Raw genomic sequence first — 57,671 nt, forward strand, 5'->3', positions numbered from 1 at the left:
ACCGTCAAATAAGTTTTGCCATTAGTCCTTGCAACACTGAACACCACACGATGGAAACGGCGCTCACCACTGCTATTCCGCCAACCTTGGGACCAACACAATAGTGCCTTTTGCCATAAGGCCAGTGGAAGTGGCCTACCTGTTGATGGGTCTGGGCAAAGTGATGCAAAACCTAAAACCTCTCTGCATTTGTCAAGAGAATAGTGAAAGGGAAAGTCTGCTTGCTTGGACTCAACACGTGCAAGATCCTGTAGGTGTCTAAAAGCTTGCAACTTAACGTCATGGCATGCGATAATCTGACCTTCCAATATTTGGAATGCATATACTGTGCCAGGATCTCTATACTTTTCAGCGATAGCATCATAAGTTCCAGATTTAAGCTGCTCTTTATAGGCCTTTTCAAGTGTCAGCTTCGGAAGTGTTAGATCATACTGCTTTATCAAAACTGTTCACTTCCTGCCTTTTTCAATTTTTCAATAATGTTTTGTGCGCGCATTTTAGAATCAAGTTAGCCACTGTCTCAAAATTTTTTGGACAATAAAAAACATCAAGAACAGATATCCTGTATCATTGAAGTTCCTACACAAACAATGGAAGAGGATATTGTCTTGATGCAGAAACAGGATAGCACACACCGCCAAAAAGGTCAGCACTTAACATCACTCGAGCGCGGAAAAGTGGCCGGATTCCGCCAAGCTGGGAAGTCCAATCGTTGGATTGCTGCTGAAATTGGCGTCTGCCCGCAGACCATTAATAATGAAATCAAGCGAGGTACAGTAGATCAGGTCAAGAAGAGTAATGGCAAGCGCGTCTACCATCGACAATACCTGCCAGAGGCTGCTCAGGCTCGTTACGAGACTGCACGCTTGAGCTGCCATCGTCCTGACAAGTTCGCCAGCGTACAGGTCTTCTTAGCCTGGTACGTACAGCGAGCTAAGCAGGACAAATGGTCGCCGGATGCTTCAATCGGCTATGCCAAGCGACACAAGCTGTTTACTCCTGAAGAGCTTGTTTGTGCCTCGACTTTGTACCAGTACATTGACGACCAACGCCTAGAGATTCGAAATATCGACCTGTTGGAGAAGACTAAGCGGAAGACCTCTCACCAGCACCACACCAAGGCTAAGCGCCTGGCTGGCCGCAGTATCGAGGAACGGCCTAAGGTCGTTGAACGACGCAGGCAGTTCGGTCACTGGGAGATGGATACCATTGTCGGTAAACGCAATGGCAAGGAGAGCGTCATCTTGACTCTGATTGAGCGCAAGACCCGTTGCCAACTTCTCCGCTTGATCGAAGGACGAGATGCAGACTCTGTGAGCTATGCATTGCGTGGAATCAAGCGCGAATGGGGAGCTTGCATCAAGACCATCACAGCCGACAACGGACCCGAGTTCACCGCCTTAAATACTGCTTTTGCTGGGACGGAAACTGAGATCTTCTACGCCCATCCTTACACGTCCTGCGACCGTGGCACCAACGAGGCACATAACCGGATGATCCGCCAGGACTTCCCTAAGGGCATGTCCCTAGATGACATTAGCCCTAGTCAAGTGCAGGCCACGCAAGACCGCTTGAATCAGTTGCCTCGCAAACAACAGGGCTACTGCACACCCCAGCAAAACTTTGAGGCCGAAGCTCGGCGCGTTCGCCGCATGGCCCAGTAGTCTCTCTAGCGCCACAACTTCTATTTGATAACGGCCTGTTCTGGGATTGTCCTCAACGACTGGCTAACTTGTTCTTGCAATTTACGATAATGTTTTGTGTGTCATCATCTGCATTATCTGACTGAATGTTCATCAATGAAGCACGTGCCTGCGGAGATAATCCAAGACTTTCTGCAAGACTTTTAACTTTTGCTGTACTATCATTTAGTACTCCACATGCTGGGTTCTTACGCCCATTTGCCAGAACTATGCCACTCTTCATTACCTGCTCATATGCCAAACGGCGAATGGCAATTTGCTCACACAAACTACTTACGATTTGCTTGTCTGACTGCTTTACTAAACCTGAATGATTTAGAATCGGTGTCAACTCAGTCCATGCTTGATAAGCTATACCCTTTAAATATCTTGGCGGTGTTGGCTGTAACGTCTGCCAATCTTGTGTTTCATTCATCAATTTTTCCGTTCGTGCACGCTGATCCGCACGATCTGCTTCATCATTTGTTATTTTCATCTTTCTACCCACTTTGCCTGTACCCCCCTTTCATTTCTTTCCAAAGAAAAAGCTTGTATATCAGCACCTGTAGGCCTTCTTGCGCTGCTTGCCATATTCATCTACTGTACTTTTGTAAGCATGGCAAATGCCGGTATATCAACGTTTGAAGGCTATGACGTGACCCATATAAAATATTTTTATAATTACACATTTTTGGAGAGAAGACCACTTTGTTATGTGAGGTCCCTCTCTACGCCTACGGGGGCGGGTGTTACAGCTTTTTAACTTTTTGAATGTGTTATTTAATATTTGTTGTCCATTATTTATTGTTTATGGTTCATCATTTTAAATTCTAATGGGTTAAGCGATGGCTGTGCAAGGCAATCAATTGTCGCCTGCTGTACCCTGCATATATATATACGTAATGAGTGCGCCATTTTTTGTCTTGGCATAGAAAAAGAGCCAACCCTTGGCTGACCCTTGCTTATGTATAAAGGTGACACAACATGGAGCTAACTCTCTATTTGCTTAAAACGTCTTTTTAAAGTTGTTTCACTTATTCCAGTTATTCTTCTAATTCTTCTATACGAAAGATTTTTTTCGCGAAGCCTAAATGCTTTTCTGATATCATCTTCAGAATATGTATTTGGACGTCCCTCTTTGAAGTGAGGGTTGTGCGCTCTGGCATATTGTTTTCCTTCTTGAGTTCTTGAAACTATCATGTCTCGTTCAAATTGTGCAAAAGCTGAGAATACTGTAAACACAAGTCTACCTGTTGGAGTGTTATCAATGGTTCCTAAATTCAGAATCATTACTGAAATATTCTTGTCAAACAGTCGCTGAATCACTTCTAGTGCTTCTTTGGTATTTCGTGCGAATCTGTCAAGTTTTGTTACAATCAGCTTGTCACCTGGTTGCATCAAGCAAATCATTTCTTTAAAAGCAGGTCTTACCATAGTTGTTCCAGTGTACTTTTCTGAGTAAATCCTTATTGCTCCTGCCTGCTTTAACGTTTGTATTTGGACACTTAGATTCTGTCCGTCAGTGCTTACACGTGCATATCCATAAATCATAAATACACCTCGATCAATAAAAAAAGCAGTCCGCAATTTTAAGTTGCAGACTGCTTCCATTTCTTAAACAATGAAACTATATCACAGAGTTATAAAGAAGTCTATCCCCTGAAAATGAATAGTTTGTTAGAAAAACGCAGTCTGTCATGGTACTATTAACCTCATTCCTTGCTAACAGAGATTCATACTACAACTTAAAAGTTATGGACGATCTCATAAGGAGGAATATTTATGTCACAAACTGGAAACTTAGGAAGATCCGCAGCTTTAGTGGGAGCTGCCACTTTACCTGTAACTGGTGAACATATTTTTAACTTTTTGCCAATAGTTGGAAGTGTTTTAATTTTAGCTATTGCACTTTTTAGTGGGTACAATTTTTTCCTTAGAAAATGGTATAACGTTAAATGATTGGTTCGAGTCTTCAACCATACATTTATAGCCTAAATATTTTCATTCTATGTATGAGTGCATTAGGCTTATTGAGGATGTTTATCACTTTCTGGTTTGCAAATGTGTATGACTATCAGTTTATAAAATACAGATATGCTCATCACAGGAGGATAAAGCGTTTTAGTCCTTCAATATCAGTTATTGTTCCCGCTTTTAATGAAGAAAAGGCCATAATCCAAACACTGGCCTCAATTTGCAGAAGTACTTATAAAAAAATCAGCATTGTAGTAGTTGATGATGGTTCGTCTGATAACACAGCTATTTTGGTCAAAGAATTTATCGAAGTTCATCCTGATAATGATATCAAACTGATTCAGCAACCAAACTCAGGAAAGTCTGTAGCAATCAATAACGCCCTGTTTAATTATGACAATTCTGTCCTAACAATGGTTCTCGATGCCGATTCTCTCCTAAAAGAAGATGCCATAGAGAAAATGGTCAAATGGTTTTTGAACCCCAAAATAGTCGCACTTGCTATGAACGTGAAGATGTTAACCTTACCAACCTTTATTGGAGAATGCCAGCGTTTTGAATTCATAAGTGCTTATAGAGGTAAATGCGCTGAACACGTCTTGAAAACGCTTTACATCATAGGAGGCATTGGGTCTACTTTTAGAACAGATAAGCTTAAAAATATTGGTGGATACGACACGAACACTCCGACCGAAGACATTGATCTGACTTTAAAACTTCTCTCTAGGTATGGTAATAAAGATAACATTATAGGATATGCCAATGATGCAGTAGCCTATACCCAACCTGTGAAAAAGTTTAAATCTTTGATCAAACAGAGATATCGTTGGAAATATGGACGCTTCATAGCATTCGTAAAATATCACAATTTATTTTTCAACATGGATAAAAAGTTTAGTAAGATGCTAACTTTTTTCCAGTTGCCGCTTGCAGTTTTCCAGGAACTATTTATGCTTGTAGAACCTTTTGTGTATTTGTATTTATTATTTGTTACAATTTATTTCCAAGATTTAGGAATGTTTATTGCGATGGTGTCTTACGTGTTTGTAGTTATTTCATTATCAGTAACAGCTTCGAGAGAATCGTTAAAATCAAAGTTGTTGCTTCTGTGTACCGCACCATTCAATTTTTTTCTTTCTTACATTTTGACAATTGTTGAATATGTTTCATTGATTAACTCTATACTTCACTTACATTCTATAGTTGACTATAATAACAACCATGCAAATTGGAGTCATGTAGAGCGCCTATGAACGCATATGAGGTATGCAGTAATTTCCTCATATTTTATAAAACTTTACCCTAAACGGCTTTTCAAAGGAAAAGCCGTTTTTTGAATATGTTAAATCATACCCATCAACCTTATCGTCATTGAATGTATAAGTTCTTGTCTTCCATTACCACTTGCCAGCCGGCATCTTTTACCTCGTCCGTAAGTTGACTAATTGCTTCATTGTTTAAATCTGCCAGCTGGATAGTAATCAGTCCAGTGTCGCATCCACGCGTCATTAGCCTGTCGTTAATTATTTGCCTATACTCCATTAAATCCTCACTAGCTTCAATGACTTCTGTGGGTGTCAAGATTTGACCACTAGGTTGCTCTCCCTGTGCCAAGTATTCAACATTATCTTTAAAATCATCATCATTGCCATTCATTGTTTGTTACCTCTTTTTTCTCTGACGAATTGTCAACTCAAGTGCAACTTTTTACCCATGAAGACTTCTGATGGCGTCTTCCAGCCTAAGACCTTGCGTGGTCGATTATTCAGTTGTTCAATGTAAGTCTCAATTTCCTGGTCGCTCTGAAGGTCTAGGTCTGTGTTCTTGGGAAAGTATTCTCTAATCAGTCCGTTGGTGTTTTCGTTAGTTCCTCGTTGTTGAGGCGCGTGTGGGTCAGGAAAGAAGACCTTTGTATTCAGACGTTCTGCCAGCTCCCTGTACCGGGCAAACTCCCTTCCACGGTCAGGAGTCACTGTTCTTACTCGGTTAGCTGGTAAGGCACCAAGCAGCTCAATCATGACGTCTCTAACAGTGTCAGCTTTTGCGTTGGCCGTTCGCTTCGAAAGCAGATAGCGTGATTTACGGTCAACTAATGTTACTAATGCAGAGTGTCCTGTTTTACCGCGTACTGTATCGCCTTCCCAGTGACCAAACCAGCTGCGATTTTCTGCCGACCGGGGTCGGTCGTGAATTGATGGCACGTCATTGAAGCGCCCCCGGCGTTCATTTATGGTGCCTTTGATTTTGCGCGTCTTGCCTCGGTGTCGAAGCAGCCTTGGTAGCCCGCGAGCACCATGGCTCTTCAATGGAACGCCGAGATTATCTAGGTAGATACCTCTGTAGATAGTCGAATAGCTGATGCGAATAGGACTGCCTTCTAGTGACAAGCGACCGGCAATCTGCTCAGGGGACCAATGTAGCACCGTGATATATCGAATGACAGCGTCACGAGTCCCCGGTCGATCGAGGATCCGAGGACGCCTGCTAGCCAAGCGAACCCGCCGGTAGCGGTCCTGAGCGGTGGCTGCCGAATAGCTCCGCCAGCCGCCGTTACGTGCAATTTCACGGCTGACTGTACTCTTGGAACGACCTATCTCTTTGGCGATGGTATCAAGAGTTTTGCCTGTAGAGATACCAAGCAGTATCGATTCACGGTCTTTTAAGATAAGATGGGTGTACGGACTCATAGTCGAGTTCTCCTTGTAGTTGGTCTTGTGGTGATTCCATTTTACAAGGACTCAGGCTATGAGTCTTTTCTATTTGACTAATTTGTTGCACTTGAATTGTAAATCCGTCCTCAAAACTTTCGTCCAAAATGTGCGATCCAAATGTTTCAATTTGGTGTCCCCGTGTGTTTGCTGACTGATTATCTGTTCTAGCTTTGTCTTCCTAAAGTGACACTTGTAGCACAAGCACCATAGGTTGGCTGAATCTAATGCTTGCTCTGGTGAACACCGTCTTGGCACGATATGGTCGACTATCTTTCGCTCTTGAACAATGTTGCCACACACTTGACAGGTTGCTCCATCACGGGCATATGTGGCGTCTCGTACCTTTGTCCACCTTGATGAATGGTAAAATGCTTTTGCAACTGGGTCTCGCTCTGTTTGGTCGTACCTTTTGCCCTTGCTTGATTTGACTGCCGTTGCCAACTTTGACCGCCTGTAGCTGGCCTTCTTGGCTTGCCATTGCTGCTCATGTATGGCCTTATGCTTTGCACAGTACCTTTCAGAAACTGGCACTATTGCATGGCATAACGGCTCATTGCATTCATGCACCTGTTGCTTCTTTCGCTTATTCAAAATGGCAAGTCGCTATCCTTAACAAGCCCATTTAATTTTGTACTAAGCGAGTTAACCGTTGCATCACTCAGCTGTGGTGATGAATCCCTTGATGCATCATTGTGTGGCTTAGTGGAGAGCAAATAGAAATGATTAACCACCACACTCCACCCAAAGCGCACCTCACCATTTTCATCTGCATATTTGCTGGTCTTAATTGAGCCAACAATGCCAATCTTGTCACCCTTGCTTGTTAACCGGTTAAAGTTTTCCGCTTGATGTCCAAAAAGTGTGATGGGTATAAAGTCAGTGTCAATCTTGTCACTTGATTTATAGATTCGCTTGATGGCCAACAGACTTGTTAAAACACCATTGCCAATTTTGGGGTCCATTGCGATGCGTCCAATTGCTGAGTAATTATTCATGATTTGTTCTCCTATCTAATTCCTGTTCCAACTTTATGTATTTTGTGTGCATCAATTCATTAAAGGTGTATTTATCTTTGCCTGAGTTGACAAAATCCTTTAATACTTTGACTTGAAACTTGATTAATGAGTTATCAACAACTTGATTTATGTATTCTTCATGTTGACCAATAAAAGCCTGCACATCGTCATCAGTAGTGTCTAGGTCGGCCATTAGGTCATCCCATTCGGTAAGTATGTGCAATTCCTTTGTGTGGCTGTTAGGTTGCTTCGGTTGCCTATGCGGATGGCAATACTTGCACACCTTATTTAACTTGCTATTGAATTGCCTTGGTGACTGGTTGAAGTTCACCATCGTTTCCCGTTGCCCAACCCTGAGCACACTTTCTGCCCAAGTCCTAGTGTTAGCATTCTTAAACAGCTCTGGTAGCCTTTCTAGTGCTTCCAATACTTCACTTTGGTTACTTACATGTGGCTCCATTCCTGCCAGCATCTGGGACTTGGTAAGCTCTCTGGCGGCATCCTTATTGACACGTCTGTAATAATCCTTGGCAGCGTACTTGATGCGCCACTTTAGGCTCGGCAGGTCACGTTGTATAGCAAGGGTCACATATTTGTCAGTCCATGTACGAAGCCGGTGACTAAGGAGTTCAATCAGAAGCTCCTGGCTTGCGTCTCTTTGGCTCATGCGTAGCTCATAAGCCAGCTTTGAAGCGTTACTGAGGAAGGCTGGCGTTGATATAAGCTCCTTTATTGTCTTTTCATTCAGCAACTTACTTGTCGCCACCTTTGTTTACCAGAGGGTCAATGATTGCTGTTGCTAGGCAAATAAGCAAAAGTGTCAACCAGTAAGTGCCAATGTTAGCCCATGGCAATTGTGTGATACCTGCGATGTTTGCAATTGTTAGGAACCAGCCGACTGAGTTAAGAACGTTAAATGCGAAATTATCTTTGTTTTCCATGTGTATGTACTTTCTTTCTTGTTTATGGTATGGTATTAATTGGGGTGCGGGACACTAATTTTCATTTTACAAAAGAAAAGTAAAAAGGCTTGTTAAGGTGTAACGTGCCATTAGCTGACCCTGCTACTGATGTGTTGCTTAACCCATTTGCCTCTGCTGCTGACTTGATGCTACGGTATTCTTGAAATGAACCGTCATCGTTCACTTTCCGAACCGAACGACCATGCCCACCAGCTGATTTCATCAATTTTTGACGATGCACTTTGTTCAAGTTGTCTTTGCGCGTTATAAACTCTAGGTTAGAAGCGCAGTTGTTCAACTTGTTGTCATCAATATGTGAGACTTCTTTAAGTTTCCACTTATTGTCACAGAATGTAAGAGCAATCAGCCTATGCACGCCTGTAAATAATGCCTTATTGTCATCTTTCACCACATGAACAGCTTTATAACCACAATTATTTACACGTTGCAAAAGCGGCCTATTGAATTTCCGGCTATAAACCATGCCAGACTGACTAACTGCATAATGGCTAAAAGGTGCTGGGCATTGTACTACTTCTGGCAAATATGGGCTGTTTAGAGGCAACTTATCACCAATTTGATATAAGTCACGCAGGTCAACCTTTGCAACAATAACAGCTATCGCTTCAAAATCAACATATGGCTCTTTTTCAATTGTATTCATTACTTTTTCTCCTGTCGTTTTATCCTATATAATCTATTATATCACGTTTTTACTTTTTCCTAAGCTTTCAGCTACTGTCCTATTCTATTTTCTATCTCACTCTTCTACTACAAGCAATTTTTCACTTGAGTGGATATTTTCAAACCCTGTTAAGTTATACCCTTGACTCACCACATCTGGTTTTTTTAGTTTAATCAGGTGAAGCGGCTTGTATTGGCACAACTGATTGATATAAAGCCTTGCTTGTACAGTTGATATGTCCAAATCATTTCTTAGTCTGTCCACTACGTTGTTGAGCGTTGCAAGGGGAGCTAAACCCTTACTTTTAACTGCTTGCTGAAATCTAGCAATCGTGGCTTCATCAACGCCACTATTAACCAACGGGAAAAACTTCTTTGTATTTTCGATACCCAAAATTTTCTCAATAATGGCTTTAGAAACACGAGTGGTTAAATCAAGTCTTAAGTTATCAGTTATTAATTTTGGGTCTGATTGGTCAAAGTCATTCAAAATGAACACATTGTGTTTTCGGACTGTTACCCCATTTTTGTTTACTGTTGCCAACTTTAAACCGGCTGTTGTTAACTCACTGTCCATTGCCAGCCTGATGAAACCAGCTATTTGTAACAGTTGTAAAGCATTGTATACTTTATTACGAGTTGCATGCTGTGGATACTTTAGCATCGAGTTAATGATGTCCCATGATAAATAAACACCGCGGCCAGCAGTTTTTACAAGTGGTGCTCCAGCAAACTGATTAACAGTTGCATAGTTAATGGCTCTCCAACAATCAAGGAGCAACTTTTTATCATCTCTTCGTAAATCTGCTTTGCTCGTTGGAACAAATAAATCCTTTGCTTCCCTAGGGCACTTAGAACGCTTGGTTGGCAACTGCTTAATATTTGATTCTACAATTGCACAGGCTTGGCGGTAGTCCTTTCTCTGTAATATCTCTGGATAGAAAGCCTTAAGGAAAGCTGGTAGCTTTTCTGCTGACAAGCACTCTAAAAGTGCTGGGACAGCATTGGTTGTGCTATTGTGCGTAGATAGCAGCTTCCTCCCATTTACCTTGTGTTCTGAAGCACCCAAAATCTTCCCTGAACTAATTGTGTTAAGTAGTTCGTTAAGACGTGATTTCTTGGATGTTCGAGTGGTGCTGTGCTTAGTCAGCAATGCAACTGTATCAATATTATTTTGCCAATCTGCTAATAATTCTCTATTCCCATACATCATGTTTTTTCTCCTTGTTTTCTCTTATAATCATCATAGCACGTTTTTTAACTTTTAAGGTAGTCAAATGCTTTCAAACATGTGTCAATAATACTTATTCATTTCCTCTTACACTTATAAATATAGTGTTTTGCCTCATTTATAAGCGCTTACAAACCTTTTTAAGATTTCTTAACATTTTCTTAACATTTGAGCCTATTAAATCAGCTTTCCTAAATTTGCCAATAAAAAAAAAGAGGCCTCACATAAGACCCGATTAACAACTCTGTTTAAAGCTACCCGTGCTTGATAAATGTGTACATTTTGCTCACAAGCAAAATACATGCCCTAAATGGCTTAGCATCAGTAGTTGTAAGTGCAAACATGGTCTATTTGGCATGCACAATAAAGTACTTGTACTAACACATGCAAAACAGCAAGCTGTCTTTGATGTTTAGAGCGTACAAATGTTTTCACCGTGGTTAACAAGTGTCTACACATGTTGCCTTGACAAATCATGTCAGGTTGGAATTTACAAAACTTTTACAAAACTTTTACACATAATTTACATAAAACGGAATCTTGAGCTAACAATGCTTGATAAAAGTGTGCATTTTCAAGGTCTTGAAAAAACAGGCTAAAATCATTTTCATATCAGTACTTGTAAGCGTAAACATGGTCTATTTTATGGGATACATATCTTTTCATACTAGTGCTTGAAAATAGCAAGCTCTTTTCAATCCCCAGTAAACAAAAAGTAAAACCTGTACAAATGTTTTCACAAGGGTTACAAGTGTCTACACATGTTTTCCATGGTCAATCAGTGTCACTCTGGCTTCGCCTTCGTTCCACCAGAATTGAAAAGTTTAACACAAGTGAGACATGGCCGACTGACGTTTTTTGTCAGTTGGTTATGTTGAGGTATCCAGCAACCATGCTGGTGAGGGGAGAAGCGGTCTTTGCTTCGGGGGCGAGTAGCCCCATACCCTTGTAACAACTGAAAAAAGTATCAACAAGGGTTAACCAGTGTATTCATAGTAAGCAGCAAAGACCGCTGCTGGCTTCGCCCCACCGCAAGCGGCGGTACCCTATAACCTTCATTGCCTGAAGGTTAACGAAAGGCTTGAAGGTCTCACCTGATAAAAACCATCAGTCTTACCTTCAAAAGCAAAACCTAATAACTATTATTAAAAGAGTTACAAGTGTTCATCAGTGTTAACAAGGGTTGCATGTGTTACTATGGTCAATCAGGTTTAACAAGTGTGTACCCATGCTTATAGCAATTTTAAAATGGAAAAGTGTAAACAAGTGTTTACCATGGTTTACTCTATTCATCAGTGTCAGCAAGGTTTACACATGTTTGTCCTATTCATCAGTGTTAACAAGGGTTAAAGGTTCCAATCAGGATTACAAGTGTTTACACATGACTATGGGTCCTTCAAAATGGAAAAGGGTTACAAGTGTTCATCAGTGTTAAAAAAGTGTCAGCAAGGGTTTACTCCATTCCATCAGTGTTAACAAGTGTCTACCGTGTTTATAGCAATTTCAAAATGGAAATAAGGGTTAAAAGATTGAGTACGCCTTGTGAATATTTGAGCATTATATCCTTTATTGTCCACTCTTTAAAACGCAAGTTATGCCAAGCCTATTCCACTTTAGACACATGATGCACAATTGTACCAATCTGTTACAGAATTGCTTAGAGAGCCAATGTGAGCCTTCTAGGGGTACTGTAGAAGCTGATGGCCTCTTCCGTGCACACCAGTATGCCTCTTTGTTCCACTTGTTAAACTTCATTAGTTACACCAGTGTGACCCTTTGTCCTACCCTGTTGGCTTCTTAATGCTCTAGTAACCCCTTTGCCTACAATGACAATAAGGGAGCACTAGGACGGCTTAGAGAGCTAATATGAGCCTTCTATGGGTATCCCATGGTGTCCAATTCAAATCACAATGGTGCCCACTTTCCAATCAGGTGTCACAGGCAGACACTCTTGTGATGCTCACTATTAGGCCATATAAGGAAGTCTGGAAGAATAGGCACAATTACACATGCTGGGTACTAAAGGCGCTTAGAGAGCAAGTGTGAGCCTTATAGGGGCACGTGGTAGTTAATTAGCTTGTGCATAGGGGAATGAAGCACAGCTAGCTCACTTAATGTGCTAGCTAACACCCTCTGCACAAGCTAGGTGGCAAATTGGTATAGCTACTTTTAAGGCACAAAAATAGCCCTACCTGTGACGGTAAGGCTAAAGGTTGTTAGCCATTGCTATCCGGAAGGTTTAACTTCTTTACAAATTCAGAGTATGAACTATCCAACACAACAAGTTCTTGTGCCACATTTACTGCATACTGATGATCGAAATCATTAAAGGTCTGCAGCATCTCAGTCAATTTTTTCTCTATATTTTCCTGCTTCTTGTAATGGTTGACTGTCTTTAACAACCCTTTTGCCATAACGGATGGCTTATTGCCCTTCATTCCCTTTTCAATCACTAAGTTCAAAAAGTCTGAATCCATTGAATCTGAGTTTTCCATTTTGTGTTCTCCTTTCTCGATTGAATCATGGCAATGCTAACTCTTAATTTAAATTTCCTCAAATTGTTTTAGGGAAATCTTGGCACAAAAATAGCCCTACCTGTGCTGGTAAGACTAACATGCCTGCTGGCGTTATTTTGTATTTCTAAATCATATGTGATCTCATGTTATCTAGGTGCCGAATAAAATCATGAAAACATCCATGAAACAAGCCACTTTTTCAGCTATTTGGGTTACTCTAAACACCCTTAAACAAGTATATTTAGTGACGAAACCATAGTTAAACTACTAGATGCGCGGTTCCACCCTACTTCAAGCAGTTACAAAACCTGCCTGCAGCTTCATCATTTGGTTCGAAAACGCCAATCACATCGACCGCCACCAGGCTTACACTATCCCTGACTCGCTGAAGTTCAGTACCGATATGACCCTTTTTCTCATCACCGATTCAATTTTCTTAATAATTATAGCATCGCGGTAGGTGCTGTCAAGCGACTTTCTGAAAACAGAGCGTGAACTGGCGCGGTTAGAAGTCGGAGTGTAAGTGACCTCAGGTGTGATAGCCCGGGCTTGGCCATTGCGCCTGAGGTCCTTACACGCAGACTTTTGCGCCAGTAAACGCGTTTCAGAAAATGGACATGTCAACCAACCACTTCAATAAAAACTAATTAATCCCAGATAACTGATCAATGCTTGACTTGCTGTTATGCCAAAGTTCCTCAGGTGTATAAGTATCCTTTTCAAAAAGCGTCACCTTGCCATCGGATTCAATCCGGGCATTGGCACCGAGCCATTCCCAAGTCGGTGCCACAAAAAAGTTAACCCGTTTGCCCTTACCCTTGCTTGGCGACCATGAGGATACATAATTATCGATAAAATGTGTCCGCATGAACCGCATTTGCCCGTTATCAAACTCGATTTGCAGTATGTTTGCGCCCATCCAGACTTTGACAGCTCTGGGTAATGTCTCTGCCATGCTCGCCACCCCTTTTAAAACACCTGCTGAAATCATCTTCACCCAAGAATCATCAATTACGAAACCGCTTACTTATCTTCAATCTACCATAAACACGTGGAAAAACAATGACTATTCTCGATGCTCGTTGTCCGACTGGGAGTCGTTGGGTTGATGCGCGTCCGGCAGGCGATCCTGCCAGTGATTCATTTGGTCGATAAACCGCTTGGCCTTGGGGGTCACGCCGACCATATCGGTATAAATGACATCCAGAATGCGTTTTAGCTCAGCTTTGGTGGCAGGTTTAACGTCAATGTGTTTAACCTGACCCAGATTCAACGTACTGAAGCGGCGCAGATAAAAGATCGCGCGGGCACTGGCATGAAGCCGATGGGGATCTTTATCCCAGTGACGCTGGCAGAGTAAACCGCCATAGCTTTCAGAAAAATCAAGTGGCAAGTCAGTGCGGCCGTCGATCACACAACCGCGCCAATTGGGCTCCACGCCGTACGCTTTCAGCATCTGAACTTCGATCACGTTGGCAATAATTTGCGGATCAAGACCGGTATCAATCAAATGCAAAGCTTGCTTAATCTGATTAAACCAAAACCCGACTGGCTGTCCATCCGGATAAGCCAGATCGAGCAATCCAAAAATGTACGATGCATAGGCGTTTAGCGTGATATCGGTTGAAATTTGCCGGTATTGCGTGGCATTTTTAATTGCGGACAAATACGAGAGGCCTGACTCACGAATCTCGCCGATGTAGTCGGCATGCGTAAATGGCAAAATACCAGCAGCTAAAGTAAAACCGGGCTTGCGTGCCCGGTTCAACAGAAACATTTTCTTACCGAACTGATCGGTTAAAATTTTAACCAACATGTCGGAATCGCGATAATTTTGGCGGGACATCACAAGTCCCTCAAAGGTTTGCGCTTGCTTTACCATTACCGCAGATCCTTTGTGTTATAGCCAAGGGATTTGAGGTAAGCGTTATTGTCGCGCCAGTTTTTCTGGACGCGAACCCACAGCTTCAAGTTCACCTTATCGCCCAGTAAATTCTCAATGTCTCGGCGTGCTCGAATACCGATTTGCTTCAGCATTTGCCCACCGCGACCGATAATGATGCCTTTTTGACTGTCGCGTTCGACAATAATGTACGCCTCAATCTGCAGCTTGCCGCCTTCGCGATCTTTCATGCGCTCGATCTGAACAGCTGTGGCATGCGGCACCTCATCGCGGGTAAGTTCGAGGACTTTCTCCCGAATCAATTCACCCACGACGAAATATTCCGGATGGTCGGTCAGCTGATCTTCCGGATAATATTGCGGCCCGACCGGCAAGGCTGCGGTCAACGAGGTCAATAAGTCATCGACATTGTTACCCATGGTTGCGCTGATCGGGAAGACCTGGGCGAAGTCATAATCATGCTGATAGCTTTCGATAAGAGGTAAAAGATCGTCCGGTTTAACCAAATCGATTTTATTCAGAATTAAATAAACCGGCTTCTTCACCTCGGCCAGTTGCCGCATAATATAGGCATCACCGGCACCTTTTTGCTCATCCGCAGCGACCATGAACAAAATAGCATCAACCTGATTCAGGGTTGACAATGCCGCTTTATCCATGTAGTCATCAAGTTCATTTTTAGGCTTATGAATCCCGGGCGTGTCGACAAACACAATCTGGGCATCTGGCGTCGTATAGATGCCGTTGATTTTATTTCGTGTTGTCTGGGCCTTAGGTGACATAATGGCAATCTTTTCACCCAAAATCCGATTCATGAAAGTTGATTTGCCGACATTTGGTCGACCGATAATGGCCACAAAGCCAGAATGATGTTCGCTCACGCGTTTAAGTCTCCTTTCGAAAATGCTCCCGGCAGTAATGCTTGCGGCGTTGTTTGCTGCGAATCGCCGCGAACGTTGGCCAGCGTGATAACTGCATCGGCTGGAAAGAACTCGCTGATGACTTGCCGGCATGCCCCACAAGGTGAAACCGGGCCTTCCGTGTCGGCGATCACCAGTAATTCATCCAGTTTGGTATAGCCAGCGCTCACAGCCGCAAAAATCGCACTCCGCTCAACGCAATTACTTAGGCCGTAACTGGCATTTTCGATGTTGGCGCCAGAAAAAATCCGGTCACCAACCCGGACAGCCGCGCCGACCGCAAAATGGGAATAATGAACATACGCATTTTCGCGTGCTGCCAAGGCAGCGGTACGTAAAACAGACAACATTACCAACTCCTCAAAAGGTCTAACAACGGTGGCCCAAAAACATAAACGCCGGCGACTACGGCGATTAAGGATACCAGCAAAACGGCGCCAGCACTCATATCCTTAATTTTTTTTGCCCGTAAATCATAGTGTTCCCCAATAATGAAGTCCACCAGATTTTCAACAATGGTATTCAATAATTCGCCTAAGAAAACCAGCAGAATGGCTAAAATCAGGACGAACCAAGAAAATGGCGGTACTTTTAGCCAGATACCGGCAATAATCACCAAAGCCGCGCTGGTAAATTCGCGTTTGAAATTATTTTCGTCGACAAAAAAGACGCGCAGCCCATCGAGCGCGTGGCGGGCGCTTTGGATAAAATGCTTATTTTTGCCGATCTGTTTATCGGGTAAGGCCATAAGCTGCCAGAATTTTCTTTTGAAGCGGAATCATCACGGCTTCATCTTCCGGCTTAATGTGATCATAGCCGTTTAGATGTAAGAAGCCGTGAACCACCGTGTACCCCAGCTCGCGCTCAAAGCTGTGGCCATACTCCTTGGCGTGGCGGCGAACCGTCAGCGGATCAATAAACAGATCACCAATGTTCTTTGCCATGCCCGGAAGTAGCGGCAGATCGTCTTCGCCATCTTCAATCGCAAAACTAATGACATCCGTCGCGCGATCGGTGTCGCGATATTTCCGATTAATTTCCTGAATGTCATCATCACCGACAATCGTGATGGACATTTCGGTATCAGTTGGCAATTTTAACTGTTGTCCGCAAAAAACAACCAATTTCTGAATCAGATCATGATGTTGTGCGTCTAATAAATGATCATCATCGTATAATTCTAAGTCCATCGCTTACCCCTTTGTCCGTTTCTGCAGCTGTAAGTCGTGTTTGCCGTACGCTTCGATAATCTTGGCAACGACCGGATGCCGCACGACGTCTTGTGATGAAAATTGCGTAAAGGCAATGTGGCTAATCCCTTTTAGCAGTTGTTCCGCCTGTAGCAGACCGCTTTTGGCATTATTTGGCAAATCGATTTGCGTGATGTCGCCGTTGACGATCATTTTTGAGCCGAAACCAAGACGTGTTAGAAACATTTTCATTTGTGCCTGCGTTGTATTCTGTGCTTCATCAAGAATGGCAAAAGCGTTGTCGAGTGTGCGGCCGCGCATATAGGCTAACGGCGCGATTTCAATGACGCCGCGATCCATTAACCGATCAGTGTGTTCTTTGCCCAAAACGGCGTACAACGCATCATAAACCGGGCGCAGATAAGGATCGATCTTTTCTTTGAGGTCACCGGGAAGAAAGCCCAGACTTTCCCCTGCTTCGACGGCCGGCCGCGTCAAAATAATCCGCTCCACTTGTCCGGCCTTCATCGCGGCAACGGCCATGACTACAGCTAAGAAAGTTTTCCCTGTCCCGGCAGGACCGATCCCGAAAGTAATATCGTTATGCTTGATCGCATCGACATATTGGCGTTGGCCAAAATTTTTAACCCGAATCGGCTGGCCTTTAGCGTCCCGCAGCAAGGTTTCGCTATACATATCAGCAAAATACTCTAATGTCCCGCGTTTTGCCATGGCAACCGCACTGGCAATATCCTGCGGTGACAACTTAATGCCCTGCGACAACAACTTACTCGTTGCTTCCAGCAGTTGCAAAGTCAAACTAACCGTCTCCGATTCGCCGCTAATGCGCAATTCGTCCCCAAAAGGCGAAATACGCACGTTCAAGCCTTCTTCAATCAACGTCAAATTAGCATCATTAATGCCGACAAGGTTAATCGCCATGTCGGGATTACTAAGTCGGAAAATTTTCTCCGAGGTTTCCTGTGCCAAATATTGGCCCCCTAACAAATATTTTAAGCGGTAAAGATGGTATTAGTTTAGCATATTTTAAGAGCGTGAGCAGGCCCGGTTAGAAACCGGAGTGTAAGTGGCCTCAGACCTAAATGGCTGGTCTTTGGCCATTTAGGTCTGAGGTCCTTACACGCAGGTTTCTGGGCCTGCGAACGCGTTTCCGCAGCAGTATCGATCATACTTCTTCTGAGGAACAGCACAGTTTTGGCCTTTTAGCCATTTAGGTCTGAGGTCCTTACACGTAGATTTCTGCGACTGTGAGCGCGTTTCTGCGCCAGAAAGCCACAGTTCCTTAAACTTGGCCCATATACATCACAAACAAGTCGATTTTTACGACCACACCCGCCACGCGCAATTACCACAATAAAAAGCCGGTGCTAACACCGGCTTTGTCGTTAACTAAGTTTTTCTTTTACCACGCTGCTGACGAGACCGCCATCAGCTTGGCCTTTAACCTTGGGCATCAACGTCTTCATCACCTTGCCAAAGTCTTGCTTACCTGTGGCTCCGACTTCTTTGATTGTTGCATCAACGATGTCGGCAACTTCGGCTTTGCTTAACTGAGCTGGCAGAAAACGTTCCACAACCTTGATTTCAGCTTCGGTTTCCTGAACCAGATCATCACGGCCGCCTTTTTTGAATTCCGAAACGCTTTCCTTGCGCTGTTTTAATTCCGTCGCAAAAACGCTCTTTTCTTCATCCTCGGAAAGCTCATGACCGACTTTGATCTTTTCATTGACCAACGCTGTTTTCAACATCCGGACGACGCTCAACGTTACCTTGTCCTTGGCTAACATGCTTTGTTTCATCTGAGCATTAAGCTCATCCATTAAAGCCACTATTCACCAAGTCCTTTATTAATACTTCTTACGCTTACGCGCAGCTTCTGACTTCAGCTTGCGGCGTACGCTAGGCTTCTCGTAGAATTCACGCTTGCGGTATTCAGCGAGTGTACCAGACTTGGATACAGTACGCTTAAAGCGCCGAAGAGCGTCATCGAGAGATTCGTTTTTCTTAACAACTGTCTTAGCCATGTGATATCCCTCCCTCCGACACTTGTGTAACCACTGACGGATATCATAGCCAATAGTTCGTTTATTAGTATACAAAACTGATAACCACGCGTCAATAAGCGATTTCAGTTTTTTATATAAACTGTCGACCGCAAGCGATATTGTCTTAAGTAAGCAGTTAGCCAAAGTGTCACAAAAACTGTAACCTCTTAGAAGATACATCTAGGAGGAATCACATGAAGAAGGTTGTCTTAACAATGAAAGAAGAAGAACGTTACCGAGTCATCAAAGCAGTGGTCAATGGTAAGACCTCCGTGCAACGCGCAGCCGTTAAGCTCAAGCGCTCCGAACGAACCATCTACCGACTGATCAAGCTTTGCAAGCAACAAGGCAAAGACGGCTTTATCCATGGTAATGCCGGCCGTGAGCCTGCCAACAAACGCAACGCGCAACTCGAACGCCAGATCATTCATCTGTACACCAACAAGTATGCCGGTTTCAACATCGCTCATTTCCACGAGTTCTTAACCACTGCCGAACAAATCGCTATCTCCGAATCCTCACTTCGGCTCTTATTCAGACACCACCACATCCTTTCACCCAAAGCCCACAAGGCCACGAAACGTCGGGTCAAGCGTGAGTTAAAAGAGAAAGAAAAGAAGGCCAAGCTCCTATCCAAACGTGATGAAGCCACCTTGTCAGCCATCGAAGTCGTTGAAAACATCAAAGCCCATCCAGAACGTCCTCGAAAACATTATTCTGGTGAACAGGTACAAATGGATGCTTCCTGGGAGTATTGGTTTGGTACTCAAAAAACCACCTTACACGCAGCCATTGATGATCAGTCCGGGAACGTTGTCGGCGGCTACTTTGCCAAACAAGAAACACTCAGCGGCTATTATCATGTGTTTGCCCAAGTCCTTCGCGATTATGGCGCTCCAGCAGAATTCCTAACGGATCGGCGCACCGTGTTTAACAGCAACAAAAAAGAGGGCTCACCTTCGACCGAGAACCCTCTTACACGTTTCGGTTATGCCTGCCAGACACTTGGAACAGAACTTTCGGCCACCAGTATTCCGCAAGCCAAAGGCCGTATAGAACGTCTTCTGGAGACTTTTCAAGATCGGCTCACAAGTGAACTGCGGTTGCATAACATCACCACAATCGCAGATGCCAATCGGTTTTTGGTCGGCTTTATCAAGCGTTACAATGACCGCTTCGCATCTACCATCAAAAGTAGCATGTCGGTGTTTGAGAAGCAACTAACACCCAAGGAAATTGACAATATTTTGATCATTGCCAATGAACGCAGCATCGGCCACGGACATTGTGTTCGCTTTGATAACAAACGCTATCTGCCACACCGGAATGGCGAATTGGTTTACTTACCACCGCATACAAAGGTCTTAGTCATCAAAAGCTTCACGGGCAGACTTTATATGACCACTGATGATGACCAGGTGTACGATCTTTTCTGTGTGCCAAAAGAACAGTTCATGTCAGCCAAATTCGATCTTACGCCAGCTGCGGCACCAACTCCTAAACGAACCAAGAAAATCCCGGCAATTACGCATCCGTGGCGCCGCACCAACTATCGCGATTACCTTGATTCTCTTGGCATTAACAGGACAAGGGTTAAACAGTTGGTCGCCGAACGATATCCATACAAGAATTCACAAGCGATTCAAGTCTAATCAGGATCATCTCGCGTCCAGTTTTCGGACGCATGTTTTATGGAATTTACTGTCAAAGTCGAAAATCGCTTGACATAAGCGATTTCAGTTTTTTATATAAACAACCGTTGTTATCCGCAATGATGCGTTCTTAACTAAATCTTAACGCCATTATCGGTTACAATCAAAGATTTGCTAGCGTTTAATGGCCGTGTTCCTCGACATACACGTGCACGTTTAAATTATGCTATGATAGCGTTATCTAAGTTGCGAGGTGGCATTATGACCCAAGAATTGAATTTATATATCATGTCAGATTCCGTCGGTGAAACCGGGCTGCGACTTGCACAAGCGGTTGCCGCTCAATTTCCGGAATTCGAAGCCCATTATGTTCGCTTTCCGTTCATCCACACGAAAGAAAAAATTTACAGTTCCATTGATGAAGCAAAGAAAGAAAATGCATTGGCCATCATGACGTTCGTCACAGACGGCTTCGCCCAGTTGGCAACGCATTACGCTAAAGACCAAGGTGTCATAGCGATCGACGTCATGTCACCAATTTTAAGCGGAATCAAATCGATTACACACGAAGAACCCAATCACGTTCCGGGTGCCGTGCATGATCTCAATGAACGTTATTTTGATCGGATCTCGGCGATGGAATTTGCGGTTTTGTATGATGACGGCAAAGACCCGAAAGGTTTTCTGGAGGCCGATATTGTCTTGCTCGGCGTGTCGCGGACAAGCAAAACACCATTGTCCCTATTCCTCGCCAACCGTAATCTGAAAGTTGCCAATTTGCCTTTGGTGCCCAATGCCCATATTCCCGAAGAAATCTGGCAGGTTGATCCTAAAAAAATTGTCGGCTTGACCACCGATGCTTCTGTTTTAATGGAATTTCGGCGTCAACGCATGATTCAGTATGGCTTGAATCCTGATACTGCTTACTCGGCACGTGATCAAGTCAATCAAGAATTGAAGTTTGCTGAAGATCTCTACAAAAAAATCGGCTGCATGGTGATTAACACCGCACACCGATCGATTGAAGAAACTGCAACCTTGATTTTGGAGCACATGGGCTTAGATGAATTTGAAAATACCGAAACCCATTAATCCATCAACCGGCGCAAAGCTTCCGGTTGAAAATGGCCGCTTTTGAGCCACTTGATTTCCTCCCCGTATGGCGGGACCTGATGCTTTTTATCTGGCCCGACATACGGGGTTTCGAGTATCTTGGGTAACTTTTCCAATGCCGGATGATGAGCAATTCGGTTTAACGCGTCAAACCCGATTGTCCCAAAACCGATGTTGGCATGGCGATCCTTATGGCTGCCCCGTGGATTCTTGGAATCGTTCACGTGAATGACACTCAGCCGATCCAACCCGATGACGTGATCAAATTCATTTAAAACACCGTCAAAATCATCTTTAACATCGTAACCGGCGTCGTTGGTATGGCAAGTATCAAAAGTCACGCGCAACTTTTCGTTATAAGTCACCCCATCAATGATTGCGGCAAGTTCCTCAAATGAACGGCCGATTTCCGTTCCTTTCCCTGCCATGGTTTCAAGCGCAATCGTGACGTGTTGCTTAGGGTCAATAATGCGATTCAAGCCTTTCACAATTTGCTTTATGGCGACTTCAGGACCAGCGCCCACATGCGCACCGGGATGAAATGGCATGGTATAGGCATGTAACGCGTCTGCCCGGACAACTTCTTCCCGCATGAATTGCACCGCAAATTCGAAGTTTTCGGGTTTTTTCGTATTGCCAAGATTAACAATATAAGGTGCGTGAATAACGGTATGACTGATGCCGTCTTTGGTCATCGCCGCCAGCCCTTCAGGAATGCGCATTTCGCTCGTTGGTTTGCGCAGCGTATTTTGCGGCGCACCTGTATAAAACTGCAGCGTATTAGCATCATAACTAGCCGCTTCTTCAACGGCTCCTAACAACATTTTTGTGCCTTTCATACTGACATTGGCACCGATTAACATGTAAAAAGCCCCCTATGTATGATCACCAGCAATAATCGTTTCGATTGAGATTTCTGGTGATCAGAAAAAATTCATCAAAAAACCCGGCTGTTTTCCGGGTTCATGTTAGCGCGGTTAATCCGTTTTTGGCTCGTAAAAATGGCCGAGGATTTTGACCGAGTCCGTAATTGACACGAACGCATACGGATCGCTGTGACGCATGGCCTGCTCTAAGTCATACATTTCGGCCCGGGAAATGATCGTGAACAGAATGGTCTTTTCCTCGTGATGGAAGGCTCCTTCTGCATCGTGAACAATGGTGATGCCGCGGCGTAGCGAACCTTGAATCTCTCGAACGACCTGCTTAGGCCGAGCAGTCACAATCATGACTTGCAACCGTTGCTGGCGCGTGTATAGCGAATCCATGACCCGCCCATTGATGAAAATTGCCAATGCCGAATATAACGCATGCGGCCAGTCATTGACAAAACCGGCAAGAAAGATAATCAGCACATTGAACATGATGTTGATCGTGCCAACTGTCCGCCCGGTGCGCTTACGCAACACAATTCCGAGAATATCGATACCGCCAGTAGAAATGTTATTGCGCAAAGCAAACCCGGTACCCAAACCATTCACAACCGCCCCAAAGATACCACAAACGATAGGGTCTTTGGTCAGCGGCGTTAATACCCCAAGCAACCGAATCATGATCGTCGAGAAGATAACCGCCAAAAAAGTGAACACTGTAAAGCGGTGCCCGATTGCCTTCCATGCCAGAATAAACAGTGGCACGTTTAAGAAAAATAGCAGGGTCCCAGTTGAAAATAAATCCGTTGTCGCCAGCGAAAAGAATGGCAGCGCAATGTCGAAGTTAAACCATTTTCGCACCACAGTCGCCAAAAGCTGTGCCGCACCGGTAATGCCACTGGCAAAAACCCCGCCCGGTTCCCAAAACATATTCAATGCAACGGCGACACAAATACTATAGAAAAATGCCGCTGATAATCGTGACCAATTTTGATGTCGGCGAATTAGCCGATCAATCTCTTCCATATCAAAAACCGCTCCCTGTCACCCATAATCATGTCGTGATCAAGTATAACAAGGGCGGTCTTTGATTGCTACCAAATCAAAAAATCGGTCGGTTTATTTATTTTAACGGGTGTCATAATGCGTTCACCAGCGCAGGATCATAACTGCGCCAGCTCCCGCTCATTTTAACGCGTTCACTGGCGCAGAAGCCTGCGTGTAAGGACCTTGGTCGCAATGGCAAAGACCGCCATCACGCCCAAGGCCACTTACACTCCGACTTCTAACCGCGCCAGCTCCCGCTCATTTGAATAGTTGCCGGTACTGGCCGTAGCCTTCTTTGTCGAGATCGGCAACCGGGATGAAACGAAGCGCTGCGGAATTGATGCAATAGCGCAAACCGCCTTTTGCAATCGGACCATCGTTAAAGACGTGACCAAGGTGTGAATCAGCTTGGGGACTGCGGACTTCGACACGTTCCATGCCAAAACTCTGATCCCGATGTTCGGCGAGTTTTGCAATCGGTTTGGTAAAAGATGGCCAGCCACAGCCGGCATCATATTTATCTTGGGAGGAAAATAGCGGTTCGCCGCTAACCACATCCACATAGATGCCGTCTTGATAAAAATCATCATACTGACCGGAAAACGGCCGTTCAGTCGCGGCTTTTTGCGTAACCGCATAAGCTTCAGGTGACAGTTGCTTCTTTAGATCGGCTTTTGACGGCCGTTTTGCTTTATCAAACATAAAAAACACCTCCGCTACAATTCATTATAGCGGTAGGTGTTTCGATTGTCAGCAATTAAATTGCATAACAACTTTAGGCGAAAGTGACGCCCCTTATTCGGTTAAGTTCTCGTCGCCTTCATGCTCTTTTTCCGGATCGACATCTGGCCGAACTTCAATACCTAAATCCTTAAGCTGTACGTCCGCAACTGGTGAAGGTGCACTGGTCATCGGTTCGCTGGCTTTGCTGTTCTTCGGGAAGGCAATGACATCGCGAATGTTGGTGCGGCCTGTGAGCAGCATGACAAACCGATCCAATCCAATAGCCAAGCCACCATGCGGCGGGAAGCCGTAATCAAGCGCCGTCAGCAGGAAGCCAAAGCTCTTTTGAGCACGTTCCGGCGTAAAGCCAAGCGCTTTGAGCATTTTTTCTTGAATCTCGCGGTTGTGAATACGGATGGAGCCGCCGCCTAATTCGTAGCCATTCAACACAATATCGTAACTTTGGGCGTGCGCTGCATGCGGATCGGTATCAAGCAGATGAACGTCTTCCTCATTTGGCATCGTGAATGGATGATGCGCCGGAACCCAACGTTGAATTCCTTCGTCGTATTCGAACAGCGGCCAGTCAACCACCCAGCAGAAGCGGAACTGCTTGTCATCAATCAAACCAAGATCATGGCCAAAATGGGTGCGGAGATAACCTAACGAATCAGCAACGACCTTTGCCTTATCTGCTACAAACAAGACCAGATCACCAGCATCGGCACCAATCGCTTGTGTCAGCGTCTTGCCGTCACCGAAGAACTTGGCAATTGGGCCGCTAATGCCGTCAGCTGTCACTTTCATCCACGCCAGGCCCTTGGCACCAAAGCGTTTGATGTAATCCTGTTGGGCATCGATCATTTTTCGTGAATATTTATCGGCTCCGCCAGGCAAAACGATTGCCCGCACTTGGCCGCCATTTTGCACGGCACCCGCAAAAACTTTGAAATCAGAATCTTTGACTAAATCGGAAACATCCTGAATCTGCATGCCAAAGCGAAGATCCGGCTTATCAGAGCCATATTTATCCATTGCATCCTGCCAGGTAATCCGCTCAAATGGTAACTTGACGTCAATGCCTTTTACATCGTGCATCACCTGAGCAATTAGGCCTTCAGTAATATCCTGAATTTCTTCTGCCGTCAAGAAACTGGTTTCAAGGTCAATCTGGGTGAATTCCGGTTGGCGGTCGCCGCGCAAGTCTTCATCGCGGAAGCACCGGGCGATTTGGTAGTACCGATCAAATCCGGCCCCCATCAGGAGTTGCTTAAATAATTGCGGTGATTGTGGCAAAGCATAGAAGCTACCAGGGTAAACCCGCGATGGCACCAGATAGTCCCGAGCCCCTTCAGGCGTACTAGCAGTTAAGGTCGGCGTTTCGACATCAATAAAGCCATTGTCATCTAAGTAATGGTGCACACTGCGCATGATGTGAGCGCGGGTGAAGATGTTCTTTTGCATCTCAGGCCGGCGCAAGTCAAGGTAGCGATACTTTAATTTGGTCTCTTCTGTTACGGCAACATTGTCTTCAATATAAAATGGCGGCGTTTTGGCCTTGTTCAAAATAGTGATGTCATGGACTTCAACTTCGACATCGCCGGTTTTCATTTCCGGGTTCACCGCTTGCGGCTTGCGCTTTTTGACCACCCCATGGACTTCGATCACATACTCGGAGCGCACTGAATTGGCCACTGTCAACGCGTCCTGATCAAATTCTTCAGAAAAAACAAGTTGAACGATGCCTTCCCGGTCCCGCAAATCAATAAAAATCAAACTGCCGAGACTGCGACGTTTCTGCACCCACCCTTTTAAGGTTACTTCCTGATCAACATAATCGGTGGTCACATCACCGGCATAACAGGTTCGTTTACTCATACTACTTTGCCTCCGTTACTTGCGTATAAATTTTACCAAAATCTGCCAACACATCTGCTTGGGGAAAAGCTTGTTGCTGGCCGGTTGCCATATTTTTAATCTGGACGGTGCCGGCTGCGCGTTCGCTTTCGCCAATCGTCAAAACCAGCTTCGCATGCGCTTTGTTGGCTGCTTTAAACTGGCCCTTTGCTTTGCGGCCCATGTAATCCATTTCGCCAGTAAAGCCTTGTTGACGCAAGGCTGTCAGCATTTGCAAGGCTTCTTGGTCAGCACCCTGATCGATGGTGACAATGTAGGCATCCGGTTGTGCGGCTTCTTGGTCTGATTGCATCAACAGCATCAAGCGCTCAACGCCCATAGCAAAACCAATTCCGGGAGTCTCGGGACCGCCGAGTTCTTCAACCAGCCCGTTATAACGGCCGCCTGCCAAGATCGTCGTGTAGCCGCCACCAAAGACTTTATCATCGGACATGACTTCAAAAATCGTGTGGTTGTAATAATCAAGCCCGCGGACCATGGTCGCATCCACGTCAAAATCAATCCCCAACCCTGTCAGCAACGTCTTCACGCGATCAAAATGCTGTTGGGCTTCTGGAGTCAGATAATCCAGAATTGAAGGCGCATTGGCGACAATCTCCTGGTCATGGCGATCTTTACTATCGAGAATGCGCAGCGGATTTTTTTCTAAGCGAACTTTAGAATCTTCAGAAAGCTCATCTTTGAACGGCGTCAGGTAATCAACGAGCGCCGCATGAAATGCTTTACGCGTCGCTGGGTCGCCCAACGAATTGATGACAAACTTAAGATGTTTGGCACCTAAAGCTTCGAGTAACTGCTTGGCCAAGGCGAGCGTTTCGGCATCGAGCACCGGAGAATCACTGCCAAAAGCTTCGACCCCAATTTGATGGAACTGCCGCTGGCGGCCACTTTGCGGGCGCTCATACCGGAACATCGGTCCCATATAATAAACCTTGTAAGGCTTTGCATATTCAGGACCGTATAATTTGTTTTCGACATAGGCTCGCACGACACCGGCAGTGCCTTCAGGACGCAAGGCCATCATTCGATCGCCTTTATCTTTAAAGGTATACATTTCTTTGGTCACGATGTCGCTCGTGTCGCCAGCACTGCGCGAGAATACGTCGACATTTTCAAAAATCGGCGTGCGAATTTCACGGTATTGGTATTGAGCAAAAATTTTACGGGCAACAGCTTCTACCTGCTGCCAACGTTCACTTTGGCCAGGTAAAATATCGGCTGTGCCTTTTGGACGTTGATAATTCATGAGGGACCTCCTGTAGTCTGAGAGATGTGATGGGGTTGGGTGATCGGGTGGGTTTTAGGTGGTTGGCTTCGTGAGGATGGTTGAGGGTGTTCGCAGGAGCCTGCGTGTAAGGAGCTCAAGCCCTAAATGGTCAAACCACACGACTATGGGATTGAAACTATAGACATTGGGGGCAATCCGGTTCCGAAACGCGCTCGCAGTCGCAGAAATCTACGTGTAAGGACCTCAAGCCTAAATGGCCAAAGCCCAGCCATTTAGGCTTGAGGTCCTTACACGTAGATTTCTAAACGCTCCTGCTCGCGCTCTAAAAAAATGCACCCCTCGATTGCTCGAAGGGTGCGGACACGGTACCACCTTGTGTTTTACTTTGCCATAACGGTGGCGTTCCGGAATTTTATCACCTCGGGAGTGTCTTTTCGATCGGTCCCGGCTTTCACCATCTCCGGGTCGCTTAAAGTTGATCTATCCTACTCCGTCACAGGTCTTAGTTATTGTTTAAAGCATACGGTTTGCAGAAAGCTTTGTCAACGGCGTTTCTATTCTTTTCTTATCGCTGACTTTTCACTTTAGCATACGGCTTACAGACAGTAAAACCGTCTTTACCGCCTTTTTACCAGCCGATTTGCTATAATGAACTTAACGATTTTTAGAGAATGGTGAGGCTGGGTCATGAAACCTATCGGACAATTGAAAAAATGGCCATTGATCATTTTGCTGGCGGTGTTGTTTGGCGTTGGTGCCGCGACGACCAGTGTCATGGCCAATACGCAATATATGACGGTAAAGGCCGACACGGTTAACGTGCGGCTGGGGCCTGGGCTTGCTTATGGCATTATGGGTCAGGTTAAGTCGGGCAATCAGCTGACGATTATCGGTGCCAAGAATTCCTGGTACCAAGTGCGGCTTGCCGGGAATCGAATTGGTTGGGTGGCATCATGGCTGGTGGATCAAAGCGAAGCCGCCACAACTCGGGCAAAAGTTGCCACCGTCAATCAACCGGTCAATGTGCGCGAATATGCGAGCCAGGATGCCAAACAATTAGGCTCCCTTAATGCTGGCGTGAGTGTGAAGGTCGTCTATCAGGAAGGCAACTGGACGCAAATCGCCTATAACAATACTGCGGCGTGGATCACCAGCAGCAGTGTTCAGCTGACCGGCCAGACAACGAACCTCGCGCAACCTGCCCAAGCAAATCTGACGCAGACCCAAAGCAATCCCTCGCTAAAAGTCACGACCAACACAACGACTAATTTACGAAATGCAGCAGGTATCAATGCGCCGGTTGTCGAAAAACTGGACAAGGGCACGGAACTGACCGTTATCAAGCAACAGGATGATTGGTATCAAGTTACCGCGCCTGATGGCAAAACCGGTTTTGTGGCTAGTTGGACAGTCAGCGCGCCTAATGACGGTCAGACGCAAAAAGCCGCAACCAAGCTTTCCGAAGCGACGATTGTTCTTGATCCGGGTCACGGCGGTACCGATACCGGCGCCATTGCCAATGATGGCTCTGATTATGAAAAGACCTACACCCTGAAAACGGCAGACCTTGTCGCCAATGCTTTGCGCGCAGCCGGAGCAAACGTCATCATGACACGCACCACCGATACGTTTGTTGATCTTGCGCCGCGACCAACCACCGCCAACAACGCCCATGCAGACGCCTTCATCTCGTTCCACTTTGACTCTAGCCCATCCAAAAACTCTGCTTCAGGCTTCACTACCTACTACTACAGCAGTAAAAAGGATCTCGCGCTGGCCAAGTCGATTAATGGCGCGCTGACTGGCTTGCCGCTGGAGAATCGCGGCGTAGCTTTTGGTAATTATGAAGTTTTGCGTGATAACAAGCAGCCGGCCATTTTGAACGAAATGGGCTACATCAACAATGACAAAGACTTTAAACACATCAAGGATCCGACATACCAGTCAAAAATAGCGACGGATATTGTCAATGGATTGAATGCCTACTTCAAGGCTGGCAATCACCAATAATCGTTTCACTTGTTTTCGACCAATCAAATACCCGCTAAGGCAGCTGCGGTTGCCTTAGCGGGTATTTTGGTTGCAACTATTTACTTGCGGAACAAAGGCGGAATTTCTTCTAAAGTATCAACCTTAAAGTCCGCTTGCGGTGCGGCATTTAACCCATCCACATTGAAGTAAATGGTTTTGACCCCTGCGTTGACGCCAGCATCAATATCCAGAGAACGGTCACCGATCATTGCCGTAAACGCCGGATTCAGCTGAAAGCGGTCAAGCAGATATTGAATCGCATGCGGTGCCGGTTTGCGTGGCAGGTTCAGGTCGGAATCCACACCACCGAGAAACAAGGTATCCACATGATCATTCGCGAGAATCTGCCATGCGCTGTGGTCGCGATGCGTTAACAACAGATTGTTGCCACCTTGATCCTTGATTGCCCGCAACACTGGCAGCGCCGCCGGGTAAGGATGAATGTCATGAAGGTAAGCACGAGCACGGTGATGGTAGTCAGCCTCTAATTCATCCACCGAGCGCCCTACTTTGCTACCGAAATCGGTTAGAAACTTTTTGATCGAAGTCTTCTTGACTAGGCGGTACAAAGCATCCGGTTCAATTTGCCCGCCGTTGTCCAATACAAGGCTTCTGAGCGCCTTCATCATGCCGGGATAGGAATCATACAGCATGCCGTCAAAATCCCAAATAGCATTAACCAGCATTACTTCGCCTCCGTATCAAACAGAATGGTGACTGGACCGTCGTTAGTGAGACTCACCTGCATATCGCCACCAAATTCACCGGTCGCCACTGTGACCCCCAGTTGCCGTAGTTTGGTATTGAAGTCTTGGTACAGTTGCTCACCTAAAGCCGGGGCTGCTGCATTGGTAAAACTCGGCCGATTGCCACGGCGGGTATCGGCATATAACGTGAATTGGGAAATCGATAAAATCTGCCCACCGACATCTGCCAAGGCCAAATTCATTTTGCCGGCATCATCACTAAACACCCTTAATTTACTGATTTTTTCCGCCAGATAGTCACTGTCGGCCTGGGTATCGTTCGGACCGACGCCTAATAACACGACAAAACCGTGGTCGATGGCTCCGACTGTTTGCCCCTCAATGGTGACTTGGGCGGCAAGACTGCGTTGTACGACTGCGCGCATGAATTTCTCTCCTTTTCTCGTTTGCTTTTATTTGGATACGGTGCCGGCTCGCTGTGGCCGAAAAAGCAGCAGGAACAAACATCTCAGTCTAAGCTGGCGATGTTGCTCGACTGCTGCCTTCGATCAACCATTGGCCCGTTTAACTTCATAAATATCCGGGACATTTTTAACTGCGTCCATCAACTTATCCAAGTGGGCAAGGTTACGGACCCCAACCGTAACATGAATGTCAGCCATTTTGTCATGGTCGACCCGGCCATTGATATTATTCAAGGCTTTGGTTTGGGCGTTGAGAACCTGCAGAACATCACTCAGCAATCCGCTGCGATTGTATCCGTAAATTTCGAGATCTGTGTTGAAGAGCTGCTTTTGATCCTCTTCATTCTCCCAGCGAACCTCAATCAAACGACCGGACATTTCCTTGGAATTTTGAACGTTGGGGCAATCGGCACGATGGACAGTCACGCCGCGGCCTTTGGTGACGTAGCCGACAATCGCATCCCCAGGCACGGGCATGCAGCACTTGGCCAGATGAACCAGCAGATTATCGACACCTTCAATAACCACACCATCTTCGGAATGGGTTTGTGGCTGGTGGCGTTCGCTGGAAACGGTCGTCACTTTTTGATTTTTCGACAAGATCGCGGCTTCTTTAGCTTTACGATCTTTTTCGGCCTTCTCGTGGCGATATTTCTCGGTCAGCCGATTGGCAATGACTCTCGGCGTATATTCACCATAGCCAATTGAGCTCATCAGTTCATCTTCGGTTTGAAAATTCAGCCGCTGCATAAGCCCGGACAGGTTTTCCTTGGTCAGGAACTCTTTAGGGGTATACCCTTCCTCCTGCAGCTCGTGTTCCAGCATATCGCGGCCTTTTTCGGCATTTTCGCTTTTATCGGCTTGCTTAAAATAGCGCTTGATCTTGTTGCGGGCACGGGAGGTATAAACAATCTTGATCCAGTCACGACTCGGAGCGCTACCACTGGCCGTCAGCATCTCGACAATATCGCCGTTTTTGAGCACATAATTCAGCGGTACGATTTTGCCGTTGACCTTTGCACCGACCGTATGATTACCGACTTCAGTGTGAATGAGATAGCCAAAATCAAGTGGATTACTACCTTTAGGGAGCTCGTAGACATCACCCTTGGGCGTAAATACATAAACCCGATCTGTGAAAATATCGCCTTTAACACTTTCCATGAAGTCGGCCGCATCGCTACTTTCATCCTGCAATTCGAGGATTTCGCGGAAAATATCCAGTTTCTTACCAGCCTTGTCATACTGAACTTTACTGGTCTGGCCTTCTTTGTAGGCCCAGTGTGCCGCAACACCATATTCAGCCACGTGATGCATTTCTTCAGTTCGAATCTGCACTTCTAGTGGTTTGCCCATGGGCCCGATGACCGTTGTATGAATACTTTGATAAAGATTGGCTTTTGGCATCGCGATGTAATCTTTAAATCGCCCTGGCATTGGCTTCCACTTGGTGTGGATGGCACCCAAAACCGCGTAACAGTCTTTAATCGTTTCGGTGATCACCCGAATGGCAAGTAAGTCATAAAGTTCGTCAAACTGCTTGTGTTTGTCGCGCATTTTTTTGTAAATCGAATAAATGTTCTTGGGACGACCATAGATTTCGTATTTGATATGCAAGTCAGCCAATGCTTTTTTGATTTCTTCAATGGCCTCTTGGATATAAGCTTCACGTTCGGTTCGCTTGCTGTTCATCAAGTGGGCAATCCGGTAGTACTGTTGCGGGTTTAGATAGCGCAGCGACAGATCTTCAAGTTCCCACTTGATGGTGCTGATCCCCAAACGATCAGCTAAGGGCGCATAAATCTCCAATGTTTCATTGGCGATCCGCCGCTGCTTGTCTGGGCGTAAGTGCTGGAGCGTCCGCATATTGTGCAGACGGTCAGCCAATTTGACCATGATGACCCGTAAGTCCTTGGCCATTGCCAACAACATCTTCCGGTGGTTCTCGGCGAGTTCATCTTTATGCGCAACATACGTGACTTTGCTCAGTTTGGTGACGCCATCAACAATAACCGCAACATCGTGCCCAAATACTTCTTCAATATCACCTAACGTAATGTTGGTGTCTTCGACGACATCATGTAAATACCCGGAAGCCACAGTCTCCGGATCCATTTTTAATTCGGCAAGAATCCCGGCTACCTGAATGGGATGGATAATGTAAGGCTCACCGGACTTGCGAACCTGGTCTTTATGGACGTACGCAGCAAATTTATAGGCCTTTTCAACGAATGCCAAATGTTCAGGATTCATATAAGCTTTGCATAACTTCATGACATCCGGTTGGGTAAGTTCAACTTCTTCGGCCATTCCAATTCCTCCTAAGCGCTCACCAGCGCGGTTAGAAGTCGGAATGTAAGCGGCCTTGGACGCGATGGCCGGTTTTTGGCCATTGCGTTCAAGGTCCTTACATGCAGACTTCTGCGCCGGTGAGCGCGTTAATAGGCGCACCGACATTATGAGAAGGGCGATAAACGGTCTGTTCCGACTTGGCCGGGACAACACGCTTATCGCCGCTTCGTTACGCTTGATTAATCGCGTCAGTTCGCGCATGATCGCTGCACGTTGTTGATGAAACATTTGGCGCACAGCTGGTTTCATCTGTTCTTAGACTACCCTTAAATTATAACGATTCTTGGGCAAAATGCTAGTCCTTTGCCATTGCCAGACAGCTCAAAACGATGTAGATCGGCGGGAAAAAATACCCATACCATTTGTACCGCCATAAAACCATCAACGTAAACAAGACAGGTAAAACCAGAAGCCACCACCAGCCTAAATGATGGCGATGAATCATTTTGCCAATCCACCAGGCACTCAACATATTGATCAAAATGAACAGCACACCGACACGAATGGCAGTGCTGAGATGCAGTAACGGGAAGACCCAAGGGAGGAGCAAGGTCACGAAGACACTCCAACAAATAATGGTATTGCGTGGAACTTTGACCCAATTCATGACACGACTCATCAGCGATAGTCTCCTTTATCAATGATTCAATTTTTAATTAAGAAAGCTCGGTGAGAACTGAGACAGCACTCAGCAAGTACAGCGGCGCCGTTTCTGCCCGTAAAATTCGTGGGCCAAGACCGGCTGGTGTGAAGCCATTTGCTTTTAACCCAGCTAATTCAGCCGGTGAAATACCGCCTTCCGGACCAAAAACAACGCATAATGATGCCGGCTTTTCTGCCAACGCTGCGACCAGTGCCGCATGTTCGCCTTGCTTGGCACTTTCTTCGTAAGCAACCAGCTTGACTGCCGCGCTATTGCCTACATCACTATGCTTAGCATACATCGCCACTTCAGGAACCAGATTGCGATGACTTTGTTCTGCGGCATTCTGAGCGATGGTCGCCAGCCGGCTCAATTTTTGGGCAACCCGTTCGGCCGGCCAGCGGGCAGTGCCCCACTGTGCATTAAAAAAGCCGATCTTGGCAGCGCCTAATTCGGTTGCTTTTTGGACAATCCACTCGGCTTTATCGCCTTTGCTGACACCGCAGACAATTTCAACTGCAATCGGCAGTTCAACGGGTTGCGTGACATCCTCGCCAATCAAAACCGTCAGCAGATCTGTGCTTTGAATCGTGGCGTGATAAACATGGTGTTCAGGATCGGCTAACTCAATCACATCGCCCACCTCATGCCGCAACACCTTAATGGCATGCTTGGCAATCGCTGGTTCCAATGTTAACGTCTGCTTTTCATGCAACTTATGTGCGGTGAAAAACCGTTGCATCAGTCGTCCTCCTCTTGAATCACGGCTTCGAGTGCCACCCAGCCGCCTGTTTCACGCCGTTGGGCAATCGTAAACCCATTGGCCTGCAAAGTCTGCGTGATTAAGGCAGCTTTGTCGGCAATAATGCCAGCCAGAAGAAAATGACCCTTGGGCTTCAAGCGTTCCTGAACCTGCGGAATTAAAGGCACTAAAACCTCAGCTAAAATGTTGGCAACAATCAAATCAGCAGACATCGTGATCCCTTGTAGCAAATCATTTGCCTTTACCGTGATGTGGCTGACAGGATTGAGCTCAATGTTAGACTGGGCATTTTTGACGGCAACATCATCGACATCGGTTGCTAAAATACGGCTGACACCCAAGCGTTCGGCAGCAATCGCCAAAATTCCGGAGCCCGTTCCGACATCAATCATCGTCTCACCGCCGCGCACCACTGATTCCAGTAATCCTAACATCAACTGGGTGGTCGGGTGCGTACCGGTGCCAAACGCCATGCCCGGATCCTGCGTCAGCACGATTTCGCCATTTTGTTCCGGGGTGTAATGTTCCCATTTAGGCACAATGGTCAAAAAACGTGAAACTCGAAGCGGATGATAATACTGTTTCCACACATTGGCCCAATCCGCCTGCCGCACATCGGTCAACGTGACCGTTGCCGCTCCGGGATCTAATCCGAATTGCTTCAATGCTTTGACTTGCGCCGCAATGTGATCGCGCTGTTCATTGAGTGAAGTGGCTGGATCAAAATAGCCAATCACCTGGGCGCCTGAAGCCAAATGCGGAATAGTGGTCGGGTCAAACCAGGTTCCGTGAGCATCAATTGTCGCCTTTTTGAAGTCAGCAGCGTCCTTAATTTGAATCCCTTCGGCGCCGGCTTCCATCAAAATATTGCTAACCGCCTCTACCGTTTCAGTCGAGGTTGTTACCGTTAACGCTGTCCAATCGTTGTTCATCAAGGTCTCCTTTTAATGTCACTTAACATCCGATCGCGTTTGACACTCACTCATCAACTTATTAATACTTCGGATACGGCAAAAAGATCCGATTATTGGCGTCAGGTTGTTGCGCCAGAGTCTCTTCAAACGCCGCATCGTCGAAATTCAGTGAAAAAAGATCATTGTCAGACGTGCCATCGACAAAATCCATCAGATCGCTTTCACCGTCATCCAGCAAATCCTGCAAGTAAATGAACAATGCATCCACGGTTGCGACGTCAATGCCTTTCTTGCCATTAAAACCGAAAATGGCCAGATAGTCATCGACGTAATCTTCACCGTGCAGCCGGGTTTCGTCATAAAAAAGAATTGCATCTTGATAAGTGACCGGTCCGTCATCAATGGTCGCGCCGTTTTGGTCTTCAACCTCGATGCCTGCCTCACCCTGTGCCGTCATCGTGATTTCCAGTTCAATGACGTGGGCATCCTTATCCCAGTTCAAACTAAGATCGCCGTCAAAATCGAGCTGATCCATTTTCTCGCCGATTGCATCTAACATATTCAGTTGGCTCATGCTTGCCATCCTTTCATTTTCCGATCCTGGTCTCGCCGCGGCAAGCCCGACACAAACGGATTGCCGGACACATAAAATCGCAGTGGCGCACTTGTCCAAGGTTCCTTATTGGGGATGCCAATTCGGGGACCGACTGCGATATTCTGTGGCCGATACGCTGTTGGTGTTAGTTTTAATTGACCATCATTTAACACAGTCCCATCGAGCTGCCGATCAATCGCTAATGCCTGGCATAACTTTCCCGGCCCGTTTGTAAGTCCGACACCGGTCTGATGACGTCGTTGCGCCATGTCCGCCAGTCCAGCTATCGGTTCAAGCGCGCGAATCAAAATGCACTCAGGAATATCAGCTGTCTGGGTCACAATATTCAGCAAACAGTATTGCCGCATCTGATACACGTAAACCGTACCTGCTTCCAAAAACAGACTGTGATTGCGCTTAGTATGCCGATTGCCAAACGCATGTGCCGCTTGATCGCGAACACCGAGGTAAGCTTCGGTTTCGACGATTAAGCCGCTGCAGTTGGCTAAACTTAACTTCATCCCCAGCAACTGTTGGGCGGATTGAAGTGTTGGTTGTGTTGCTAACCAAGGAATTATCATGCTTAATATATTAGCCTAGCTTCAGCTGAATGCAAAGGGCTAAGTGGCTTTGCCTTCAAAACATCGCCAGGTATAATAGTAACCAACTGGAAAGGAAGCTGAACATGGCAGAAAACTTAGCATTGCGCGCGCTTATCAGTCAACAAGCCGATACACTGGTCTCCGAACTCTACACAGACGACAAGGTCAATGCCCGCCTCCAAAAATGGTTAGCCAAAGTACCGGATCCGGGTGTAGCTGACACCTATAGTTATTTACTATCAGAGTCGCGGGATTTTTCCGAAGAACTACTTTATCGAATCTTAAGCAAATTGGTCGAAGACGGCGCGCTTACATTGCCTGACCAAAAATAATGGCTAGCAAAAAGAGACAAACTAGCAGTCTTTATAGGCTGTTGTTTGCCTCTTTTTTGCGTGTGAACCGATATGGCTAGAAAGCAAGACGTGGTCGGACTCAGCTCAGGTCTCTGTACTATGCCCATGCCATGCTAGCGTCATGCTCTCAATGCCACCGAAAACTACTTAAGCTTATCCTTAATCGCCGCAGGAACCGAGTCCGCCGAAACGGTTTGTGGCCCAGCAGTGACCCGTTTTTGCGAAATCTTGGCTTTAACATACGTCCCTGGTGTTAATGGCTTGGGATCAGCCGATTCTGGAGATGAGAACCCGAGTTTTCGTTCTTGACCATCTTTTGTAATCCAGACGAAATCGTATTCATACGTGTAGTATTGTTTGCCATTCACTTTATAAGGTGAGCCATCATCATTCTTGGAAGCTTCCTTTTTGCCTTCAGTGACCACGGCATAAGCTTCAACCCCATTATAGGTACTGTTCCAATACTGATAACCAAAAAAGCCCAAAACGAGAACCGCAAGTAACGCAACCACACCTATAACTCTTTTCATGGATAATCGCTCCTTTTTGTTACGAACATTATGTCAATCCAATTGAAAAGTTGCAACTATCTTTACCGCCTTTAGGGTTTTCTTAAATCGTGACAAAAATGTCATGAACGTAAGGTGGACAAGGACTACAGAGGCATCTTCGTTAGTTTCATAGGTTCACATACCGTCATTTTAAGGGACGAACAAGGTCTTGATCGAACATTTTTGTAAGATCAAAACACCAAAATAATTACTCATAATTTAGCTTTAATACCTTTGCAAGTATCGTCCGGCAACAGGTAATCCCAAAATATCTGAGGATTGTTTGCGTGGCAACAAAAACAGCCTCGGAGACAAAGATCGTCCCGAGGCTGATATGCCTTCTTGTACAACTACTAAATGGTCTTAACGCGCATCTTTGGGTGAATGCTTCACTGGCGGATGACTGTTATTGTTTTTATGCGGGCTGCGTTTTAGTCGGCTGAAGACTGACTGAACCGCCTTGAAACGTTGCGGATCGCGGCGGGCATTTTTGACAAACTGGCTAAAATCATGATCGCCAATGCCGACTTCCTGTTCGTCATCTTTTTTATGCTTCAACCAAGGCATCATGACACCTCCGACTCCTCGCGCATTCGATGTGAGCGATTGGCCCCTCTCAAAATAAGCAGCATAGCAACGACCAACCCAATCAATGCGAAAACACTATAATTAGGAATCAAAATAAAGGCAATAAAGGCACATAACCCAATGATGTTGCCCACTGTAAGCAATCGTGAATGTTGACTCACAAAATACGACAGTAGATGAAAAATGATGCCGGGCACGGTCAACCACCACAGATGGTCCGCCCATGTCATCAGCGTTGCGCCAACGCTTGTAAAAGAGAATCCGTTGGGCAGAGTTGTCACGATCGCAACAATCAGCATCACAAGGGCAAACGCCCCGTAAATCAAATCATAAAGTGCCGGTACTTTTTTAATGGAAATTTTCAAGTGTCGATCATCCCTTGTTTTAGCAGTAACTGTATTATACAAGTTTGCAGAAACCATTGCACGATCGTGAGCCGTGAGCGTTGTTAAATTTTGCGTTAATTTGCAAAGTTGGCTACCTTAGTTTTGAGCATCCAAATCGCCGGTATTAAATTCCATATATCCTTCATAATAGTAGGAATAATCGATTCCTTTCATGTACAAGGCGCGATCGTTAATCTTGTCAGTTAATGCTGCTGACGATACATGCTTAATTTCCGTCGTTTTGATTGGGCATGTTGCATTGCCAGCAAATAATCGTCTTTGTCGACCTGTGACCAATCAATGACATAGCGGAGTTCCTGCTTTAATATGAGATCCAACCAAATTCGGGTGGACCGGCCGTTGCCCTCAAGAAATGGATGGGTGATATTCATCTCAACATACTTTTCGACGATTTCATCGAAAGTTGATTGGGGTAATGTATCGATGTAAGCTAACGAGGCCTTAAGGAACATTCGCGGCGCAAACTGAAAGTCATTCTTGGCGAGGTTTACAGTGCGAATTTTACCAGCAAAGTCGTAAATGTCTTCGAACAGGTAACGATGGATCGCGGCCAAACCTTTAAACGTGCCAACTTCGATTTGATTGATTTCACCTGAATCAAATAGTTTCTTCGCTTTTAACTTGGTTATTTTTTTTCTTGTCTTGCTAACTCAAGGCTATCAGTGATGCCCAACTTATTCTCTAGCATTGAGTTCCCTCCTCGTATATTTAAATTACAACCAAGTTCTTGGATAGCTCCGTACTTGGATGTTGCGTGATATTCTCTAGTTGTTCATTGGATTTGGGTCCAACTGGTATAGGCTTTTCCCTCCTGTTGCTAGCTATTGCTAGACTTCACCCCGAGACTGCCGCCCAGATGAATCGAACAAGCACAAACCACAAGCTGCGGGGGCTGGAGATCAGTTCGGTGACTCGCGTTTCACCGAGCAGCTACTGATCCTCAGACAGACTGCTCATACTGCGAGGAAGTACTGTAGGTTCATAATTAGGGAATATCGCGCAGCGCCCAAGCCTATCCATAAATCAGAACAGAAAGGAGGTCCAATTCGATGAACTTGAATGTTGGTATTGATGTTTCAAAAGCAAAGCTTGATTACTGTGGCTTGGATTCTGCCAAGAAGGTTATTTTCCAGGACAAGACCACGAATACCCCTGACGGGGCCGGCCAAATTGAGAAATTAATCCTGGAATGGGCTAAACGCCAAGATGATTCACTAAAGATCGTGATTGGCATGGAAGCCACCTCGGTGTACAACATCCACCCCACACTTTACTTTGAACAAAGCTCAGCGCTCAGTGCGTTGGATGCCACTGTCGTCACGTTGAACCCCAAGATGACTCATCGTTACAGCCAATTGTTCGATGACGACAAGACTGATACCATTGATGCCTTCCACATCGCAGACTTTCTGCGCATTGGCCGGTATCAAGTGCCAGTGACCCGCGACGAGAAACACATTGCCTTACAGCGGCTCACCCGCGAACGGTATCACGTCGTCAAACAAATTACAGATGGCAAAAACCACTTCCTCAACAATCTGTACTTCCGATTGAACACACTGGAAGCTGAGCTACCGACTTCTGTGTTCGGAAACACGATGATGACGGTGCTTAGCGGTGAAAAGTACACACTGGACGAAATCGCTCAGATGCCCTTACAGACGCTTACTCAAGATCTTAACCAATTGTCCCACGGTCGCTTTGGTGACCCAGAGGCGATCGCTAAGGCCTTACAAAAAGCCATCCGTAGCTCTTATCGCTTGAGCAAGACGGTTGCCGATTCTGTTGACCAGGTCATGGCGATTTACATCAACCAGATCCGGATGTTACAAAAGCAACTAAAAGCCCTAGACAAGAGCATCACCGACCTGTGTGCCGTCATTGATGGCTCACAGTCAACGCAAAGTATTCCAGGCGTTGGCCCAGTCTACTCGGCTGGACTACTGGCTGAAATTGGTCAGATTGAACGGTTTCCGAGTGAAGCTAGTTTGGCAAGCTATGCCGGACTGGTTTGGCGCAGAAGTCAATCCGGAAACGGTGAGCGGCAACTAACGCCGCGCACGCATAACGGCGATCAGTACTTACGCTATTACCTAATTGAAGCTGCCAACTCGGTAAGAGCGCATGATCCCACATTTGCCAGATTTTACGACAAGAAATACCGGGAGGTGCCAAAATATCAACACCGACGTGCTTGTGTCATGACTGCAAGAAAGCTGGTACGCGTGATCTATGCATTACTTAAAAACCACGAGTTGTATAAACCAGCCAAAGCGGTCTAGCGCGCCAAGCGTCAAGTTAGGGCTTTAGATTCACCTAGAGAAATTACTAAATCCCTGGGCTGGGGGAAGTATACCCTCTGAAAAATGAAACAAGTCTAGATAATTTGAATCACTCCCTTGACTTCAGACCACAAGTCTCCCGGCTCTGTCCAGCTACGAAAAAGTCTGTAAAATGTCTTCCGTGAATCCAAAATGCGCCAAACAAGACTGTGTTTAAAGAACCTAAGATTCGAATCACAGGCTGCTTTGTTAGAAAAATTAGGTTTTGATCGCATACGGTTTAACGGAAACAACAACGCAGTCCGGTTTCCTTATTCACCAGATAGTCCATAACATTTATGGATCTTTATTAATTACCTTTAGTATTTTAACCAACTATACAAGATTTTGCCGTTTTAGAACAGGACTAACCAGCGATTCTTCGAGAACCCGAGTGATAGAAGCAATGTTTATTTTTGCAAAGATGAGTGCCAGCGACCTTTAAGCAGATTGTTATCTGGTGTTACTTTGCGTGGACGGCTAGCTGGTTTGTAGTATGCTCGATCGTGCCCAAATTCAAATTGGTCTTGAAAGCAAACAAAAACCGCAACCTTTAAGGACTGCGGAATGCTGTTATATCAACGTTTATCTAAGGAGAGTACAGGATTTGAACCTGCGCGCCCGCTATAAACGGGTTCGACGGATTTCGAGTCCGTTGCATTACCACTCTGCCAACTCTCCAAAACACAAGAACTAGTATAACAAAATGCCTGCGCTTTGGGAAGCAATTCTCTTGAAATATCACTACAATTTGTTGATAATGGGTTTTACTGTCAAAGTGAGCATTCAGTCAAAAGGTCTCTGGAACGTAACAACCAAAAACACGGTAATAATTAACAGGAGCTCGGTTTCCGAAATTAACCTGATTAATTTGAACAATTTGGCCTAAGAAGACCTCGTGAAAAGAAAGTCTACGAAATTGCTATGCTGGCGAGAACGATAAAGACGTCATTAATTCATTACAGCTTGCATGACCCCACAGTATTGCATGATTTTATTTTAATGGTTCCATAAACACTACAAAAATATTGCTAGGTCATGGCAAAACAACAAGCTGACTAGCGGTCCAATATCTCATAAATTAAGGAGCTAAATTATTAACGCCAAAATGGCTCCAATAATGAGAATGATGACGTACTTGAAAAGCATAAATAGGCGCATCTCCGGATCCTTTAAAAAAAGAGTATCAATAACAAGACTTGCAAATAAGGTTATGAACAGAAGTAGCCTGACATTCGTTTTCTTTCTAACGGCGGCATACGCGAATAACAGAGTAGAAAGACAGAACAAAAAGAGCAAGATCATAAGAATCATATTGTAATTCCCAGTAGAACTGTTTATCCATTTATTTAGATTTTCGAAACTGGTCTGTATAAAAGTAAACATTCGATTATCCCCCAAAACTTTCAATGTATTTACACCGCATATCAGCTAGATTGCTAAAAAGTCTAACAACGATGGCCACAGTGTAATCTAGAACGATTCATGATTTGACAAGCTCTTTGATTTTGTCCTTAAGTAAGCGTGATTCTGTAATGATTTAAGCTATTCTCAAATTATTTAGTATATTAGTAAAGGTGACACCTCAATTCAGCAATAATGATCAGGGTGATAAAATACGTCACTGATATTTTATGCTTATTTAGCAATAAATGGAAGCGCTAATTTCGTTCCCAATATATAATATAATTAATTTATAGCATATAAAATGATCTATTTTTAAATCAAGTATTTTATATCAGCTGCTGGAAGCTCCAATGTTCCTTACTCAGGGAAAACTTCTTCCTTGATGTCCTATTTTCTCTTCAAGTGTAGTGGCAGTGTCCATATACTCATTCTTTTTGTTGCTCTTCACTCTTCATCAGTCAGCCATTCTTCTGCTCAGTATTGCCTGCTGGTTTGGGGGACAGATAAAGTTTGCCTGTTTGCATCAACTATCAAAAGACACCGGTGAGAAAATAACTCACCGGTGTCTTTTTAGTATTTTATTCTGATTTGGATTTCGACAACGCGACCATTGAGATCCAGATGCCCGCTTTAATCCAGACGATTCAAAAAATCTGTCAAAAAAGCTAAACGCCTTTGCGCCTGCCCAAAAATATCCGGCTGATATTGCGTGAGCACCTCTTCACCAAAAGCCCTGTGCGCGATGTACTGGTCATAGCGCAGTTCAATTTGAATCGCCGTTATCCCCTGTTGGTGCCCATAATAGCGCGTGATGTCGCCACCACGAAACGGAAAATTATTTTCGACAGTCCAGCCCTGCTCGATTAACCGATTTGTTAGTGCTTGCCGAAATGTTTTGCTGGAAGTCCGGTCGTGATCGTTGCCTAAGACAATGGTTTTTGGCTTAACGCCCGGATAATACGGATATTGAGCAAAGCTGTGCAGGTCAATTAAATAAGCATGGCCAAATTTTGCTTTCTTTTGATTCAGCAACCTGCTTAGCCGATGGCGGTAAGGCCAGTAAAATATGCGGACGCGTTGCTGCATCTGCGCAGTCGTTAACGGTTTTGCGTATAGCGGATGGTCAAATGTGTTGCGCTAATAGATGGTGGCTGAGCGATAATCATGGTGCGGTTCGTAAGTCACAGCGCGGTTGGGATCGGCAACGTAGCGATTGATGTGATTGATCAATGTCGTAAACCCAGCGGCCGGTAAAAAGCGATAGAGTTCAGGCAAGAACCAATCCGTGTTGGCTAACACAGCTGTCGGCAGCAGCGCCTGTTTCATGGACTCAGGAAGCCAAGTGCCGCTGTGCGGTAAACTAATGACGACCGGTGAATCATAATCCTGATTCAGCACCGAGTAAGTCGCGTTTTGGTCATTCAAATATGAACCCCCCCTTATTGCAAACGACGCACCGTAAAAAATCAGCACCGAACGATTTTCGCCCGGTGCTGACTACCTTTTTACTTAATTAAGCGCAACATTACGACTCGCGGTGGCCTTCTTCAGGTAAAAGAATGGTTTGACTCTCACCATCATCATAAGCCATCACGGTGTCCGGGAAGCTGGGATCGTATGGGAATGGCAGATCCACGGCCATTTCCGTATCGGCCCCTTCTTCACTAAAATGAACCGTCAGCTTGCCTTGATTATTCTGCAGATCAAAGCGCAGTAAGTTGTTCAGTGGCACCACGCCTTGTAAGTTGCGGTCGATGATCATCCAAATACTATCGATAATTTCGCCTGGCAAGTTCGAAATGACGCCAAATGTCGCGAATCGACTATGATTTGCTTCAAACATGACTTGGCTCCTTTCCTCAGTCCTGCGTGGCAATATCCGCAAACCGTGCATCGACAAAGTCTGCCAACACTTTGGGATCAATGCCAACGGAACGGCCGACTTTGCCAGCTGATACAATCATTTGCTGCTGATTTTCGGCCTCTTGACTGATAAAGATCGGGTACTTGTGGCGTTCATGAATGCCAATCGGTGTGTTAGCGCCGTGTTCATAGCCAGTCGTTTTCACAAGGTCTTTTAACGGCACCATACCCACTTTGCGATTGCCGGAGACCTTGCTTAGCTTTTTGTAGTCGACATGCCGATCTAAGGGAACAACGCCAACCACTGGCCCGGTCTTGTTGCCGGTCAATACCAGCGTTTTATAAATTTGATGTTCCGGAACATCGAGGTGATCGACTTCCAACTGGGCAACGTCGCCCACTTCTTCGGTCGGAAATTCATAAGGCACGTAGGTAATGCCCGCTTTGTCTAACATTTTTTCGACCAAGGTTTTTTCTGTCTTATGATGTTTAGCCATTGCGACCCCTCCTCACGAAATTTCCATCTGACCTACTTGAAAACCTTCACTTAAAATACTAGGGCAATTGCAGCGAAAATACCACCATCAAGCGCCGGTGTATGCCATTAACGTGAACATATCGTAGTCCTTGATCTTATCGCGGCCATGTAAGTCGCTTAATTCAATCAAAAAGGCTGTACCAACCACCACACCACCCAGTTGTTCAACTAGGCGAATCGTTGCGGCAATGGTACCCCCAGTTGCCAGCAGGTCATCACAAACCAGAACCCGTTGACCCGGTTTGATGGCATCCTTGTGTAAATACAGGGTCGCTTCGCCATATTCCAGATCGTAACTGGCCTTAACGGTTGGCCGCGGCAGCTTTCCCTTTTTCCGGGCCGGTGCGAAACCAATGCCTAACTTGTAAGCGACCGGGCAACCAACAATAAAGCCGCGTGCTTCCGGACCGACGATCATCTCAACGCCTTTGTCCTGGGCATAAGCGGCTATTTCATCAGTCGCTGCGGCATATGCCTTTCCATCTGCCATCAGCGGCGAAATATCGCGAAAAATAATTCCCGGTTCCGGAAAATCCTTCACACTTGCGATGTAATCTTTAAAATTGATGGTCATGATCCTACCTCACTGTCTGTATGCTCCGTCAGCAACATCGCTTCTAACTGGGCTCGCGGCATGGTTTGCAGCTGCTGCGCGAGCGTCAGAAATTCCTCGCGCGCTGCATAAGCCTTGGCCGTCTGCAGTGGCTTCTTGGCCGGTGCTGTGACTGGAGAGATAAAAGCACCATCTATTGTAACAAAGTCAAGTTCAAAAAACACCTGAATCGCCAAGATCACCTGATGGACCGTCAAGTGCACGGCCTTAGCGATCGCCGGAATGTGGTGCTTGTCAAAAACGGGATGGGCCTTGAGAAAATGCAAAACAGCGCCGAACTCAACGCGCGTCGGAATGGCCACTAAATGACTGGGTGCACCGTAAAACATAATGGCGACTGGTGGTTGGATTTGCTGCATGACTGCCCGCAATTGTGCACGATTCTGCGGTAAATCAACCAAAACAGCGTTGGCTAGCGGCGATGTGACCTGCTCAGCCGTCAGCGTCGGGCCACCAAAGGAGAATTGCCGCTCAAACTGCTGCTTAACTTTCGCGTCAAAAAAGACATAGGTGCGACTGCTTTTGAACTGGCTACCGTCAACAGAAGGCATTCGCCAATCAATGACTTGCGGTTGCTTGACTTCATAATCTTTTAGCATCAGTTGCAAGCTCGTATTGCCTTGCCAGGTGTTCTGATCCAGTCTGACAGCAAGCTTAACGGCTTGGGCGTCAACCAGCGTTGCGGCGGCCTCACCAAAACCAAAACCGATGACATTAATGCCATTGTCCACCTGAAACCGGAGATGAGTATTTTCTTTGCCGATTTGCTTCACGTTTTGAATCACTTGCGGCTGAAGTGAAAAGGTTGGTTCAGGATTGCCCTGGCCAAAAGGCGCAAGTTGGCGAATCAATTCGTAATGCGCTAACGTCAAATCATCATTTTCCAGACGCGCAGCAATCGGCAGCGTCGGCTTTGGCACGGTTTTGAGCATCGTTGCCGCAGCCTTCTCCATCTGGGCATGAATTTCCGGTAGCACCTCGGTCTTGGCCGTTAATCCAACTGCCATATGATGTCCGCCAAACGCCACCATCTTGTCTCTAACCGGTTCTAAGGCATTAAAAAGATGATAGGCTTCGATAGAACGACCCGAGCCTTTAGCAGTCACACCGTCATCAGCGATATTCATAATCAGTGTCGGCTTGCCAGTCGCCTCAACCACTTTACTGGCAACGATCCCGACAACGCCTTCGTGCCAGCCTTTTTTCGCCAGCAGCAAAGTCTTGGCAGCCTGGTTTTCCGGGGTCTGTGCCATTGCCAGTGCTTCTGTAGCAATCTTGCTGACCAATCCTTGGCGCTCCTGATTTAATTTACCAACCTGTTGCGCCAGATCAGCCGCAACATCTTCTTCAAAAGTCGTCAGCAAGGTGACGCCAGGATTCGCATCTCCCATGCGGCCTAGTGCATTCAGTCGCGGACCAATCACAAAGCCGACTGTTGTTTCGTTAACAGTTTCCGGGGCAACGCCCGCCTCTTTTAAGATCGCGGCAATCCCCACCCGCGGCTGAGTTTGAATCATTTTCAAACCCAACTGTGCAATGACGCGATTCTCATCGGTTAGACTAACCAAATCCGCGATCGTCCCTAAGGCAGCCAAATCGACGCTTTCAAGCGGCGGCTCGCCAAGCAGCGCAGTGGCCACTTTGAACGCCACACCGGCACCGGAAAGATCGCCAAACGGATAATGACCTTCAGGATGCCGCGGGTGCACGACCGCTACCGCATGCGGCAGGTTTGCGGGCAGTTCATGGTGATCCGTGACCACAACGTCCATCCCGGCTTCCTGAGCAGGATCAATCACAGATGCTCCAGCGACCCCGTTATCAACCGTGATCACCAGTTGCGTGCCGGTTTTTTGCAAATAGGCGTAGACTTCGGCATTCGGACCGTAACCGTCAGCAAACCGATCCGGAATAAACACATCGGGTTCCGCGCCAAGGCTCTGCAATGTTTCATGCATAATGGCGCTGCTTGTCAGGCCATCAACGTCATAGTCACCGTAAATCGTGATTTTTTCATTATGTTCGATTGCTTTTAGGATTCGCGCAACTGCCTTATCCATGTCGTGCAACGCAAACGGATCGTGCAGCCGGCTGATGTCTGGGTGTACGAACGCTTCGTAGTCAGATTTATCCTTAATACCGCGCTGCCATAACAAAGTCGCCAAAAAGGCCGGCACGCCTAATGTCTGACTCAATTGTTGAACGGCTGCTGGATCGGGTTGTGCGGCGAGTTGCCACTGATACTGCGTCATATTGTTTCGTTCCTTTCTAACCGATCCAGTATACCAGAGAAACCGCCACGAATTAACCGGTTGCCACAAGTTTTCCATTGCAGCACTGGCCTTCTTAACCTCCTCTATCGCTTCTTTACCAAACCCATCCGTTCGGGCAAGAGAAAGCGTGATATAATTGATTTGTTAGAAAGCCCTACTCCAGTCAGCGACTTTAACCGGGCAATCCGTAATTGACGGATTGTCTTTATTAGACAAAGCGTAACGGCTCAAAGCCTTTCGCAGACCGTTACGATTTTTAAGGAGGAAGCACCATGGCAAAATCTCAAGACCAGTTCAATGAAAAGGCCGGCAAGAAGATTACAGTTTCTGACGAAGCAGTCGATAAGGCAGCTAAGCAAATTGAGAAAGTCGGTTATGTAACGGAAAAAGACGTTCCGGAAATGATCGACCGCGATTACACCCGGGCATTGTCAAAGAAGGTTTCCGCAAAACTTCACAGCGACAACGACGATGATTACTTCTACGAGGAGCCTTTTGATTACGAAAACGGGCGAATCGCCAACATCATCTGGGATATGGATAAAATCAAGACACGTGAAGAAGCCACGAAGACCTTGGCAAATGAACTTGGTTTAACTGTACCGAAGATCGTCATGCGCAAAGTTGACGAACAGGTCTTCTAAAACAGAATGTTGACAAAATCGATGCCCGGCAAGGCATCGATTTTTTTCTTACTTTTAAATGATGCTTCTGTATCAAGAAGGACCTAATGGCGGGCATTGACTGATACTCATGTGTACGGCCTTTTAATGAGATAATTATGCACCATTTTGAGAATTGTGTGATAATAATGATAAAGAAAGGACGTGAAAGTCATGGCTGATCAGCAAGTACTGGACGACTTTTTTGCTAAAGCCAAAGCTGCGTTGGATCTACCCGCCGCAACCTACGAAGATGCCTATCAACTGGGCGGACCTGAGTTGGCTGACGAGCTGGCTGCTCTCGTGAAAACCGGCCAAAAGACCGCAACCACCAGCGGCTTTGAACTCTATACCATTGAGCAGGATCCACTACCGATTGCCGGTGTTTACAACATCATCTTGGATCGTCAGGATCGCCCTGTCGCCTTGACTTTCACAGACAATGTGTTTGTGACGCCGTTTACCAAAGTCGATGCCACGATTGCCAGACGTGAAGGTGAAGGTTCTCAATCGTTGGCAAGCTGGCGTGCAGCTCACAAAGCGTTTTTCCGACGCGAATATCAGGCAAACGGTATCCAGTTTGATCCCGCCTCATCAATGGTGGTTGTCGAAGAGTTTCACACGGTTTATCCGATTGTTCAAGCGAGGTGACGAACATGAGTCTTAAAAATCGCACGGCATTAGCGGAAAAGAAAGTCACAGGGAAACTCGAGGACATCCCTCACCCGACTTTAGACGCGACTATCTACATCCTTGTTTTCGGCATTACGGCGCTCGGCGGCTTGGTTTCCTATGGCGCATACCAGTTCTTCAAACCGGAACGCAAGCTGGCACATAAGGCAAAACATATTGTGGATGATCATCAGCGTAAGAATGAGGGCTATTAGACTGCACGAAAGTAGATTAAAACAACCAGACGCCACGGATCATCAGCGCCTGGTTGTTTCGTTACTGTGAGTTATTGTCAGCTATCAAAAATGCAGAGCTGCCGTTTAGAGGAACAGTATCAGTAAACGTTACAGATTTAAATGACTACAAAACGCTATTTCCCGCGGCTTTCTTCATCGTTCATCTTAAGAATACTCATAAATGCTTCTTGAGGTACCTCCACGGAGCCCACCGCTTTCATTCTTTTCTTACCGGCCTTTTGTTTCTCTAGCAATTTGCGTTTCCGGGTAATGTCACCGCCGTAGCATTTAGCCAAAACGTTTTTACGATAAGCTTTGACGGTGCTGCGCGCGATAATCTTATTACCAATGGCTGCCTGAATCGGAATTTCAAACTGTTGCCGCGGAATGGTTGTTTTTAATCGAGCAACAATAGCCTTGCCGCGATCATAAGCAAAGTCTTTGTGAACGATGGTGCTCAGAGCGTCAACCGGATCGCCGTTGAGCAGGATGTCCATTTTGACTAAGTCACTTTGACGGTAACCAATAATTTCGTAGTCCAGACTAGCGTAACCTTTGGTGCTGCTCTTGAGGTCGTCAAAGAAGTCATAGATGATTTCGGATAACGGTAGTTCGTAGATCACATTAACCCGATACTTATCCAGATAATCCATCGTAACAAATTCGCCGCGCTTACGCTGGGATAGTTCCATGACCGGTCCGACATAATCGTTTGGCACCATAATCGAAGCCTTCACGTAGGGCTCGCGGATTTCTTTGATTTCACTGGCATCTGGCATGTCGGCTGGGTTATCGATTGTCTTTTCAGTTCCGTCTGTCAAAACCACTTGATAGTCAACGCTTGGCGCCGTCATGATTAAATCAAGGCCATAGTCGCGTTCCAGGCGCTCCTGGACGACATCCATGTGTAACAGCCCTAGGAACCCACAACGGAAGCCAAAACCAAGCGCCTGGGACGTTTCTGGTTCGAACTCTAGCGCCGCATCGTTGAGCTGTAATTTTTCCAATGCTTCGCGCAAATCATTAAACTTCGCATTATCGACTGGGAAAAGTCCGGAGTAAACCATTGGCGTGATTTTCCGGTAGCCTTTTAATGGTTCTTTTGCCGGCCGATCCGCTAGTGTGACAGTATCACCGACACGAGTATCCTGAATCGTCTTAATTGATGCAGTAATGTAGCCGACATCCCCTACCATCAAAAAGTCGCGCTTAACGGCTTTAGGCGACATAACCCCGACTTCTGTTACCTGAAACTGCTTGCCGTTGCTCATCAGCTGAATGGTGTCACCGACCTTGAACTGACCTTCCTTAACGCGGACATCAAGCACAACGCCACGATAATCATCGTAAACCGAATCAAAAATTAAAGCTTGCAAGGGTGCGTTTATATCCCCAGATGGTGCAGGAATGTCTTTTACAATCCGTTCAAGAATTTCCGGAACACCGAGCCCGGTTTTGCCACTTGCCAAAATCGCATCGGAAGCATCAAGGCCGATCATTTCCTCGATTTCTTCTTTGACCACATCCGGCTGGGCGCTGGGCAGGTCGACTTTGTTGATGACAGGAATAATTTCCAGATCATCGTCAATCGCCAAATAAACATTGGCGAGCGTTTGGGCTTCCACCCCTTGAGTGGCATCGACAACTAACAGTGCCCCTTCACACGCCGCCAGACTGCGACTGACTTCATAACTAAAATCAACGTGTCCCGGCGTATCAATCAAGTGGAAAATATAGGTTTCGCCATTTTTGGCTTTATAGTGCAATTCGACCGCGTTGAGTTTAATCGTAATCCCGCGCTCCCGCTCAAGCGCCATATCATCAAGCACTTGCGCCTGCATGTCACGCTTGGCAATGGTGTCGGTTAATTCCAAAATGCGATCGGCAAGCGTCGATTTGCCATGATCAATATGGGCAATAATCGAAAAATTGCGGATATGCTTTTGTCGTTCCAGCATTTCTTCATGATTCATCTTTAATAGTGCCTACTTTCTAAGCGAACGTTTGATTCTTATTATAGCAGAGCGTGAGCTGGCGCGGTTAGAAACCGGAGTGTAAGTGGCCTTGGTCGCAATGGCCAAAATCGGGCCATTGCGACCAAGGTCCTTACACGTAGATTTCTGCGACTGTGAGCGCGTTTCCGCAACCAGACAAGTTAGATTGAAGTTGCCAGACAAGGATATCAAAAAATCGGTTCCAGCGACAAGTTGCCTCCAGAACCGATTTTTTTTGTGTCAATTAATTTTAGCGCTTTATTTCCCGCCTTTAAACGCTTCTTTAACACGGTCAAACAACGTGCCATTATGCGGCGTGACATCTTCACCGCTGGCAGCAGCAAATTGCATCAATGCTGCTCTTTGTTTCTCATTCAGATGCTTTGGCGTTTGAATTTCGACGGTAACAATTTCATCGCCGGTTCCGTTGCCGCGCAGTCTTGGCGCACCCTTACCGCGTAGTCTGAACTTAGTCTGGCTTTGGGTACCTGCCGGGATCTTCAACTCAACCGGTCCATGAACCGTATCGACTTTGATTTCGTCGCCCAATGCAGCCTGCGCAAAGCTTAATGGGATGGTCAGATAGATTTCTGCGCCGTCCCGTTGATACTTTTTGCTTGGTGCAACTCGGAAAACAATGTACAGATCACCGTAAGGCCCGCCGTTGGTCCCCGCTTCACCAGCTTGTTGCAGCCGCATTTGCTGACCGTCTTCAACGCCGGCTGGAACCTTGACATCAATAGTGTGACGTTCTTGTTCATGACCGCTGCCATGGCAAGTCGGGCACTTTTCTTTGATTTCTTTACCGGTACCGCCGCAGACGTCGCAAACCTGGCGTGTCATCATCGTGCCAAAGGCCGTATTTCGTTGTACCTGGATGTAACCGGTACCATGGCACTTATGGCACGTTACCGGGCTGGTACCCGGTTTAGCTCCACTACCATGACAGGTATGACAAACAGCTTCGCGATCGTAGGAGATCTTGGTATCTTTACCAAAAATCGCCTCTTCAAAAGTCAAGTCCATCCGGTATTGTAAATCGGCGCCTTGACGCGGTGCCGACGGATTCGCTTGGGCACCACCGCCAGCTCCGCCAAAGAATTGGCTGAAGATATCGTCAAAGCCACCGCCAAAACCACCTTGGCCACCGAAATCGCCAAAGCCGCCTGCCTGACCTGCGCCTGCGCCGGCGTTGCCGAATCCCTGCGGACCATCAGCAGAACCATACTGATCATAGGCCGCACGTTTCTGGGGATCAGACAGGACCTGATAGGCTTCATTTATCTCTTTAAACTTTTGCTCTGCACCTGGTGCGTGATTGAGATCGGGATGATATTTTTTCGATAGCTTGCGAAAAGCCTTACGAATGGTGTCATCATCGGCATCCCGGCTCACACCGAGCGTCTCATAATAATCTTTCTGATCCGCCATGAGTTCCTCCTCGATTCAGATCGTGACTGAAAATGCCAATTCAGCATAGCATAATTCAAACAAAAAGCCAAAACCGCGCCGCGGCTTCGGCTTTTTGCTGATGATCTGCGACCTTACTTCTTATCGTCGTCAGAAACATCCTTGTAATCGCCATTGATGGTATCATCGTCAGACTTCTTGCCGGTACCGCCTTGCGTTGCACCGGTTGCAGCACCACTCGCAGCGCCGCCTTGTGCCTGCTGATTCTTCTGGGCGTTTTCATAAAGCTTAACGGTCATGTCCTGAACCAGCTTGTTCAAGTCGTCCCGCTTTTGCTTCATGTCATCAAGGTTGTTTTCTTGTTGCGCTTTCTTCAAAGCTTCCTGAGCATCCTTGACTTTCTTGATATCTTCTTCAGGAACCTTGCCGTCAACGTCCTTGAGTGTCTTGTCGGTCTGGAAGAGTAACTGATCGACATCGTTCTTCAAGTCGACTTCTTCCTTACGCTTTTTGTCGGCTTCAGCGTTTTCTTCGGCTTCCTTCTTCATGCGTTCGATTTCTTCATCGGACAAACCACTGGAACTCTTAATGGTGATGTTCTGTGACTTGCCGGTGCCGAGATCCTTGGCAGAAACTTGAACGATCCCGTTCTTATCGATATCAAACTTGACTTCGATTTGCGGAACCCCACGTGGTGCCGGCGGAATATCCGTCAATTCGAAGCGACCAAGCGTTTTGTCATCCGCTGCCATTGGCCGTTCACCTTGCAGAACGTGAATGTCAACGGCCGGCTGGTTATCAGCTGCAGTTGAGAAGACCTGACTCTTGGACGTCGGGATGGTTGTGTTACGATCGATCAACTTGGTGAAGACGCCACCCATGGTTTCAATACCCAAGGACAGCGGCGTAACATCCAACAGAACAACATCCTTAACATCACCGGAAATGACACCACCTTGGATAGCGGCACCCAAAGCAACGGCTTCATCAGGGTTGATGCTGTGATCAGGGTCTTTGCCGGTCCATTCTTTAACGGCTTCCTGAACCGCCGGAATTCGTGTAGAACCACCGTTCAAGATAACCTTGTCGATGTCAGCGTTGGTTAGCTTAGCATCCTTCAACGCATTTTCAACCGGTTGCTTGGTCTTGGCAACCAAGTCAGCGGTCATTTCGTCAAACTGAGCACGCGTCAAAGTGCGTTCCAAGTGCAACGGTCCATTAGGGCCAGCAGAGATAAACGGTAGACTGATCTGGGTCTGGGTAACGCCAGACAGATCCTTCTTTGCCTTTTCAGCAGCATCCTTCAAGCGTTGCATCGCCATCTTGTCTTTGGACAGGTCAATGTTGTTGTCCTTTTTGAATTCGGAAACCAACCAGTCGATGATCTTGTTATCAAAGTCATCGCCGCCCAAATGGGTATCGCCATTGGTTGACAGAACTTCAAAGACACCGTCACCTAATTGCAGAATGGAAACATCGAACGTCCCACCGCCAAGGTCATAAACCAGAATCTTTTCATCCTTGTCGCCTTTGTCCAGGCCATAAGCCAGTGCTGAGGCGGTTGGTTCGTTGATGATCCGCTGTACATTCAAACCGGCAATTTTACCGGCATCCTTGGTAGCTTGACGTTGGCTGTCATTGAAGTAAGCCGGCACGGTAATAACGGCATCCTTAACCGGTTCGCCCAGATAGTCTTCAGAAAATTTCTTGATGTATTGCAGAATCATCGCAGAAATTTCCTGAGGGGTGTATTCCTTGTCGCCAACCTTAACCTTGTAGTTGGCTTCGCCCATGTGGCGTTTAATCGAAACAATCGTATCCGGGTTGGTAATTGCCTGACGCTTGGCAACTTCACCGACTTGAATTTCACCATCTTTAAAAGCAACAACAGACGGTGTGGTCCGATTGCCTTCAGGATTTGTAATGATCTTTGGCTGATTGCCTTCCAAAACCGCAACAGCTGAGTTGGTGGTTCCTAAGTCAATACCAATAACTTTACTCATATTGTTATACCTTCTTTATTTTCAGTTTAATTATTTAGCAACAACGACCATAGCAGGGCGTAAAACGCGATCTTTGAGATAATACCCTTTTTGCAGGACCTGAGCGACAGTATCAGCTGCGTGTTTGTCATCAGCCGCGACTGTTTGTACAGCCTGTTGGGTATTCGGGTCGAATTTTTCACCGGTGCCATCAATAGCAGTGATGCCGTTCTCCTTCAAAGCACGCTCCAAATGGTCATAAACCATCTGGACACCTTTTTTCAGTGAAGCAGCACTATCATCTTTGGCCTCGGTTGCAAGCGCACGTTCAAGATTATCGACAACTGGCAAAATCGCCTTTGCTAACTTCTGGCCGTCGTACTTCAGCATCTTCTGTTGCTCTTTTTCGAACCGATGATTCATGTTTTGAATCTCCGCGGCTGCTCGCAGATATTTATCTTCAAATTCATCACGTTCTTTCTTCAACTGTTCACCTTCGTGTTGGCTGGTTTTCAGTTGATCATTGAGATCAGCGATGCTTTCTTTCAGAATTTCTTCTTTAAGCGAAGATCCTGACGTTTCAGCAGGTTGCTTTGCCTGTTTGGCGGTATCTGCCGCGGTTTGCTTTGCTTTTTTCTCTGCCATGGTATCCTCCCTTTAAACCATATTTGCCAGTCGTCATGAAGCAACGCTAGCAAATATTTTTTAATATTCATTGATCAAAGTTGGCATAATAATCTGTCAACCGTTTTGCCAGCTCTTCACGGAAAACATCCAGCAGTCCGATCATTTTCGAATAAGGCATCTGCGTCGGTCCTAGCAAGGCGATCATTCCAGTGCCGTGGTCACCAACATCGTAGCTAGCGGTGATTAAACTGAGGTTGGCCAAATCAATTGGCTTAAGCTCTGGCCCCAAACGTACTTGAACCGGCGTTTGACGAATCGGTCCGCCAAGCAGTTCCGTCAGATCACCGTGATCAGCGTCAATCAATGACACAATCTTTTTCAGTTCATGGATATCGGAATCGCCTAGGTAATCCATCAGATTCAACCGCCCGCCAACGTAAAAGCGCTCGGACGCAGCTGATTTCAAGACGTTGCCGAAGATATCCAAGAAGCCTTCAGGACTGGTCAGATACTGCATTAACATCGAAGGCACATCGGTTTTCAGCCGCTGTGCAACTTGAATTAATGGTAGTCCAACGAGTTGATCGTTGACAATTCGAATCGCCTTTTCGAGCTCATCGGATGAGATGTTTTGCGATACGGTAAAGACCTGGTTTTCAATGTTACCGTTATTCGTGACCAAAATCGCCATGACTTGGTGATTGCCTAATGGAACAAGGCGAAAACCTGTCAGCTTGATATTGGTTACTTCAGGTCCCAGGCTAATGGCCGTGTAACTCGTCAGATTGGACAAAATTTGCGCACTTTGCGCGACAATCTCATCCATCTTATTGTATCGCTGGCTAAATGCCTGCTTGATAGTCGCCAGTTCTTGATGCGAAACACGCACCGGTTCAACAAGGTGATCGAGATAATAACGATAGCCTTGCGTTGACGGTACGCGCCCGGAACTGCTGTGGGTCTTGGTGATCAAACCGGCATCTTCTAGCGACGCCATATCATTACGGATTGTGGCGGAACTGACATGAATGGGCAGCTCGCGCATCAATCGCTTTGAACCAACCGGCTCTCCGCTTTCAGTAAACAGGCGGATGATTTCTTTTAAGACGAGCACTTGCCGTTTCGTCAACATTTTCTCACCTCACCTTAGCACTCGTTTCGCACGAGTGCTAATACACTGAATAATATACCAAGCACCGTTAGCAAAGTCAAGGCGAGCTTGCTAAAATCTTCAGTGTTTTCGGTGTTTCTAGCCAGTGGCGGCCATTTTTTCAAGAAAAAAGAGCCGTTTAAATAAGCGGCTCGTCAAGCAAAAACTGTTGAAAGACTTCGTTGCCTAAAAACTTGCCCTTGTTAGTCAGCCGGATGAAGCCATCATCGCGCTGTAACAAGCCTTGGCTTTCCAACTCAGGTACGGTCTCGCCATAAACGGCATCAACGGTCAGATGATAGCGCTGATAGAAGCGTTTTTCACTTACGCCGCGCATGGTTCGCAAGCCAAGGAACATTTCTTCTTCAATTTGTTCGGAAACCGGAACCAAATGATGAGCCAAAACCGGTAAATGATCGGTGTGAAGCGGCGTTAGGTACTGTTTGATCGGGCCATAATTGTGATACCGATCGCGACCGAGATAACCAAACGCACCAGCTCCAAAGCCGAAGTACTTGTCATTTTGCCAGTAAAGCAGATTGTGTTGGCATTGATAACCATCTTTGGCAAAATTGCTGATTTCATATTGATGTCTGCCATGTGCTTCCATTAAATCAATGGCATCCTGGTACATATCGGCTTCGACATCCTGCGTTGGCGAGCGCAATTTGCCTTGGCGCATCAAATTATAAAAAATGGTTTTCCGTTCAAGAATAAGTGAATACGTCGAATAATGCGGCAAATCTAAATCGAGGGCTTTTTGTAGACTATTTAAAAAGTCGTCCCGGTTTTGATCAGGTAATCGGAAAATCAAATCAATCGACAGATTATCAAACCCGACTTTTCTGGCATTGGCAATCGCGGCATACACATCTTTGGCGCGATGAATCCGCCCGATCCGTTTGAGAACATCATCATTAAAAGACTGGACCCCGATCGAAAGCCGATTAACGCCATAGTCATGTAAAACCTGCAACTTATCGGTCGTCAGCAAATCATTGGGATTCGCCTCAAACGTGAATTCACCAGAATCGAAGTGTAAAATGTCGTGGATACCCTGGCAAAGTTTCGCCAACTGTTTAGGCGTCAGAGTTGTAGGTGTCCCGCCGCCGACATACACCGTTTCGATTTTCTCATCAGGGTGCTCAGCCATGACCATTCGCATTTCTTTAAGCAACATCGCAACATAGTCATCAACCGGCTGTCCTTCAATGAAGACTTTATTGAAATCACAGTAGTAACAAATATGTTCGCAAAACGGAATATGAATATATGCGCCTGCCATTTTAACCCTTCCTCGCGAAATACTGACGGACTGCCGTTTCATCTTTCTTTAATTGGGTAATCAGGCCTTCTGCATTGGCAAATTTCACTTCACCGCGCAGATAGTGGTACCAACGAACCTGGACAGTTTTGCCATAGATCATGCGGCTAAAATCGAGCAGATTAATCTCAAGCGTCACATCGCGATCACTGCCAAAAGTGACATTGCGGCCAATCGAAGCCATCCCCAGATACCAAGTACCATCCACGTTTACCGTCACGG

At 46.1% G+C, this 57,671-nt stretch carries 59 protein-coding genes, 1 tRNA gene and 2 pseudogenes (2 of these 62 cut by a window edge); 11 read left to right on the forward strand and 51 right to left on the reverse strand.

All coding sequences use genetic code 11. The annotated features are described in order from the left end of the window. Positions 1-443, reverse strand: the 5' portion of a protein-coding gene (locus LBCZ_RS07125; protein ID WP_025013704.1) for a terminase TerL endonuclease subunit. The gene continues 1,459 nt to the left of window position 1, outside the view; the window shows 443 of its 1,902 coding nt (coding positions 1-443); its start codon is at positions 441-443; the stop codon falls past the left edge of the window. Between the two features lie 168 nt (positions 444-611). Here LBCZ_RS07125 and LBCZ_RS07130 point away from each other — a divergent pair, with 168 nt between their 5' ends. Then, positions 612-1,664: an IS30 family transposase gene (locus tag LBCZ_RS07130; protein ID WP_010620018.1), complete on the forward strand. Its 1,053-nt coding sequence runs from the start codon at positions 612-614 to the stop codon at positions 1,662-1,664. A 52-nt stretch (positions 1,665-1,716) separates the two neighbouring features. Here LBCZ_RS07130 and LBCZ_RS07135 read toward each other — a convergent pair whose 3' ends face one another. Together LBCZ_RS07135 and LBCZ_RS07140 are read right to left on the reverse strand one after the other, a co-directional pair. Further along, entirely contained in the window at positions 1,717-2,178 is a 462-nt protein-coding gene (locus LBCZ_RS07135; RefSeq protein ID WP_225423315.1) for a phage terminase small subunit P27 family, read from the reverse strand. Between the two features lie 494 nt (positions 2,179-2,672). Next, entirely contained in the window at positions 2,673-3,233 is a 561-nt protein-coding gene (locus tag LBCZ_RS07140) for a recombinase family protein (protein ID WP_025013623.1), read from the reverse strand. Between the two features lie 231 nt (positions 3,234-3,464). Between LBCZ_RS07140 and LBCZ_RS15580 the strand changes: the two genes are divergently transcribed. Both LBCZ_RS15580 and LBCZ_RS16375 read left to right on the forward strand, forming a co-directional pair. Then, positions 3,465-3,641 (forward strand): LPXTG cell wall anchor domain-containing protein, encoded by a 177-nt coding sequence (locus tag LBCZ_RS15580; protein ID WP_107750381.1) that lies wholly within the window; start codon positions 3,465-3,467, stop codon positions 3,639-3,641. A 77-nt stretch (positions 3,642-3,718) separates the two neighbouring features. Next, positions 3,719-4,909, forward strand: a complete 1,191-nt coding sequence (locus tag LBCZ_RS16375) for a glycosyltransferase family 2 protein (protein WP_225421701.1) — start codon at positions 3,719-3,721, stop codon at positions 4,907-4,909. A 115-nt stretch (positions 4,910-5,024) separates the two neighbouring features. On the opposite strand, the gene LBCZ_RS07150 is transcribed toward LBCZ_RS16375, so the two are convergent. The 18 genes from LBCZ_RS07150 to rpsU form a co-directional block, all read right to left on the reverse strand. Beyond that, positions 5,025-5,312, reverse strand: coding sequence for a hypothetical protein (locus tag LBCZ_RS07150; protein ID WP_025013625.1), 288 nt, complete (start codon positions 5,310-5,312; stop codon positions 5,025-5,027). A gap of 32 nt (positions 5,313-5,344) precedes the next feature. Next, positions 5,345-6,343 (reverse strand): IS30 family transposase, encoded by a 999-nt coding sequence (locus LBCZ_RS07155; RefSeq protein WP_025013626.1) that lies wholly within the window; start codon positions 6,341-6,343, stop codon positions 5,345-5,347. A 69-nt stretch (positions 6,344-6,412) separates the two neighbouring features. Beyond that, positions 6,413-6,934 carry an HNH endonuclease gene (locus LBCZ_RS16615; RefSeq protein ID WP_025013627.1) on the reverse strand — a complete coding sequence of 174 codons (522 nt, stop codon included), beginning with the start codon at positions 6,932-6,934 and terminating at the stop codon, positions 6,413-6,415. Between the two features lie 20 nt (positions 6,935-6,954). Next, positions 6,955-7,362, reverse strand: a complete 408-nt coding sequence (locus LBCZ_RS07165; protein ID WP_025013628.1) for a single-stranded DNA-binding protein — start codon at positions 7,360-7,362, stop codon at positions 6,955-6,957. Next, positions 7,355-8,134, reverse strand: a complete 780-nt coding sequence (locus LBCZ_RS07170; protein WP_025013629.1) for a hypothetical protein — start codon at positions 8,132-8,134, stop codon at positions 7,355-7,357. The genes LBCZ_RS07165 and LBCZ_RS07170 overlap by 8 nt, the downstream gene beginning before the upstream one ends. Position 8,135: 1 nt before the next feature. Beyond that, complete coding sequence (locus LBCZ_RS07175) at positions 8,136-8,324, reverse strand: hypothetical protein (protein WP_025013630.1); 189 nt, start codon at positions 8,322-8,324, stop codon at positions 8,136-8,138. 61 nt (positions 8,325-8,385) lie between these two features. Continuing rightward, positions 8,386-9,009, reverse strand: a complete 624-nt coding sequence (locus LBCZ_RS14325; RefSeq protein ID WP_052253342.1) for an HNH endonuclease family protein — start codon at positions 9,007-9,009, stop codon at positions 8,386-8,388. A 96-nt stretch (positions 9,010-9,105) separates the two neighbouring features. Continuing rightward, positions 9,106-10,242, reverse strand: a complete 1,137-nt coding sequence (locus LBCZ_RS07185; protein ID WP_025013631.1) for a hypothetical protein — start codon at positions 10,240-10,242, stop codon at positions 9,106-9,108. 2,234 nt (positions 10,243-12,476) lie between these two features. Continuing rightward, positions 12,477-12,755, reverse strand: a complete 279-nt coding sequence (locus tag LBCZ_RS07190) for a hypothetical protein (protein ID WP_025013632.1) — start codon at positions 12,753-12,755, stop codon at positions 12,477-12,479. A 664-nt stretch (positions 12,756-13,419) separates the two neighbouring features. Further along, positions 13,420-13,731, reverse strand: coding sequence for a hypothetical protein (locus LBCZ_RS07195; RefSeq protein ID WP_025013633.1), 312 nt, complete (start codon positions 13,729-13,731; stop codon positions 13,420-13,422). A 111-nt stretch (positions 13,732-13,842) separates the two neighbouring features. Further along, positions 13,843-14,658, reverse strand: a complete 816-nt coding sequence (gene recO / locus LBCZ_RS07200) for a DNA repair protein RecO (protein ID WP_025013634.1) — start codon at positions 14,656-14,658, stop codon at positions 13,843-13,845. Next, the gene (gene era / locus LBCZ_RS07205) at positions 14,658-15,560 is read right to left on the reverse strand and encodes a GTPase Era (RefSeq protein WP_039639053.1); all 903 of its coding nucleotides are present in this window, start codon (positions 15,558-15,560) and stop codon (positions 14,658-14,660) included. Before era ends, recO begins: the two co-directional genes overlap by 1 nt. Continuing rightward, a complete protein-coding gene (locus LBCZ_RS07210; protein WP_025013636.1) occupies positions 15,557-15,946 on the reverse strand; it encodes a cytidine deaminase in 390 nt (129 codons plus the stop codon). The genes era and LBCZ_RS07210 overlap by 4 nt, the downstream gene beginning before the upstream one ends. A 2-nt stretch (positions 15,947-15,948) precedes the next feature. Continuing rightward, positions 15,949-16,347 carry a diacylglycerol kinase family protein gene (locus tag LBCZ_RS07215; RefSeq protein WP_025013637.1) on the reverse strand — a complete coding sequence of 133 codons (399 nt, stop codon included), beginning with the start codon at positions 16,345-16,347 and terminating at the stop codon, positions 15,949-15,951. After that, positions 16,331-16,789, reverse strand: a complete 459-nt coding sequence (gene ybeY / locus LBCZ_RS07220; RefSeq protein WP_025013638.1) for an rRNA maturation RNase YbeY — start codon at positions 16,787-16,789, stop codon at positions 16,331-16,333. The genes LBCZ_RS07215 and ybeY overlap by 17 nt, the downstream gene beginning before the upstream one ends. 3 nt (positions 16,790-16,792) lie before the next feature. Beyond that, on the reverse strand, positions 16,793-17,779 hold the full coding sequence (locus LBCZ_RS07225) for a PhoH family protein (RefSeq protein WP_025013639.1): 987 nt from the start codon (positions 17,777-17,779) through the stop codon (positions 16,793-16,795). Between the two features lie 416 nt (positions 17,780-18,195). Next, positions 18,196-18,630 carry a GatB/YqeY domain-containing protein gene (locus LBCZ_RS07230; RefSeq protein WP_171020834.1) on the reverse strand — a complete coding sequence of 145 codons (435 nt, stop codon included), beginning with the start codon at positions 18,628-18,630 and terminating at the stop codon, positions 18,196-18,198. Between the two features lie 27 nt (positions 18,631-18,657). Further along, on the reverse strand, positions 18,658-18,834 hold the full coding sequence (rpsU, locus tag LBCZ_RS07235) for a 30S ribosomal protein S21 (protein WP_005687665.1): 177 nt from the start codon (positions 18,832-18,834) through the stop codon (positions 18,658-18,660). A 215-nt stretch (positions 18,835-19,049) separates the two neighbouring features. Between rpsU and LBCZ_RS07240 the strand changes: the two genes are divergently transcribed. Further along, entirely contained in the window at positions 19,050-20,507 is a 1,458-nt protein-coding gene (locus LBCZ_RS07240; RefSeq protein WP_039639057.1) for an ISNCY family transposase, read from the forward strand. 261 nt (positions 20,508-20,768) lie between these two features. Beyond that, entirely contained in the window at positions 20,769-21,599 is an 831-nt protein-coding gene (locus LBCZ_RS07245; protein WP_039639059.1) for a pyruvate, water dikinase regulatory protein, read from the forward strand. Here LBCZ_RS07245 and LBCZ_RS07250 read toward each other — a convergent pair. From LBCZ_RS07250 to hisS, 5 genes are all read right to left on the reverse strand, one after another. Beyond that, the gene (locus tag LBCZ_RS07250) at positions 21,596-22,483 is read right to left on the reverse strand and encodes a deoxyribonuclease IV (RefSeq protein ID WP_025013564.1); all 888 of its coding nucleotides are present in this window, start codon (positions 22,481-22,483) and stop codon (positions 21,596-21,598) included. The two genes, LBCZ_RS07245 and LBCZ_RS07250, sit on opposite strands and share 4 nt — an antisense overlap. 114 nt (positions 22,484-22,597) lie before the next feature. Beyond that, on the reverse strand, positions 22,598-23,518 hold the full coding sequence (locus LBCZ_RS07255) for a YitT family protein (RefSeq protein WP_010488175.1): 921 nt from the start codon (positions 23,516-23,518) through the stop codon (positions 22,598-22,600). A gap of 279 nt (positions 23,519-23,797) precedes the next feature. Next, positions 23,798-24,241, reverse strand: a complete 444-nt coding sequence (gene msrB, locus LBCZ_RS07260; protein ID WP_025013563.1) for a peptide-methionine (R)-S-oxide reductase MsrB — start codon at positions 24,239-24,241, stop codon at positions 23,798-23,800. A 93-nt stretch (positions 24,242-24,334) separates the two neighbouring features. Further along, positions 24,335-26,140 (reverse strand): aspartate--tRNA ligase, encoded by a 1,806-nt coding sequence (gene aspS, locus LBCZ_RS07265; protein ID WP_025013562.1) that lies wholly within the window; start codon positions 26,138-26,140, stop codon positions 24,335-24,337. 1 nt (position 26,141) lies between these two features. After that, positions 26,142-27,425, reverse strand: coding sequence for a histidine--tRNA ligase (hisS, locus tag LBCZ_RS07270; protein WP_025013561.1), 1,284 nt, complete (start codon positions 27,423-27,425; stop codon positions 26,142-26,144). Between the two features lie 669 nt (positions 27,426-28,094). Here hisS and LBCZ_RS07275 point away from each other — a divergent pair. Then, the gene (locus LBCZ_RS07275; protein ID WP_010488169.1) at positions 28,095-29,417 is read left to right on the forward strand and encodes an N-acetylmuramoyl-L-alanine amidase family protein; all 1,323 of its coding nucleotides are present in this window, start codon (positions 28,095-28,097) and stop codon (positions 29,415-29,417) included. A gap of 80 nt (positions 29,418-29,497) precedes the next feature. Here the strand turns inward: LBCZ_RS07275 and LBCZ_RS07280 are convergent, their stop codons facing one another. From LBCZ_RS07280 to LBCZ_RS07315, 8 genes are all read right to left on the reverse strand, one after another. Next, positions 29,498-30,124: an HAD hydrolase-like protein gene (locus LBCZ_RS07280; protein ID WP_025013560.1), complete on the reverse strand. Its 627-nt coding sequence runs from the start codon at positions 30,122-30,124 to the stop codon at positions 29,498-29,500. Continuing rightward, complete coding sequence (dtd, locus tag LBCZ_RS07285) at positions 30,124-30,570, reverse strand: D-aminoacyl-tRNA deacylase (RefSeq protein WP_025013559.1); 447 nt, start codon at positions 30,568-30,570, stop codon at positions 30,124-30,126. Before dtd ends, LBCZ_RS07280 begins: the two co-directional genes overlap by 1 nt. Before the next feature lie 123 nt (positions 30,571-30,693). Next, entirely contained in the window at positions 30,694-32,919 is a 2,226-nt protein-coding gene (locus LBCZ_RS07290) for a RelA/SpoT family protein (RefSeq protein WP_039639357.1), read from the reverse strand. Between the two features lie 337 nt (positions 32,920-33,256). Next, positions 33,257-33,580 carry a membrane protein gene (locus LBCZ_RS07295; RefSeq protein WP_025013558.1) on the reverse strand — a complete coding sequence of 108 codons (324 nt, stop codon included), beginning with the start codon at positions 33,578-33,580 and terminating at the stop codon, positions 33,257-33,259. Positions 33,581-33,617: 37 nt separating this feature from the next. Beyond that, complete coding sequence (locus LBCZ_RS07300) at positions 33,618-34,346, reverse strand: RsmE family RNA methyltransferase (RefSeq protein WP_025013557.1); 729 nt, start codon at positions 34,344-34,346, stop codon at positions 33,618-33,620. After that, positions 34,346-35,299, reverse strand: coding sequence for a 50S ribosomal protein L11 methyltransferase (prmA, locus tag LBCZ_RS07305; protein ID WP_039639062.1), 954 nt, complete (start codon positions 35,297-35,299; stop codon positions 34,346-34,348). The genes LBCZ_RS07300 and prmA overlap by 1 nt, the downstream gene beginning before the upstream one ends. 61 nt (positions 35,300-35,360) lie before the next feature. Continuing rightward, positions 35,361-35,855, reverse strand: coding sequence for a DUF3013 family protein (locus tag LBCZ_RS07310; protein ID WP_025013555.1), 495 nt, complete (start codon positions 35,853-35,855; stop codon positions 35,361-35,363). Continuing rightward, positions 35,852-36,457 (reverse strand): DNA-3-methyladenine glycosylase, encoded by a 606-nt coding sequence (locus LBCZ_RS07315; protein ID WP_025013554.1) that lies wholly within the window; start codon positions 36,455-36,457, stop codon positions 35,852-35,854. Before LBCZ_RS07315 ends, LBCZ_RS07310 begins: the two co-directional genes overlap by 4 nt. Before the next feature lie 104 nt (positions 36,458-36,561). Between LBCZ_RS07315 and LBCZ_RS07320 the strand changes: the two genes are divergently transcribed. Continuing rightward, positions 36,562-36,810 carry a hypothetical protein gene (locus tag LBCZ_RS07320; protein ID WP_010488157.1) on the forward strand — a complete coding sequence of 83 codons (249 nt, stop codon included), beginning with the start codon at positions 36,562-36,564 and terminating at the stop codon, positions 36,808-36,810. 164 nt (positions 36,811-36,974) lie between these two features. Here LBCZ_RS07320 and LBCZ_RS07325 read toward each other — a convergent pair whose 3' ends face one another. The 4 genes and pseudogenes from LBCZ_RS07325 to fic form a co-directional block, all read right to left on the reverse strand. Next, on the reverse strand, positions 36,975-37,361 hold the full coding sequence (locus LBCZ_RS07325; protein WP_025013553.1) for a DUF1093 domain-containing protein: 387 nt from the start codon (positions 37,359-37,361) through the stop codon (positions 36,975-36,977). 384 nt (positions 37,362-37,745) lie between these two features. Next, a complete protein-coding gene (locus LBCZ_RS07330) occupies positions 37,746-37,949 on the reverse strand; it encodes a hypothetical protein (RefSeq protein WP_025013552.1) in 204 nt (67 codons plus the stop codon). Continuing rightward, positions 37,949-38,335 carry a hypothetical protein gene (locus tag LBCZ_RS07335; RefSeq protein ID WP_010488153.1) on the reverse strand — a complete coding sequence of 129 codons (387 nt, stop codon included), beginning with the start codon at positions 38,333-38,335 and terminating at the stop codon, positions 37,949-37,951. The genes LBCZ_RS07330 and LBCZ_RS07335 overlap by 1 nt, the downstream gene beginning before the upstream one ends. Before the next feature lie 117 nt (positions 38,336-38,452). After that, a pseudogene (gene fic, locus LBCZ_RS07340) lies at positions 38,453-39,065 on the reverse strand (protein adenylyltransferase Fic). 361 nt (positions 39,066-39,426) lie between these two features. Between fic and LBCZ_RS07345 the strand changes: the two are divergent. Next, positions 39,427-40,659, forward strand: a complete 1,233-nt coding sequence (locus tag LBCZ_RS07345) for an IS110 family RNA-guided transposase (protein WP_039639065.1) — start codon at positions 39,427-39,429, stop codon at positions 40,657-40,659. 631 nt (positions 40,660-41,290) lie between these two features. Here the strand turns inward: LBCZ_RS07345 and LBCZ_RS07350 are convergent. From LBCZ_RS07350 to recJ, 6 genes and pseudogenes are all read right to left on the reverse strand, one after another. After that, a tRNA-Ser gene (locus LBCZ_RS07350) sits at positions 41,291-41,379 on the reverse strand. Positions 41,380-42,735: 1,356 nt separating this feature from the next. Continuing rightward, positions 42,736-43,530, reverse strand: a pseudogene (locus LBCZ_RS07360) (N-formylglutamate amidohydrolase). A 100-nt stretch (positions 43,531-43,630) separates the two neighbouring features. Further along, positions 43,631-43,948 carry a DUF960 domain-containing protein gene (locus LBCZ_RS07365; RefSeq protein ID WP_010488150.1) on the reverse strand — a complete coding sequence of 106 codons (318 nt, stop codon included), beginning with the start codon at positions 43,946-43,948 and terminating at the stop codon, positions 43,631-43,633. A 16-nt stretch (positions 43,949-43,964) separates the two neighbouring features. Further along, positions 43,965-44,465 carry a Cys-tRNA(Pro) deacylase gene (ybaK, locus tag LBCZ_RS07370; RefSeq protein ID WP_025012480.1) on the reverse strand — a complete coding sequence of 167 codons (501 nt, stop codon included), beginning with the start codon at positions 44,463-44,465 and terminating at the stop codon, positions 43,965-43,967. 87 nt (positions 44,466-44,552) lie between these two features. Continuing rightward, positions 44,553-45,080, reverse strand: coding sequence for an adenine phosphoribosyltransferase (locus LBCZ_RS07375; protein ID WP_010488148.1), 528 nt, complete (start codon positions 45,078-45,080; stop codon positions 44,553-44,555). Beyond that, on the reverse strand, positions 45,077-47,371 hold the full coding sequence (gene recJ, locus LBCZ_RS07380; protein WP_025012479.1) for a single-stranded-DNA-specific exonuclease RecJ: 2,295 nt from the start codon (positions 47,369-47,371) through the stop codon (positions 45,077-45,079). Before recJ ends, LBCZ_RS07375 begins: the two co-directional genes overlap by 4 nt. A gap of 293 nt (positions 47,372-47,664) precedes the next feature. Between recJ and LBCZ_RS07385 the strand changes: the two genes are divergently transcribed. From LBCZ_RS07385 to LBCZ_RS07395, 3 genes are all read left to right on the forward strand, one after another. Beyond that, a complete protein-coding gene (locus tag LBCZ_RS07385; protein ID WP_025012478.1) occupies positions 47,665-48,036 on the forward strand; it encodes a hypothetical protein in 372 nt (123 codons plus the stop codon). A 192-nt stretch (positions 48,037-48,228) separates the two neighbouring features. Next, positions 48,229-48,705: an ASCH domain-containing protein gene (locus LBCZ_RS07390; RefSeq protein WP_025012477.1), complete on the forward strand. Its 477-nt coding sequence runs from the start codon at positions 48,229-48,231 to the stop codon at positions 48,703-48,705. Positions 48,706-48,710: 5 nt separating this feature from the next. Continuing rightward, the gene (locus LBCZ_RS07395; protein WP_025012476.1) at positions 48,711-48,941 is read left to right on the forward strand and encodes a hypothetical protein; all 231 of its coding nucleotides are present in this window, start codon (positions 48,711-48,713) and stop codon (positions 48,939-48,941) included. 155 nt (positions 48,942-49,096) lie between these two features. On the opposite strand, the gene lepA is transcribed toward LBCZ_RS07395, so the two are convergent. The 7 genes from lepA to ribF form a co-directional block, all read right to left on the reverse strand. Beyond that, positions 49,097-50,935 carry a translation elongation factor 4 gene (lepA, locus tag LBCZ_RS07400; RefSeq protein WP_025012475.1) on the reverse strand — a complete coding sequence of 613 codons (1,839 nt, stop codon included), beginning with the start codon at positions 50,933-50,935 and terminating at the stop codon, positions 49,097-49,099. 279 nt (positions 50,936-51,214) lie between these two features. Next, on the reverse strand, positions 51,215-52,387 hold the full coding sequence (gene dnaJ, locus LBCZ_RS07405) for a molecular chaperone DnaJ (protein WP_039639069.1): 1,173 nt from the start codon (positions 52,385-52,387) through the stop codon (positions 51,215-51,217). Between the two features lie 113 nt (positions 52,388-52,500). Further along, positions 52,501-54,369, reverse strand: coding sequence for a molecular chaperone DnaK (gene dnaK, locus LBCZ_RS07410; protein ID WP_039639070.1), 1,869 nt, complete (start codon positions 54,367-54,369; stop codon positions 52,501-52,503). 30 nt (positions 54,370-54,399) lie between these two features. Beyond that, complete coding sequence (gene grpE / locus LBCZ_RS07415) at positions 54,400-54,993, reverse strand: nucleotide exchange factor GrpE (protein WP_025012474.1); 594 nt, start codon at positions 54,991-54,993, stop codon at positions 54,400-54,402. 67 nt (positions 54,994-55,060) lie between these two features. Continuing rightward, positions 55,061-56,107 (reverse strand): heat-inducible transcriptional repressor HrcA, encoded by a 1,047-nt coding sequence (gene hrcA, locus LBCZ_RS07420; protein WP_025012473.1) that lies wholly within the window; start codon positions 56,105-56,107, stop codon positions 55,061-55,063. Between the two features lie 157 nt (positions 56,108-56,264). Next, the gene (gene hemW, locus LBCZ_RS07425; protein WP_025012472.1) at positions 56,265-57,410 is read right to left on the reverse strand and encodes a radical SAM family heme chaperone HemW; all 1,146 of its coding nucleotides are present in this window, start codon (positions 57,408-57,410) and stop codon (positions 56,265-56,267) included. A 1-nt stretch (position 57,411) separates the two neighbouring features. Continuing rightward, a protein-coding gene (gene ribF, locus LBCZ_RS07430; protein WP_025012471.1) for a riboflavin biosynthesis protein RibF crosses the window boundary here: on the reverse strand, positions 57,412-57,671 show its 3' portion. The gene runs 685 nt beyond the window's last position; only the last 260 of its 945 coding nucleotides appear in the window; the start codon falls outside the window, past its right edge; the stop codon is at positions 57,412-57,414.

The sequence above is a fragment of the Lacticaseibacillus casei DSM 20011 = JCM 1134 = ATCC 393 genome (assembly GCF_000829055.1).
Classification (GTDB): domain Bacteria; phylum Bacillota; class Bacilli; order Lactobacillales; family Lactobacillaceae; genus Lacticaseibacillus; species Lacticaseibacillus casei.

Coding starts and splice junctions, on each gene's coding strand:
- LBCZ_RS07130 (WP_010620018.1), top strand. CDS start 612: ATGCAGAAACAGGATAGCACACACCGCCAAAAAGGTCAGCACTTAACA.
- LBCZ_RS07135 (WP_225423315.1), bottom strand. CDS start 2,178: ATGAAAATAACAAATGATGAAGCAGATCGTGCGGATCAGCGTGCACGA.
- LBCZ_RS07140 (WP_025013623.1), bottom strand. CDS start 3,233: ATGATTTATGGATATGCACGTGTAAGCACTGACGGACAGAATCTAAGT.
- LBCZ_RS15580 (WP_107750381.1), top strand. CDS start 3,465: ATGTCACAAACTGGAAACTTAGGAAGATCCGCAGCTTTAGTGGGAGCT.
- LBCZ_RS16375 (WP_225421701.1), top strand. CDS start 3,719: ATGTTTATCACTTTCTGGTTTGCAAATGTGTATGACTATCAGTTTATA.
- LBCZ_RS07150 (WP_025013625.1), bottom strand. CDS start 5,312: ATGAATGGCAATGATGATGATTTTAAAGATAATGTTGAATACTTGGCA.
- LBCZ_RS07155 (WP_025013626.1), bottom strand. CDS start 6,343: ATGAGTCCGTACACCCATCTTATCTTAAAAGACCGTGAATCGATACTG.
- LBCZ_RS07165 (WP_025013628.1), bottom strand. CDS start 7,362: ATGAATAATTACTCAGCAATTGGACGCATCGCAATGGACCCCAAAATT.
- LBCZ_RS07175 (WP_025013630.1), bottom strand. CDS start 8,324: ATGGAAAACAAAGATAATTTCGCATTTAACGTTCTTAACTCAGTCGGC.
- LBCZ_RS14325 (WP_052253342.1), bottom strand. CDS start 9,009: ATGAATACAATTGAAAAAGAGCCATATGTTGATTTTGAAGCGATAGCT.
- LBCZ_RS07185 (WP_025013631.1), bottom strand. CDS start 10,242: ATGATGTATGGGAATAGAGAATTATTAGCAGATTGGCAAAATAATATT.
- LBCZ_RS07190 (WP_025013632.1), bottom strand. CDS start 12,755: ATGGAAAACTCAGATTCAATGGATTCAGACTTTTTGAACTTAGTGATT.
- LBCZ_RS07195 (WP_025013633.1), bottom strand. CDS start 13,731: ATGGCAGAGACATTACCCAGAGCTGTCAAAGTCTGGATGGGCGCAAAC.
- recO (WP_025013634.1), bottom strand. CDS start 14,658: ATGGTAAAGCAAGCGCAAACCTTTGAGGGACTTGTGATGTCCCGCCAA.
- LBCZ_RS07215 (WP_025013637.1), bottom strand. CDS start 16,347: ATGGCCTTACCCGATAAACAGATCGGCAAAAATAAGCATTTTATCCAA.
- ybeY (WP_025013638.1), bottom strand. CDS start 16,789: ATGGACTTAGAATTATACGATGATGATCATTTATTAGACGCACAACAT.
- LBCZ_RS07230 (WP_171020834.1), bottom strand. CDS start 18,630: ATGGATGAGCTTAATGCTCAGATGAAACAAAGCATGTTAGCCAAGGAC.
- rpsU (WP_005687665.1), bottom strand. CDS start 18,834: ATGGCTAAGACAGTTGTTAAGAAAAACGAATCTCTCGATGACGCTCTT.
- LBCZ_RS07240 (WP_039639057.1), top strand. CDS start 19,050: ATGAAGAAGGTTGTCTTAACAATGAAAGAAGAAGAACGTTACCGAGTC.
- LBCZ_RS07245 (WP_039639059.1), top strand. CDS start 20,769: ATGACCCAAGAATTGAATTTATATATCATGTCAGATTCCGTCGGTGAA.
- LBCZ_RS07250 (WP_025013564.1), bottom strand. CDS start 22,483: ATGTTAATCGGTGCCAATGTCAGTATGAAAGGCACAAAAATGTTGTTA.
- LBCZ_RS07255 (WP_010488175.1), bottom strand. CDS start 23,518: ATGGAAGAGATTGATCGGCTAATTCGCCGACATCAAAATTGGTCACGA.
- msrB (WP_025013563.1), bottom strand. CDS start 24,241: ATGTTTGATAAAGCAAAACGGCCGTCAAAAGCCGATCTAAAGAAGCAA.
- aspS (WP_025013562.1), bottom strand. CDS start 26,140: ATGAGTAAACGAACCTGTTATGCCGGTGATGTGACCACCGATTATGTT.
- hisS (WP_025013561.1), bottom strand. CDS start 27,425: ATGAATTATCAACGTCCAAAAGGCACAGCCGATATTTTACCTGGCCAA.
- LBCZ_RS07275 (WP_010488169.1), top strand. CDS start 28,095: ATGAAACCTATCGGACAATTGAAAAAATGGCCATTGATCATTTTGCTG.
- LBCZ_RS07280 (WP_025013560.1), bottom strand. CDS start 30,124: ATGCTGGTTAATGCTATTTGGGATTTTGACGGCATGCTGTATGATTCC.
- dtd (WP_025013559.1), bottom strand. CDS start 30,570: ATGCGCGCAGTCGTACAACGCAGTCTTGCCGCCCAAGTCACCATTGAG.
- LBCZ_RS07290 (WP_039639357.1), bottom strand. CDS start 32,919: ATGGCCGAAGAAGTTGAACTTACCCAACCGGATGTCATGAAGTTATGC.
- LBCZ_RS07295 (WP_025013558.1), bottom strand. CDS start 33,580: ATGAGTCGTGTCATGAATTGGGTCAAAGTTCCACGCAATACCATTATT.
- LBCZ_RS07300 (WP_025013557.1), bottom strand. CDS start 34,346: ATGCAACGGTTTTTCACCGCACATAAGTTGCATGAAAAGCAGACGTTA.
- prmA (WP_039639062.1), bottom strand. CDS start 35,299: ATGAACAACGATTGGACAGCGTTAACGGTAACAACCTCGACTGAAACG.
- LBCZ_RS07310 (WP_025013555.1), bottom strand. CDS start 35,855: ATGAGCCAACTGAATATGTTAGATGCAATCGGCGAGAAAATGGATCAG.
- LBCZ_RS07315 (WP_025013554.1), bottom strand. CDS start 36,457: ATGATAATTCCTTGGTTAGCAACACAACCAACACTTCAATCCGCCCAA.
- LBCZ_RS07320 (WP_010488157.1), top strand. CDS start 36,562: ATGGCAGAAAACTTAGCATTGCGCGCGCTTATCAGTCAACAAGCCGAT.
- LBCZ_RS07325 (WP_025013553.1), bottom strand. CDS start 37,361: ATGAAAAGAGTTATAGGTGTGGTTGCGTTACTTGCGGTTCTCGTTTTG.
- LBCZ_RS07330 (WP_025013552.1), bottom strand. CDS start 37,949: ATGCCTTGGTTGAAGCATAAAAAAGATGACGAACAGGAAGTCGGCATT.
- LBCZ_RS07345 (WP_039639065.1), top strand. CDS start 39,427: ATGAACTTGAATGTTGGTATTGATGTTTCAAAAGCAAAGCTTGATTAC.
- LBCZ_RS07365 (WP_010488150.1), bottom strand. CDS start 43,948: ATGTTTGAAGCAAATCATAGTCGATTCGCGACATTTGGCGTCATTTCG.
- ybaK (WP_025012480.1), bottom strand. CDS start 44,465: ATGGCTAAACATCATAAGACAGAAAAAACCTTGGTCGAAAAAATGTTA.
- LBCZ_RS07375 (WP_010488148.1), bottom strand. CDS start 45,080: ATGACCATCAATTTTAAAGATTACATCGCAAGTGTGAAGGATTTTCCG.
- recJ (WP_025012479.1), bottom strand. CDS start 47,371: ATGACGCAGTATCAGTGGCAACTCGCCGCACAACCCGATCCAGCAGCC.
- LBCZ_RS07385 (WP_025012478.1), top strand. CDS start 47,665: ATGGCAAAATCTCAAGACCAGTTCAATGAAAAGGCCGGCAAGAAGATT.
- LBCZ_RS07390 (WP_025012477.1), top strand. CDS start 48,229: ATGGCTGATCAGCAAGTACTGGACGACTTTTTTGCTAAAGCCAAAGCT.
- LBCZ_RS07395 (WP_025012476.1), top strand. CDS start 48,711: ATGAGTCTTAAAAATCGCACGGCATTAGCGGAAAAGAAAGTCACAGGG.
- lepA (WP_025012475.1), bottom strand. CDS start 50,935: ATGAATCATGAAGAAATGCTGGAACGACAAAAGCATATCCGCAATTTT.
- dnaJ (WP_039639069.1), bottom strand. CDS start 52,387: ATGGCGGATCAGAAAGATTATTATGAGACGCTCGGTGTGAGCCGGGAT.
- dnaK (WP_039639070.1), bottom strand. CDS start 54,369: ATGAGTAAAGTTATTGGTATTGACTTAGGAACCACCAACTCAGCTGTT.
- grpE (WP_025012474.1), bottom strand. CDS start 54,993: ATGGCAGAGAAAAAAGCAAAGCAAACCGCGGCAGATACCGCCAAACAG.
- hrcA (WP_025012473.1), bottom strand. CDS start 56,107: ATGTTGACGAAACGGCAAGTGCTCGTCTTAAAAGAAATCATCCGCCTG.
- hemW (WP_025012472.1), bottom strand. CDS start 57,410: ATGGCAGGCGCATATATTCATATTCCGTTTTGCGAACATATTTGTTAC.